Origin of the sequence: Haloarcula sp. CBA1122, from assembly GCF_009741785.1 — an archaeon.
In the GTDB taxonomy this organism is placed as follows: domain Archaea; phylum Halobacteriota; class Halobacteria; order Halobacteriales; family Haloarculaceae; genus Haloarcula; species Haloarcula hispanica.
Genome location: NZ_WPCB01000018.1, coordinates 1 through 54,836 on the forward strand (window position 1 = coordinate 1; position 54,836 = coordinate 54,836).

The 54,836-nt window shown below is 65.1% G+C and carries 56 protein-coding genes and 7 pseudogenes (1 of these 63 running past the window's edge); 28 read left to right on the forward strand and 35 right to left on the reverse strand.

Annotated elements, in window-relative coordinates:
* From mutS to GJ630_RS09150, 9 genes are all read left to right on the forward strand, one after another.
* A partial coding sequence (mutS, locus tag GJ630_RS09110; protein WP_191449765.1) for a DNA mismatch repair protein MutS occupies positions 1–1,598 on the forward strand: 1,598 nt, incomplete at its 5' end.
* 74 nt (positions 1,599–1,672) lie between these two features.
* Positions 1,673–3,613 carry an ATP-binding protein gene (locus GJ630_RS09115; RefSeq protein WP_191449766.1) on the forward strand — a complete coding sequence of 647 codons (1,941 nt, stop codon included), beginning with the start codon at positions 1,673–1,675 and terminating at the stop codon, positions 3,611–3,613.
* A 99-nt stretch (positions 3,614–3,712) separates the two neighbouring features.
* Positions 3,713–4,729: an ABC transporter ATP-binding protein gene (locus GJ630_RS09120; RefSeq protein ID WP_050037208.1), complete on the forward strand. Its 1,017-nt coding sequence runs from the start codon at positions 3,713–3,715 to the stop codon at positions 4,727–4,729.
* Between the two features lie 19 nt (positions 4,730–4,748).
* Entirely contained in the window at positions 4,749–5,594 is an 846-nt protein-coding gene (locus GJ630_RS09125; protein WP_014041581.1) for an ABC transporter permease, read from the forward strand.
* Between the two features lie 141 nt (positions 5,595–5,735).
* Positions 5,736–6,542, forward strand: coding sequence for an outer membrane lipoprotein carrier protein LolA (locus GJ630_RS09130; RefSeq protein ID WP_225306729.1), 807 nt, complete (start codon positions 5,736–5,738; stop codon positions 6,540–6,542).
* A gap of 61 nt (positions 6,543–6,603) precedes the next feature.
* Complete coding sequence (locus GJ630_RS09135; RefSeq protein ID WP_151102643.1) at positions 6,604–7,788, forward strand: outer membrane lipoprotein carrier protein LolA; 1,185 nt, start codon at positions 6,604–6,606, stop codon at positions 7,786–7,788.
* Between the two features lie 363 nt (positions 7,789–8,151).
* Positions 8,152–8,523 (forward strand): helix-turn-helix domain-containing protein, encoded by a 372-nt coding sequence (locus GJ630_RS09140; RefSeq protein ID WP_044952077.1) that lies wholly within the window; start codon positions 8,152–8,154, stop codon positions 8,521–8,523.
* Position 8,524: 1 nt separating this feature from the next.
* Positions 8,525–8,836, forward strand: a complete 312-nt coding sequence (locus GJ630_RS09145) for a hypothetical protein (RefSeq protein WP_050037211.1) — start codon at positions 8,525–8,527, stop codon at positions 8,834–8,836.
* Between the two features lie 70 nt (positions 8,837–8,906).
* A complete protein-coding gene (locus GJ630_RS09150; protein ID WP_014041585.1) occupies positions 8,907–9,356 on the forward strand; it encodes a hypothetical protein in 450 nt (149 codons plus the stop codon).
* A gap of 14 nt (positions 9,357–9,370) precedes the next feature.
* Here the strand turns inward: GJ630_RS09150 and GJ630_RS09155 are convergent, their stop codons facing one another.
* The 4 genes and pseudogenes from GJ630_RS09155 to GJ630_RS19515 all read right to left on the reverse strand — a co-directional run bounded on the left by GJ630_RS09155 (position 9,371) and on the right by GJ630_RS19515 (position 11,748).
* Entirely contained in the window at positions 9,371–9,571 is a 201-nt protein-coding gene (locus GJ630_RS09155; RefSeq protein WP_008307333.1) for a hypothetical protein, read from the reverse strand.
* 63 nt (positions 9,572–9,634) lie between these two features.
* Positions 9,635–10,139 (reverse strand): annotated as a pseudogene (locus GJ630_RS09160) (hypothetical protein).
* Between the two features lie 89 nt (positions 10,140–10,228).
* Positions 10,229–11,497: an HAD family hydrolase gene (locus tag GJ630_RS09165; RefSeq protein ID WP_080510090.1), complete on the reverse strand. Its 1,269-nt coding sequence runs from the start codon at positions 11,495–11,497 to the stop codon at positions 10,229–10,231.
* A 107-nt stretch (positions 11,498–11,604) separates the two neighbouring features.
* On the reverse strand, positions 11,605–11,748 hold the full coding sequence (locus tag GJ630_RS19515; RefSeq protein WP_004590504.1) for a hypothetical protein: 144 nt from the start codon (positions 11,746–11,748) through the stop codon (positions 11,605–11,607).
* A 134-nt stretch (positions 11,749–11,882) separates the two neighbouring features.
* Between GJ630_RS19515 and mutL the strand changes: the two genes are divergently transcribed.
* The 3 genes from mutL to GJ630_RS09180 all read left to right on the forward strand — a co-directional run bounded on the left by mutL (position 11,883) and on the right by GJ630_RS09180 (position 16,364).
* On the forward strand, positions 11,883–14,033 hold the full coding sequence (gene mutL / locus GJ630_RS09170) for a DNA mismatch repair endonuclease MutL (protein ID WP_191449767.1): 2,151 nt from the start codon (positions 11,883–11,885) through the stop codon (positions 14,031–14,033).
* A gap of 80 nt (positions 14,034–14,113) precedes the next feature.
* Complete coding sequence (locus tag GJ630_RS09175) at positions 14,114–15,058, forward strand: sugar kinase (protein WP_191449768.1); 945 nt, start codon at positions 14,114–14,116, stop codon at positions 15,056–15,058.
* A gap of 220 nt (positions 15,059–15,278) precedes the next feature.
* On the forward strand, positions 15,279–16,364 hold the full coding sequence (locus GJ630_RS09180) for an aminomethyltransferase family protein (protein ID WP_191449769.1): 1,086 nt from the start codon (positions 15,279–15,281) through the stop codon (positions 16,362–16,364).
* 6 nt (positions 16,365–16,370) lie between these two features.
* Here GJ630_RS09180 and GJ630_RS09185 read toward each other — a convergent pair whose 3' ends face one another.
* The 5 genes and pseudogenes from GJ630_RS09185 to GJ630_RS09205 form a co-directional block, all read right to left on the reverse strand.
* Positions 16,371–16,973, reverse strand: a complete 603-nt coding sequence (locus tag GJ630_RS09185; RefSeq protein ID WP_014041592.1) for a YigZ family protein — start codon at positions 16,971–16,973, stop codon at positions 16,371–16,373.
* A gap of 58 nt (positions 16,974–17,031) precedes the next feature.
* Positions 17,032–17,367, reverse strand: coding sequence for a 2Fe-2S iron-sulfur cluster binding domain-containing protein (locus tag GJ630_RS09190; RefSeq protein ID WP_014041593.1), 336 nt, complete (start codon positions 17,365–17,367; stop codon positions 17,032–17,034).
* Positions 17,367–17,870, reverse strand: a complete 504-nt coding sequence (locus GJ630_RS09195; protein WP_014041594.1) for an ACT domain-containing protein — start codon at positions 17,868–17,870, stop codon at positions 17,367–17,369. The genes GJ630_RS09190 and GJ630_RS09195 overlap by 1 nt, the downstream gene beginning before the upstream one ends.
* Positions 17,871–17,945: 75 nt before the next feature.
* Complete coding sequence (hisB, locus tag GJ630_RS09200) at positions 17,946–18,533, reverse strand: imidazoleglycerol-phosphate dehydratase HisB (RefSeq protein ID WP_014041595.1); 588 nt, start codon at positions 18,531–18,533, stop codon at positions 17,946–17,948.
* 58 nt (positions 18,534–18,591) lie between these two features.
* Positions 18,592–19,354: pseudogene (locus tag GJ630_RS09205) on the reverse strand (alpha/beta fold hydrolase).
* Positions 19,355–19,436: 82 nt separating this feature from the next.
* Here GJ630_RS09205 and GJ630_RS09210 point away from each other — a divergent pair.
* Positions 19,437–21,299, forward strand: a complete 1,863-nt coding sequence (locus GJ630_RS09210) for a cation:proton antiporter (RefSeq protein WP_371727283.1) — start codon at positions 19,437–19,439, stop codon at positions 21,297–21,299.
* A gap of 17 nt (positions 21,300–21,316) precedes the next feature.
* Here the strand turns inward: GJ630_RS09210 and GJ630_RS09215 are convergent, their stop codons facing one another.
* From GJ630_RS09215 to GJ630_RS09230, 4 genes are all read right to left on the reverse strand, one after another.
* On the reverse strand, positions 21,317–21,508 hold the full coding sequence (locus tag GJ630_RS09215; protein WP_146417645.1) for a hypothetical protein: 192 nt from the start codon (positions 21,506–21,508) through the stop codon (positions 21,317–21,319).
* 429 nt (positions 21,509–21,937) lie between these two features.
* On the reverse strand, positions 21,938–24,721 hold the full coding sequence (gene alaS / locus GJ630_RS09220; protein ID WP_064288594.1) for an alanine--tRNA ligase: 2,784 nt from the start codon (positions 24,719–24,721) through the stop codon (positions 21,938–21,940).
* 64 nt (positions 24,722–24,785) lie between these two features.
* Complete coding sequence (locus GJ630_RS09225; protein ID WP_008307313.1) at positions 24,786–25,415, reverse strand: archaellin/type IV pilin N-terminal domain-containing protein; 630 nt, start codon at positions 25,413–25,415, stop codon at positions 24,786–24,788.
* Between the two features lie 92 nt (positions 25,416–25,507).
* Entirely contained in the window at positions 25,508–26,485 is a 978-nt protein-coding gene (locus GJ630_RS09230) for a replication factor C small subunit (protein ID WP_044952085.1), read from the reverse strand.
* 78 nt (positions 26,486–26,563) lie between these two features.
* On the opposite strand from GJ630_RS09230, the gene GJ630_RS09235 reads away from it, so the two are divergent.
* The 3 genes from GJ630_RS09235 (at position 26,564) to GJ630_RS09245 (ending at position 27,834) form a co-directional block, all read left to right on the forward strand.
* Positions 26,564–26,764, forward strand: coding sequence for a ubiquitin-like small modifier protein 2 (locus GJ630_RS09235; RefSeq protein ID WP_044952087.1), 201 nt, complete (start codon positions 26,564–26,566; stop codon positions 26,762–26,764).
* A 27-nt stretch (positions 26,765–26,791) separates the two neighbouring features.
* Positions 26,792–27,172 carry a GNAT family N-acetyltransferase gene (locus tag GJ630_RS09240; RefSeq protein WP_014041601.1) on the forward strand — a complete coding sequence of 127 codons (381 nt, stop codon included), beginning with the start codon at positions 26,792–26,794 and terminating at the stop codon, positions 27,170–27,172.
* An 86-nt stretch (positions 27,173–27,258) separates the two neighbouring features.
* Positions 27,259–27,834, forward strand: a complete 576-nt coding sequence (locus GJ630_RS09245) for an RDD family protein (protein WP_014041602.1) — start codon at positions 27,259–27,261, stop codon at positions 27,832–27,834.
* A 2-nt stretch (positions 27,835–27,836) separates the two neighbouring features.
* Here GJ630_RS09245 and GJ630_RS09250 read toward each other — a convergent pair whose 3' ends face one another.
* From GJ630_RS09250 to larB, 3 genes are all read right to left on the reverse strand, one after another.
* Complete coding sequence (locus tag GJ630_RS09250; protein WP_191449770.1) at positions 27,837–29,234, reverse strand: phosphoglucomutase/phosphomannomutase family protein; 1,398 nt, start codon at positions 29,232–29,234, stop codon at positions 27,837–27,839.
* 138 nt (positions 29,235–29,372) lie between these two features.
* A complete protein-coding gene (locus GJ630_RS09255) occupies positions 29,373–29,657 on the reverse strand; it encodes a GIY-YIG nuclease family protein (RefSeq protein ID WP_050007393.1) in 285 nt (94 codons plus the stop codon).
* 279 nt (positions 29,658–29,936) lie between these two features.
* Entirely contained in the window at positions 29,937–30,701 is a 765-nt protein-coding gene (larB, locus tag GJ630_RS09260) for a nickel pincer cofactor biosynthesis protein LarB (RefSeq protein ID WP_191449771.1), read from the reverse strand.
* A 288-nt stretch (positions 30,702–30,989) separates the two neighbouring features.
* Here larB and GJ630_RS09265 point away from each other — a divergent pair, with 288 nt between their 5' ends.
* On the forward strand, positions 30,990–31,157 hold the full coding sequence (locus GJ630_RS09265; RefSeq protein WP_004517708.1) for a hypothetical protein: 168 nt from the start codon (positions 30,990–30,992) through the stop codon (positions 31,155–31,157).
* Positions 31,158–31,204: 47 nt separating this feature from the next.
* Here GJ630_RS09265 and rpiA read toward each other — a convergent pair whose 3' ends face one another.
* Positions 31,205–31,891 (reverse strand): ribose-5-phosphate isomerase RpiA, encoded by a 687-nt coding sequence (rpiA, locus tag GJ630_RS09270; RefSeq protein WP_151102653.1) that lies wholly within the window; start codon positions 31,889–31,891, stop codon positions 31,205–31,207.
* Positions 31,892–31,949: 58 nt separating this feature from the next.
* Between rpiA and GJ630_RS09275 the strand changes: the two genes are divergently transcribed.
* Together GJ630_RS09275 and glmM are read left to right on the forward strand one after the other, a co-directional pair.
* Positions 31,950–32,126, forward strand: coding sequence for a hypothetical protein (locus tag GJ630_RS09275; protein ID WP_228841576.1), 177 nt, complete (start codon positions 31,950–31,952; stop codon positions 32,124–32,126).
* Between the two features lie 83 nt (positions 32,127–32,209).
* Entirely contained in the window at positions 32,210–33,526 is a 1,317-nt protein-coding gene (gene glmM, locus GJ630_RS09280) for a phosphoglucosamine mutase (RefSeq protein ID WP_050037224.1), read from the forward strand.
* A gap of 468 nt (positions 33,527–33,994) precedes the next feature.
* On the opposite strand, the gene GJ630_RS09285 is transcribed toward glmM, so the two are convergent.
* The 5 genes and pseudogenes from GJ630_RS09285 to GJ630_RS09305 form a co-directional block, all read right to left on the reverse strand.
* Entirely contained in the window at positions 33,995–34,579 is a 585-nt protein-coding gene (locus GJ630_RS09285; protein ID WP_008307296.1) for a hypothetical protein, read from the reverse strand.
* Positions 34,580–34,625: 46 nt separating this feature from the next.
* The gene (locus GJ630_RS09290; RefSeq protein WP_014041609.1) at positions 34,626–35,063 is read right to left on the reverse strand and encodes a DUF2391 family protein; all 438 of its coding nucleotides are present in this window, start codon (positions 35,061–35,063) and stop codon (positions 34,626–34,628) included.
* A 264-nt stretch (positions 35,064–35,327) separates the two neighbouring features.
* Positions 35,328–36,005 carry a uracil phosphoribosyltransferase gene (gene upp / locus GJ630_RS09295; RefSeq protein ID WP_014041610.1) on the reverse strand — a complete coding sequence of 226 codons (678 nt, stop codon included), beginning with the start codon at positions 36,003–36,005 and terminating at the stop codon, positions 35,328–35,330.
* Positions 36,006–36,045: 40 nt separating this feature from the next.
* Entirely contained in the window at positions 36,046–38,847 is a 2,802-nt protein-coding gene (locus tag GJ630_RS09300; protein WP_191449772.1) for a TRAP transporter fused permease subunit, read from the reverse strand.
* Positions 38,844–39,249: pseudogene (locus tag GJ630_RS09305) on the reverse strand (DUF1850 domain-containing protein). The gene GJ630_RS09300 and the pseudogene GJ630_RS09305 overlap by 4 nt, the downstream one beginning before the upstream one ends.
* Between GJ630_RS09305 and GJ630_RS20530 the strand changes: the two are divergent.
* Positions 39,163–39,363: a hypothetical protein gene (locus tag GJ630_RS20530; protein WP_371727299.1), complete on the forward strand. Its 201-nt coding sequence runs from the start codon at positions 39,163–39,165 to the stop codon at positions 39,361–39,363. The pseudogene GJ630_RS09305 and the gene GJ630_RS20530 sit on opposite strands and share 87 nt — an antisense overlap.
* Positions 39,364–39,391: 28 nt before the next feature.
* On the opposite strand, the pseudogene GJ630_RS09310 reads toward GJ630_RS20530, so the two are convergent.
* A pseudogene (locus GJ630_RS09310) lies at positions 39,392–40,431 on the reverse strand (TAXI family TRAP transporter solute-binding subunit).
* Positions 40,432–40,630: 199 nt separating this feature from the next.
* A pseudogene (locus GJ630_RS09315) lies at positions 40,631–41,322 on the reverse strand (type 1 glutamine amidotransferase domain-containing protein).
* A 258-nt stretch (positions 41,323–41,580) separates the two neighbouring features.
* Between GJ630_RS09315 and GJ630_RS09320 the strand changes: the two are divergent.
* Positions 41,581–42,279, forward strand: coding sequence for a DUF5828 family protein (locus GJ630_RS09320; RefSeq protein ID WP_014041615.1), 699 nt, complete (start codon positions 41,581–41,583; stop codon positions 42,277–42,279).
* An 80-nt stretch (positions 42,280–42,359) separates the two neighbouring features.
* On the opposite strand, the gene GJ630_RS09325 is transcribed toward GJ630_RS09320, so the two are convergent.
* Positions 42,360–42,641 (reverse strand): hypothetical protein, encoded by a 282-nt coding sequence (locus GJ630_RS09325; RefSeq protein ID WP_191449773.1) that lies wholly within the window; start codon positions 42,639–42,641, stop codon positions 42,360–42,362.
* 126 nt (positions 42,642–42,767) lie between these two features.
* Between GJ630_RS09325 and GJ630_RS09330 the strand changes: the two genes are divergently transcribed.
* On the forward strand, positions 42,768–43,967 hold the full coding sequence (locus GJ630_RS09330; protein ID WP_050037228.1) for an inorganic phosphate transporter: 1,200 nt from the start codon (positions 42,768–42,770) through the stop codon (positions 43,965–43,967).
* A 5-nt stretch (positions 43,968–43,972) separates the two neighbouring features.
* Here GJ630_RS09330 and GJ630_RS09335 read toward each other — a convergent pair whose 3' ends face one another.
* Positions 43,973–44,188, reverse strand: coding sequence for a hypothetical protein (locus GJ630_RS09335; RefSeq protein WP_050007752.1), 216 nt, complete (start codon positions 44,186–44,188; stop codon positions 43,973–43,975).
* 176 nt (positions 44,189–44,364) lie between these two features.
* Here GJ630_RS09335 and GJ630_RS09340 point away from each other — a divergent pair, with 176 nt between their 5' ends.
* Positions 44,365–45,048 (forward strand): hypothetical protein, encoded by a 684-nt coding sequence (locus GJ630_RS09340; RefSeq protein ID WP_064288925.1) that lies wholly within the window; start codon positions 44,365–44,367, stop codon positions 45,046–45,048.
* A 55-nt stretch (positions 45,049–45,103) separates the two neighbouring features.
* Here the strand turns inward: GJ630_RS09340 and GJ630_RS09345 are convergent.
* The 3 genes and pseudogenes from GJ630_RS09345 to GJ630_RS09355 form a co-directional block, all read right to left on the reverse strand.
* Positions 45,104–46,967, reverse strand: a pseudogene (locus tag GJ630_RS09345) (carbon starvation protein A).
* 174 nt (positions 46,968–47,141) lie between these two features.
* Entirely contained in the window at positions 47,142–48,116 is a 975-nt protein-coding gene (locus GJ630_RS09350; protein WP_191449774.1) for a TRC40/GET3/ArsA family transport-energizing ATPase, read from the reverse strand.
* Complete coding sequence (locus GJ630_RS09355) at positions 48,116–48,412, reverse strand: hypothetical protein (protein WP_004959670.1); 297 nt, start codon at positions 48,410–48,412, stop codon at positions 48,116–48,118. Before GJ630_RS09355 ends, GJ630_RS09350 begins: the two co-directional genes overlap by 1 nt.
* Before the next feature lie 145 nt (positions 48,413–48,557).
* Between GJ630_RS09355 and GJ630_RS09360 the strand changes: the two genes are divergently transcribed.
* Entirely contained in the window at positions 48,558–49,844 is a 1,287-nt protein-coding gene (locus GJ630_RS09360; RefSeq protein ID WP_191449775.1) for a GTP-binding protein, read from the forward strand.
* Here GJ630_RS09360 and GJ630_RS09365 read toward each other — a convergent pair.
* The 3 genes from GJ630_RS09365 to GJ630_RS09375 all read right to left on the reverse strand — a co-directional run bounded on the left by GJ630_RS09365 (position 49,841) and on the right by GJ630_RS09375 (position 50,905).
* Positions 49,841–50,047, reverse strand: a complete 207-nt coding sequence (locus GJ630_RS09365; RefSeq protein WP_191449776.1) for a hypothetical protein — start codon at positions 50,045–50,047, stop codon at positions 49,841–49,843. The genes GJ630_RS09360 and GJ630_RS09365 overlap by 4 nt on opposite strands.
* Before the next feature lie 99 nt (positions 50,048–50,146).
* Complete coding sequence (locus tag GJ630_RS09370; RefSeq protein ID WP_050007750.1) at positions 50,147–50,560, reverse strand: polyketide cyclase; 414 nt, start codon at positions 50,558–50,560, stop codon at positions 50,147–50,149.
* Positions 50,561–50,590: 30 nt separating this feature from the next.
* Entirely contained in the window at positions 50,591–50,905 is a 315-nt protein-coding gene (locus GJ630_RS09375; protein ID WP_050007754.1) for a hypothetical protein, read from the reverse strand.
* A gap of 120 nt (positions 50,906–51,025) precedes the next feature.
* Here GJ630_RS09375 and GJ630_RS09380 point away from each other — a divergent pair, with 120 nt between their 5' ends.
* Positions 51,026–51,238: a hypothetical protein gene (locus tag GJ630_RS09380; protein ID WP_050037233.1), complete on the forward strand. Its 213-nt coding sequence runs from the start codon at positions 51,026–51,028 to the stop codon at positions 51,236–51,238.
* Positions 51,239–51,266: 28 nt separating this feature from the next.
* On the opposite strand, the gene GJ630_RS09385 is transcribed toward GJ630_RS09380, so the two are convergent.
* A complete protein-coding gene (locus tag GJ630_RS09385) occupies positions 51,267–51,638 on the reverse strand; it encodes a cupin domain-containing protein (protein ID WP_191449777.1) in 372 nt (123 codons plus the stop codon).
* 50 nt (positions 51,639–51,688) lie between these two features.
* Positions 51,689–53,076 (reverse strand): annotated as a pseudogene (locus GJ630_RS09390) (hemolysin family protein).
* Between the two features lie 98 nt (positions 53,077–53,174).
* On the opposite strand from GJ630_RS09390, the gene GJ630_RS09395 reads away from it, so the two are divergent.
* The 3 genes from GJ630_RS09395 to GJ630_RS09405 are packed head-to-tail and all read left to right on the forward strand — an operon-like array spanning position 53,175 to position 54,549.
* Positions 53,175–53,453 (forward strand): glutathione S-transferase N-terminal domain-containing protein, encoded by a 279-nt coding sequence (locus GJ630_RS09395; protein ID WP_014041628.1) that lies wholly within the window; start codon positions 53,175–53,177, stop codon positions 53,451–53,453.
* On the forward strand, positions 53,453–53,962 hold the full coding sequence (locus tag GJ630_RS09400; RefSeq protein WP_191449778.1) for a redoxin domain-containing protein: 510 nt from the start codon (positions 53,453–53,455) through the stop codon (positions 53,960–53,962). The genes GJ630_RS09395 and GJ630_RS09400 overlap by 1 nt, the downstream gene beginning before the upstream one ends.
* A 2-nt stretch (positions 53,963–53,964) precedes the next feature.
* Positions 53,965–54,549: an L-threonylcarbamoyladenylate synthase gene (locus tag GJ630_RS09405; protein ID WP_064288581.1), complete on the forward strand. Its 585-nt coding sequence runs from the start codon at positions 53,965–53,967 to the stop codon at positions 54,547–54,549.
* 30 nt (positions 54,550–54,579) lie between these two features.
* On the opposite strand, the gene GJ630_RS09410 is transcribed toward GJ630_RS09405, so the two are convergent.
* On the reverse strand, positions 54,580–54,836 hold the final stretch of the coding sequence (locus GJ630_RS09410) for a hypothetical protein (RefSeq protein WP_014041631.1). Its footprint extends 406 nt past the window's final position; only the last 257 of its 663 coding nucleotides appear in the window; the start codon falls outside the window, past its right edge; it ends in the stop codon at positions 54,580–54,582.

A 54,836-nucleotide genomic window follows, 5' to 3' on the forward strand; every position in this document is an offset into this window, starting at 1 on the left:
TGGCCGAGTCGCCGCTTGCCGACGCGCTCGACGGGGCCGACCGCGAGGCGGCCGACGCGCTGGCCGCGGACCTCGACAGCGCACTGGTCGCTGACCCGCCGGGAACGATCCGGCAGGGCGGACTGTTCAAACGGGGGTACGACGACGACCTCGACGAGATCATCGACGAGCACGAGGCCGCTCTGGAGTGGCTGGAGACGCTGCCGGACCGCGAGAAGGAGCGGACCGGCATCACCCACCTCTCTGTCGACCGGAACAAGACCGACGGCTACTACATCCAGGTCGGCAAGAGCGAGACCGACGCCGTCCCCGAGGAGTACCAGCACATCAAGACGCTGAAAAACTCGAAGCGGTACACGACACCCGAACTCGACGAGAAAGAGCGGGACGTGCTGCGCTTGGAGGAGCGCCGCCACGACATGGAGTACGAGCACTTCCAGCGGCTCCGGGCGCGCGTGGCTGAGCACGCGACGCTACTGCAGGACGTGGGCCGGACGCTGGCGGAACTGGACGCATTCGCGTCACTGGCGGTCCATGCCGTCGAGAACGACTGGACCCGGCCGGCGGTCGTCGACGGCAACGAACTGTCCATCGAGGCCGGCCGTCATCCGGTCGTCGAACAGACCACCGAGTTCGTCCCGAACGATCTCTACATGGACGACGACCGACAGTTCCTCATCGTCACCGGGCCGAACATGAGCGGGAAGTCGACGTACATGCGCCAGGCGGCGCTCATCACGCTGCTTGCCCAGGTGGGCAGTTTCGTGCCAGCGCGGTCGGCGACAGTCGGTCTGGTGGACGGCATCTTCACCCGCGTCGGCGCGCTGGACGAACTCGCACAGGGCCGCTCGACGTTCATGGTCGAGATGCAGGAGCTATCCAATATTCTCCACTCGGCCACCGACGAGTCGCTGGTGATTCTGGACGAGGTGGGTCGCGGAACCGCTACCTTCGACGGCATCTCTATCGCCTGGGCGGCGACGGAGTACATCGTCAATTCCATTCAGTCCAAGACGCTGTTTGCCACCCACTACCACGAGCTGACGGCGCTGGGCGAGGAACTGCCGACTGTCGAAAACGTCCACGTCGCGGTCGACGGCGAGCCCCGGTCTGCGGGCAGCGACGGCGACGTGACGTTCCTCCGAACGGTCCGGGACGGCCCGACCGACCGCTCCTACGGCGTCCACGTCGCCGACCTTGCCGGCGTCCCCGAGCCAGTCGTCGACCGCTCACAGGCGGTGCTCGACCGACTGCGCGACGACAAGGCTATCGAGATTCGCGGCAGCGAGCAGAATGACGGCGGAACGACACAGGCCGTCTTCGACCTGGATTCGGGGCAGTTCAGGGACGGCGCGGCCGGGTCGGCGGGCACGTCAGCCGATTCGGGGACTGAGCCGGTTGCGGCCGACGGCAATCCCGAACACGCGCCCGGCGAGTCCGCAGCCGAGGGTCCTGCAGGCGACGCGGCTGCAGCGTCGCTCGACCCGGAAACCGAGGCCGTCCTGTCGGAACTGACGGAACTGGACGTCAACGAGACGCCGCCGGTCAAGCTGATGGCGAAGGTACAGGAGTGGCAGGCTGAACTGGACGACGAGTAGCAGACGCCACCCGATTTTCAACGGAGATACTCACGCCCGAAAGGGTATAGGGGAGTTGTCACTGCTAGAAGGCAATGACCGACCGGATCCGCGTTCTCCACGTCGACGACGACCCGGCTGTCGTCGAAGCGGCCACGAGCGCTCTGGAACAGGAGCACTGTGGCATCACGGTCGAGACAGCGACGAGCGTTGCCGACGGCATCGAACGGCTCGACAGCGACGCGTTCGACTGTGTCGTCGCCGGCTACGACCTGCCGGAGCAGACCGGCGTCGAGTTCCTCGACGCGGTCCGCAAGCGAGCGCCGGACCTGCCGTTCGTCCTGTTCACCAGCGAGGGGAGCGAAGCAGCCGCCAGCGACGCGATTTCCGCCGGTGTCACCGAGTATCTCCGGGTCGACGGCGGCGCCGAGCCGTACGCACGGCTCGCACACACCGTCGTCGACGCTGTCGAACGGACAGCCGACAACATCGAACACGCACAGAGCACGCGACGCGAGCGTGCTATCGAGGAGTTACACTCCACCGCCAGGGCGTTCATGCGAGCCACGACTGAGGATGCGGTTGCCCAAGTCACAGTGGACACCGCCAGAACCATCCTCAATATGCCGGCCAACGGCGTCCACTTCGCCGACGGCGACAGCCTGTATCCGGTCGCCTGGACCGAACAGGTCGAGGAACTCATCGGCACGCCCCCGGTGTTCGAAGCCGGAGAAGCGCTCGCGTGGCAGGCTTTCGAAACCGGCGAGGCCCGGGTCCACGACGATATCACGTCGAACCCGGACCGGTACAATCCGGAGACGAATATCCGCAGCGAGCTCATCCTTCCGCTCGGGGACCACGGCGTCCTCCTCATCGGGTCGAGCGAGGTCAGTGCGTTCGACGACACGGACGTCACACTCGCACGGACGCTCTCGGTCCACGCGACGGCGGCGCTTAACCGTCTCGACCGTGATCGCCAGCTCCGCGAGGAACGCGAGTTCATCGACCAGGCGCTGGATACGCTCGACGACCTGTTCTACGTCATCGGCACGGACGGCAGCCTTCGGCGGTGGAACGAGCGCATCCCCGAAGTCACGGGATACAGCGACGACGAAATCGGCGATATGGCTGTCGCTGACTTCTTCCCCGATGACGAGCACGGGGCAGTCGAAGCAGCGATAGACGAGACGCGAACCACCGGCCGAGTAACTCTCGAAGCCGAGATTCTGACTGCCGATGGAGAGCGGATTCCGTACGAGTTTGCCGGCACCCGGTTGACAGACGCTGATGGAGCGGTCGCCGGGACCGTGGGTATCGGGCGGGACATCTCCCAGCGCAGGGCGTACGAACGGCAACTGGAGCGAAAGAACGAGCGCCTCGACGAGTTCACCAGTATCGTCAGCCACGACCTCCGAAACCCGCTGACAGTCGCGGAGGGGAATCTGGAACTGGCCAGAACAGAACGCGACAGCGACTATCTCGACGAGGTGTCGCGTGCCCACGAGCGAATGCGAGCGCTGATAGACGACCTCCTCACCTTCGCACGCGCCGGCGAAACGGCGACCGACCTCGAATCCGTCACGCTCGCAAACATCGCCGAGGAGTGCTGGCAGACCGTCGAGGGGGACCGGGCGACGCTCGTCGTCGAGGCCGACCGTCAGATCCGGGCTGATACGGCGAAACTCCGCCGGCTGGTGTCGAACCTCCTCCGGAACAGCGTGGAACACGGATCCACGCGCGCTCAGGCACCGTCCGACCGCACCGCGGAACACGACGAGGAGAACCTAACTGTGCGGGTCGGGACAGTCGAAGACACGGATCGGCACGGTTTCTACGTCGCCGACGACGGGCCGGGCATTCCATCGGAGGACCGCGAACAGGTGTTCGAGGGGGGCTACTCGACCGGCGAGAACGGGACCGGGTTCGGGCTCAAAATCGTCCAGCGGATCGCCGAGGTTCACGGGTGGACGGTCACAGCCACCGAGAGCGAGGCCGGCGGCGCGCGGTTCGAGGTGACAGGGCTCGAACCTGCCTGAGCAGACAGGCCAGTCGCCAAGTGCGGGCCAGCGACATCTGCGGCAGGCCCACTGCGGGACGTGACTGACCTTTTGGTTCTGAAGCCCTCAGTATGGGTAATGTCATCCCAGCGCCCTTCCCAGCGGGACTCGCAGACCGCCGAGCAGTCGGCTGCGCCGCGGGACGGAGCGACGCCTGCACTCGCCGTGGAGGGGTTGTCAAAGCAGTTCGGCAGCGGTGCAGACGCGGTGACGGCCGTCGACGACGTGTCGTTTCGCATCGAGCAAGGCACCGTTGTCGGCCTGCTGGGACCCAACGGGGCGGGCAAGACAACGACGATAAAATCGATTCTCGGGCTGGTGTTGCCTGATTCCGGAAGTGTTCGGATACAGGGTATCGACATGAGCGAGAAACCGCGGGCAGCCTACCGCCACGTCGACGGGATGCTCGAAGGGGCGCGAAACGACTACTGGCGGCTGACTGTCCGGGAGAACCTGCGCTATTTCTCGACCATCAAGGGCGTCAAGCCGGATGCCGTCGCCGACCGTCACGAGCGGCTACTGGAGAAACTCGACCTCCTGGAGAAGGCCGACGAGTCGGTCCGGGACCTCTCCCGCGGGATGAAACAGAAGGTGTCGCTGGCGAGTGTGCTGGCCAGCGAGTCCGATCTGGTGTTTCTCGACGAACCGACGCTGGGACTCGACGTCGAAAGCTCGCTGACGCTGCGTCGGGAACTGCGCCGCATCGTCGACGAGCGCGACCTCACGGCTGTCGTCAGCAGCCACGACATGGACGTCATCGAGGACGTCTGCGACCGGGTCATCATCATGAACGAGGGAGAGATCATCGCAGACGACAGCGTGGCGGCCGTCCTCGACCAGTTCACCGCGAACGCGTTCGCCGTCACCAGTCCGGACATCACCGACGACCTGCTTGCGACCGTCCGGGAGCGCTTCGAGGTGGTCGACGTGACGAGCGTCGAACGGGGCCGGCGCGTCGAGGTAGCGACCGATAGCGACGGGTTCTACCGCCTGCTTGCGCTGTGTCGCGACCACGATGTGACGCTTGCCACCGTCGGCACGGTCGAACCGGGTCTGGAGGACGTGTTCGTCGAAATCACGGGGCAGAAACGATGAGAGTGGCGGAGACGAGACGATGACCGCGAGCGCCGACACGCGCACAGAGGACAGTGATGGGACCAGTGCCCAGGCTGTCAGAGCCGCCATGCAGGCGGGCTATCTCGACCTCGCGCGGGCGGTGCTGTACCGCGAGTACCTCATCTTCGTCCGCTATCCGGCCAACGCCGTCGGCGGTATCGTCATCTCGGTGTTTTTCTTCGGCCTACTGTTCTACGGCGGCCGGATGCTCGCGGGACAGGCGATAACCGACTCCATCGAGGGCATCATCGTCGGCTACTTCCTGTGGTCGCTTTCCGTCGGCGCGTACCAGTCCATCTCGAACGACATCGGGAGCGAGGCCCAGTGGGGCACGCTCGAACGGCACGTCATGACGCCGTTTGGCTTCGCGCCGGTCGCGTTCTGCAAGGGTGTCGCGAAAGTCGTCCGGACGTTCATCACCTCGACAGTGGTGCTGGCGGTGATGCTTGCGATTACCGGGACGACGCTCCAGTTGAACGTCCTTACCGTCGTCGTCGTCGCGTCGTTGACCATCGCCTCGGTGCTTGGTCTGGGATTCGCTGCCGGCGGCGTCGCGGTGCTGTACAAGCGCATCGGGAACTGGCTCAATCTGCTCCAGTTCGGGTTCATTATCCTCATCTCCGCGCCCGTGTTCGAACTCGGCTGGACGCGGGTGCTGCCGCTGGCCCACGGGAGCGCGCTCCTCCAGCGGGCGATGGTCGACGGGACCCGACTCTGGCAGTTCTCGGCCATCGACTTGGGGCTCCTCGTCGGCGTCCCGGTCGGCTACGTCCTGCTGGGGTACGTCGTGTTCCAGTACACGACCCGTCGGGCCAGACGACTCGGCGTACTCGGCGACTACTGACTTCGGTAGACAGGAGGTTTTACTTGAGGTGCCGGTTATGTGATAGGTAACACTCTCGCTCGGGCTACGCACACAGCGTCGGGCGGTCCTCTGCCCTGCACCCCACAAATGGTCACTCGATATCTCTCATCGGAACGGCTGGTGCCCACCATTGCGACAGTGGTCGTCGTTGGTGTGCTGGCTGTTGCGACGTGGTCGCTCGTGTTCGCGAGTGACGGCGCCGCCGACCAACCCCAGATCGACAGGGACGTACAGCAACGCTACGAGTCGATAGACGGTGTCAGCGCGACCCAGACGACGATAGTCTCACAGAACGGGACAGTTACGAGCAGAACAACCTACGACGCGACGCTCCAACCGGGGACCCAGAAGAAACGGCTCGTACTCGTCAACAGTACGTCACAGGCGAATGACGTGCGTCTCTCGGACGGGTCGACGCTGTGGCTGTACAACGACAGTCGTGGAAGGGCAACACGAATACCCCTCTCCGAGACTGAGTCCGACAGAGGTGAGCGGCTACAGCGCCTCTTCACAAAACTCGACGAGTCGACAGCGGACCCCCGGTCAGTTGAACCACTCCCCGTTGTCCCTCGAGGCGAGCGATGGCCGGTCAACTCAACCGAGGGGATGACCGTCAGCTACCGGGGCACAGAGCCGGTTGACGGCCGCGAAGCGTACGTCGTCCATGTGACGCCGAGAAACGGGACAAAAGCATACGAGCAAACCGTCTGGGTCGACACACAGCGGTTTTTCCCGGCCAAGCAGCGGACTGCCTGGACGGCAGACGAGAAGCACACAGTCGTGACGACGAGGTATGCGAACGTCACGTACGACACCGGAGTTCCCCATGACGAGTTTGCCCCCGACTTCCCGGACGACACAGCAGTCAGCGTTCCGGAACCATCAGATAGGAGGTTTTACCTGCGCTGCCAGTTATGTGCTACATAATATTGTCGTTCAGACAGACCGAACGCAGTCGGGCAGTTCCCCACACCCGGTAACCTGATATATGGCCACTCGACACCTCACATCGGAACGACTGGTCCTCACCGTCGCGACGGTCGTCGTCGTTGGTGTACTGGCTGTTGCGATCTGGTCGCTTGCGTTCGCGAGTACCGGAACCGCTGATCAGCCCCAGATCGACGCGGACGTACAACAACGCTACCAGTCGATAGACGGTGTGAACGCGACACAGACGACGACGATCACCCGGAACGGGACAGTTGCGAGCCGGACGACCTACGACGCCGCGCTCCGGCCGGGGACCCAGAAGAAACGGCTGGTGGTCGTCAACAGCACCGTCGAGCGATACGACCGCCGAGTGTCGAACGGGTCGATGCTGTGGCTGTACGACCAGCGCCGCGCGAAGGCGACACGCATCTCTCTCAGCAAAACCGATTCAGACCAGGGTGAGCGGCTGCAGCGTCTGTTTGCGAATCTCAACATGGAGACGACAACCGACACGACGACCGACTCACCGTCGGTTGAGCCGTTGCCCGTCGTTCCCCGCAGCGAGCAGCGGCCGACCGTCTCTGCTGGCTCGATGAGCGTCAGTTATCGCGGTACTGAATCAATCGACGGGCGTGACGCCTACGTCATTCATGTGGCACCGAAAGACGACACAGCGGCCTACGAGCAGACGGTCTGGGTGGACACAGAGCAGTTCTTCCCGGTGAAAAAGCGCACTGCGTGGACAGCCGACGGTGAGCGAACAGTCGTGACGACGACGCACACGAACGTCACCTACGACACCGGTGTGTCCGAGGACGTGTTTACCCCCAACTTCCCCGACAACACGACTGTCACTGTCCCAGAGACGCCCGAAAGACAGACCTACGAGTCGGTCGGTGCGCTCGAAGCCGACACCGAGATCCAGGTTCCGGAGCCCGACATCCCGCCGGGGTACGAACTGACCTACGCGACGCAGACGCGGGGGCGGATCCACAGCGTCGGCCTCCGCTACATGAACCGGACCAGTCTCATCACTGTCGGCAAATACGACCGGCCCGCTAACAGGGACAGCGCCAGCGGAGCGGTGACAATCGACGGGCAACCGGCACAGGTCAGCTACGGACTGACAACCTCAGTTTCGTGGAGCTGTGAGCGCTACCGATACACCGTTCGCGGTGAGGGCGTGTCCGCGGACCGACTCGTCACGGTCGGCCAGTCAATCGGCTGTCCCGGCGGCGAGTGAGCACCCTCGCTGGCATATCAAGCCGCCGTTTTCTGGGCCAGAAGTTCGACTGCACGTTATATTATGGAACCGCTCCTCAATTCGAGTGCAGCGGCCCTGACAACACCGTGCCACCAGCGCCCTCCGGCAATAGCCGCTGTCTGTCCACCATACTGCCCTATGGTTCCCCAGGGCCGCCACCCTGGGGGGAATGTGAGCCAGGCCGCCCGCGAACTGGTCCCCTACCTCGCCCCACCTTCGCCCAAGGGCGGTGCCCTGACCCCACCGGTCTCCGCTGACACTGCGCCCTTCTCCGACGCGGCTGACTTCTGACTCGGAAACTGACGGGACCTTTTATTCGGGGACGGGACGTTGGTCCAGTACGTGAGTGAGGACCCGGCCGTGGGCGACATCCTCGACCTGCTCAGTGACGAGTACGCCCGGGACATCCTCGCAGCAACGAGTGTCAAACCCATGTCCGCGAAACAGCTCGCCGACCAGTGTGAGATGTCACAACCGACCGTGTACAGACGGGTCGAGTGGCTTCAGGAGTACGGCCTCATAGAGGAACAGACCCAGATAGAAACGGGCGGCAACGACTACAGCGTGTTCGCTGCCACGCTCTCGGAGTTCTCGCTGGCGCTTGCTGACGGTGACTTCGAAACCGAGATCGAGCGGACCGAACCGCCGGCGTTCCCGGGACAGGATGAACAGGACACCGCGGACCGATTCACAAAAATGTGGGAGAATCTCTGATATGGTCGCCATCGAGACGCTGATGGACTGGCTCATCACCGCCCTGGCGTTCGGCTCGACAGTACTGGGTGGATACGTCGGCTACCAGGCCTACCGGGGGTATCGCCGGCACAACAGCCGCGCGATGCAGTACCTCTCAGTCGGGCTGTTCTGCCTCACGGCGGTGGCCTTCGTCGTCGCGTTCACCGGGTCGGTCCTCCTTCGCCAGGGCCTGCTCGACAGCCAGTTCCAGCAACCGTTGACACTCGTCACTCGCGCCTTCCAGTTCGTCGGCGTCCTCTTTATCGCGTACTCGCTCCACTCCCGGGAGTGAGAGTCGGAATGTGTGTGGCGAATCACGGCCGTCCCGAACCGCTGAAGGGTCTCAGGGGGAAAGGATACGTATGGCGCAAACTGCGGGGGGACGGCCGACGGTCCGCATCGACGGGGCTGACCCGGTATTGCTCCCCTGGGACGTTGCACCCGAAACGCTCCCCTTCGATGTCGTCCGCGGCCCAGTCGCGTTCGAGTGTGCCTCCGGCGACCGGATCGAACGGGAGTACACCGGCATCGCTGTGTTCGACCTGTTAGAGGCGGCGGCGATGCCCGGCGACACGACCCACGTCCAGTTCGAATCGGCGAACGGCGACCTGGCGTGTATTCCACTTGCGGACCTCAACGACGCGGTGCTCGCGCTGGGCGACGGTCCCGGAACCGAGCCGGGGCGACCGCGGTTCGTCTCGCCCCGCGTGCTCGGCCCACGAACCGTCAAGAACGTCTGCCGGCTGCGGCCGCGGGCGCTCGCCGCCGGCGCTGACCGTGAGGCCTACGAGCGGCTGCCGCTGGACGAGTGACGCCGGACGACTGACTACTCCAGCAGGCCGATGTCCTTCGCCAGGCGGTCGGCGAGTTCTTCCAGCACATCGGGGTCGACCTCGGCGACCGGCTCACCGTCGTGGAGCTGCTCGTTGTGGCGCGCGACGGCGTCCTCGACGTCCTCGAAGGCGACCGATGTCCGCGTCCCGCACTCCTCGCATACGACCGGAATCTCGGGCTGGTCAGCTGTCATTAGCGGCAGTTTAGCTCGCTCCCCGATAAACGGACCGGAGCGTCAGCCGGGCGCACCTGGCAGTCACTCCAGGACGCTCTTGGGCCGCTTGAGGTAGAACGCCTGCTCGGTGACGCGCTCGTAGACGGCATACAGCGTCTCGACGGCGGCCAGGTCGGGGTCGAACTGCAGGTGCGGCGCGGTGTGGTACGCCTTGCAACTGGTCAGGAAGAAGTACAGCGTCCGGTGGTGGGCCGGCGTCGCGTCGACGACGCCCATCGACTGCCCGCCCAGATCGTCCGAAAAGTCGTTGAGCAGACCGGCAATATCGTCGTTCAGTTGCTCGTCGGGCCGAGTGAGCGGCGCACCGAGCGTCTGCTGGAGGAACTCGCTCGTCGCCCGCAGGAACGGGTTCGAGTCCATCCCCGTCGGGTCCACCCCACTGAACGCGTCGTACAGGTCGAGCAGCGCCGTCAGTTCGTCGTCGGTCAGCGCGATGGGTTTGACGGGGTCGCTGCGGGAGCGAGTAGTCCGGGAAGGAGTACGACTGCGGGTCCGGCACCTGCCCGAACACGGTATCGAGACTCATGGTAGCAGTTCGGTCGGCCGACGCCTAACTGTTGGGTGAGACGCACGTCCGAATCGGGAACGAACCACAGCAACAGATGGGGCGTCGGCTCACTCGCCCTGCTCGTCCAGTTGCTCAACGAGGCTAATACCGTAGATAGTCCGCAACACCGTGCTAGCGTCGCCGGCCTCGTACACCAGGTCGTCCCTCGAACTGACGTGGTCGAGCACGTCGGGCGAGGAATGCGCGGGCGCGGCGGCGATGCCGGCGTCGTTCTCGTCGACCCAGCGCATCACTCGCAGGTCGCTCTTGCTGTCGCCCATCACGAGCGCGAACGGGTCGTCGATGCCGAGCACGTCGAAGGCCTCCTCGACGCCGGCGGACTTGTCCAGTTCGAGGCTCACGAGTTCGGCCGCGTCGCCCTCGTAGTAGCCCAGGTCGACGCGTTCGAGGATGTCGCGGAACGCCTCGGGCGCGTCGTCGATGTCGGCGTCGGTCGACAGGCCGCCCGCCGCCAGCACGTCCAGAATCTCCGGGTCGCGGCTGAAGTAGGCCCGCGCGTAGCCTGCGGGGTCGTCGACTTCGGCGTCGACCTGTGTGGCGATAGCGTCGCCAACGAGGCCACAGAGGTACCGCAGCGACTCGTCGATGATTTCGACGGCGTTGTCGCTGCCGACCTCGGCGTTGGGTTTCAGCGTGACGTTGAACTCGTTGCCCTGGAGGTGACAGCGCTTGCCGACGGCGTCGGGGGCCTCCGAGAGGACTCGCCGCCGGACGGTCTCGAACACGTCCACGACCGCTTCGTCGAGGCGTTCGTAGAGCAGTCGCTTGGTGTCCTCGCCGTGTTTGGGCGTGAACACGCCGTTACCGGACTCGTAGACGATGCTCATCTGGCCGGAGGAGACGAGATCGTTGCCAAGCCCCTGTATCATGAACCCCTTGACGTTCTCCAGCGTCTGGCCGGTACAGACGACGATAGGGACGCCCGCTTCGTGGAACTGCGTCAGGAGATACAGCGTGTCACGGGGGATTTCGTTGTCGGTGTCACCGGCCGACCGGAGCGTCTCGTCGACGTCCAGCACGAGCACGTTCACCGACCGGTCGTACTTCGAGTAGAGGTCGAGCGCGGTAAAGGCCTCGTCGCGGGTCAGCCGAGCCGCGATTTCCGCATAGGTCTCGCCGGTCCCGGGAAACTCGTCAGTGATGTCGGATTTGAGAGCGTCAAGGCGGTCACTGGCGGTTTCCCACTGTTCCAGGGCGACAGTCGAGCTGAGCGGAGGAAACAGGTCGACGAACTCCTGATAGCCACGCAGCGTCGTCGTGTCTACGCTCTTATACAGACGGTAGAGTTGGTCGTATTGTTCCATGTCGATATCCACAGGATAGTGGCGACTAACGGCGAGCGTACTTTAGCTATCGGGTTTGCGATACTCACACACGACAAAAATGGCTGGTTTGCCAACACCGCATCGAAGGTGTGCCGCTGCTACGCCTCGTCGCCGCCGTCGGTCAGCACCTCGGTTTCGGTCGCCTCCTCGTTGAGGAAGGATGGGAGTTCCTCCTCGTCCTCGTCAGTTGCCTCGTCGTCCGCCGTCGCTTCGGTCCAGGAGCGTTCTCTATGGTGGCACATAGGTCGTCACCATGGGAGGTTCAGGACTGTTTTGTGTTAACTATTTTCATGACAATGCTGATAGGCACGGCGAAGGCAGACAGTATCAAGTCGCTTCGCCCGTTAGCCGGTGGCAATCACATGCGGAGGCACGTATGACCGATATCCAGCGACTCGACGACCGGACCGTCGAACGCATCGCGGCCGGCGAGGTGGTCGAGCGACCGGCCTCCGTCGTCAAGGAACTGGTCGAGAATGCCATCGACGCCGACGCGACCCGGGTCGAGGTCGTCGTCGAAGCCGGCGGAACCGACGGGATTCGCGTCACGGACGACGGCGTCGGGATGGACCGCGAGGCCGTCGAGACGGCCGTCGAGAAACACACCACCTCGAAGATTCGCGATATCGCAGACCTGGAGGGCGGCGTGGGAACGCTCGGGTTCCGCGGCGAGGCGCTGCACGCGATCGGGGCGGTCTCACGGCTGACGATCCGGACCAGACCCCGCGGCGGCGACGTGGGAACCGAACTGGTGCTCGAAGGCGGTGACGTCACGTCAGTCAGCCCCGCCGGCTGTCCGGAGGGGACAACGATGGCGGTAGAAGACCTCTTCTATAACGTCCCAGCCCGCCGGAAGTACCTCAAACAAGAGTCGACGGAGTTCGCACACGTCAACACCGTCGTCGCCAGCTACGCGCTGGCTAACCCGGACGTGGCCGTCTCGCTGACCCACGGCGACCGCGAAACGTTTTCGACGACCGGCCAAGGCGACCTGCGCGAGACGGTGATGTCCGTCTACGGCCGGGAAGTCGCCGAGTCGATGATCTCGGTCGGAGCAGGTTCGGAAGCGAACGCGGATGGCGACGAGAGTGATAGTTTCCCTGACGGGCCGCTCGACGGCGTCCACGGCCTCGTCTCGCACCCCGAGACGAACCGCGCCGGCCGCGAGTACCTCTCGACGTACGTCAACGGCCGCTATGTCCGGGCCGGTACCGTTCGCGACGCCGTCGTCGACGCCTACGGGACCCAGATCGCGCCGGACCGCTACCCCTTCGCCGTCCTCTTTCTGGACGTGCCCGCGGGCGACGTGGACGTGAACGTCCATCCCCGCAAAATGGAGGTCCGCTTCGCCGACGACGAGGGTGTTCGCGAGCAGGTCCGGACTGCCGTCGAGGACGCGTTGTTGCGGGAAGGGCTACTGCGCTCGACAGCACCGCGTGGCCGGTCGGCACCCGAGCAGACAGAGATAACGCCGGAATCGAACGGGACGAGCGACAGCGAGCGCGAGCGGTCGAGTCCGGACGGCCGGGACACCGGAGACGAAGCAGCAACGCCGGGACGGACGGATACCACCGCAACGGGCAGCGCTGATGCAACAGCACAGGAGCCGGATACCGAGCCCACAGACCGACCGGACAGCACGCAGACCGAGACAGCGGGTAGCCAGTCCTCCGGCACAGCCCAATCCATTCAATCAGCCGACACGAAACGGCCCTCCGCGACCGACCCAACGGACGATGCGTCGGGCGAATCCGGGGTGCGCGATCCAGAGGGTAGTGTTTCGAGTGGAAATAGCAATGGTGAGCGCCGTGACGCGTCCGCGGCGGGACGGACAGCCACGGAGAGCGAGGGGCGGAAGTTCACCGGCGGGCAGGAGCAGGCGCGCCTCGGCGACGACCCGGAAGCGACCCACGAGTCGCTGCCCTCGATGCGGATTCTCGGACAGTTAGCCGACACCTACGTCGTCGCGGAGACGGACGACGGCCTCGTGCTGGTCGACCAGCACGCGGCGGACGAGCGGGTCAACTACGAACGGCTGAAGGCCAAGTTCGAAGGCGAAACGACGACGCAGGCACTTGCTAACCCTGTCGAACTGGAACTAACCGCGCGCGAGGCCGAGGTGTTCGACCGGCGCAGCGACGCGCTGGCGAGTCTGGGGTTCCACACGGCGCGCACGGGTGAGCGAAGCGTCGAGGTCCGGACCCTTCCGGGCGTCATCGCCGATGCGGCCGGCCCGGACATCGTCAGGGACGTACTGGGCGCGTTCGTCGCCGGCGACGACGAAGCGGCAGCGACGGTCGAAGCGGCGGCGGACGAACTGCTCGGCGACCTGGCGTGTTACCCCTCCGTGACCGGGAACACGTCGCTGACCGAGGGCTCGGTCCGGGAGCTACTCGCCGCACTGGACGACTGTGAGAACCCCTACGCGTGTCCCCACGGACGGCCGACGGTCATCCACATCGACCGGCAGGAACTCGAAGACCGGTTCGAGCGGGATTACCCCGGACACGGCGGTCGGCGGCGGTAACGAGAGATTCCGGCCCGTCCCCCGACACAGCAATCGATACAGCCGATTGAACTAAACCTCCGTCTCCCGATGCACGCGGTATGTCACTCGTAACGTTCGGCGAGACCGCTCTCAGATTTGCACCCCCAGACGGACAGCGGTTCGAAACGGCCCGTGAGGCGTCGATTCGCGTCGATGGGACCGCGAGCGGCGTTGCAGCGACGGCCGGCCGACTTGGGGCTGACGCACGGTGGCTCTCGAAGGTCCCGGACACACCGCTCGGGCGGCGTGTCGTCGCGGAGCTCCATGAGTTCGGTCTGGAGACAGAGGTTGTCTGGGCCGACCCAGACACCGGCCGCCAGGGACTCACGTTCCACGAAGACGCCGACCCACCCCGTGCCGAACGGCTACTGCAGGACCGCGGCGACACCGCGATGGCGACGCTGACGCCCGGCGAGTTGCCGATGGGCGAGATACAGAACGCGGACGTGGTGTTCACCTCTGGCGCAACCCTCTCACTTTCTGACACAGCCGCCGACACGACGGGGGCGTTACTCAGAGCGGCCGCAGGAATGCGAGCCTTCGATCTCGATTTCCATCCGGGGCTATGGGACGCCGAGGACGCCCGCGACGCGCTTGCAGACCTGCTACCGGCCGTCGATACTCTCTTTGCCGCCGAAGAGCAGGTTTCCGCGGTGTTTGACACGACTGGGAGTCCGCGCGAAGTCGCTCACACGCTCGCGACGGAGTACGAACTCACCCGCGTCATTCTCACACGGAGCGAGTACGGCGCGGTGGCCTACCACGACGGCGTCGTACACGAGCAAGATGCCATCGAGACGACCGCGGTCGACGAATCGGGACAACACGAGGCCTTCATCGGCGCGACGCTCCAGCAACTGGCCGCCGGCGCTGACACGGACGAAGCGCTGCTCCACGGTGTCGCAGCAGCAGCCCTCTCCCGGACACTGTCTGGACCGTTGACACCGCTCGAACCGTCCGAAGTTGAGCGCCTCGTCGATTCACAGCAGTCCAGACGGCCGTAGGTGGCACGTACCGGCCGGCCGTACCGATCTCTGTTTACTCCGCTATTAGCCAGGGACGTCCGCCGTGACGCGGTGACAATTAGACCGTGGACGCGACAGACGGCAGCGGTCAGCGCGTCACCGCCGCCGTGACGATGGCCGCACGGCTTGTAGCCCCTTCCCGCACACACCGACGGCGCTAACGGGACGTTTTTCCCCACGAGGGCCGCATGCCCGTACAATGACTGTTCTCGAGTCCGTTCACGAGGCCCACGGAGCGACATTCAGGGAGGTCGGTGGTCGGCGCGTCGTCGACAACTACGGGCGACCGGAGCGGACCCACCGCGCAGTTCGGAACGTCGTCGGGGCGATGGAGTACGGCTACGGCGTCATCGTCGTCACCGGCGAGGACCGCGTCGACTACGTCGACAACGCCGTCTCGAACCGCGTGCCAGACGATGACGGCGCGGGCTGTTACGCGCTCCTGCTCGACCCCGACGGCCGCGTCGACACGGACATGTACGTGTACAACGCCGGCGAGCGCCTGCTCGTGTTCACACCGCCCCAGAAAGCCGAGGACCTTGCCGCAGAGTGGGCGGACAAGACGTTCATTCAGGACGTCGAGTTCGAGGAGGCGACCGACGACTTCGCCGTCTTCGGCGTCCACGGGCCGAAAGCGACAGAGAAAATCGCCAGCGTTCTCCACCAGACCGGGACCCCGCCCGCGCCGCTGACCTTCGAGCGGGGCGAACTCGGCGACGCCGGCGTCTCCGTCATCCGGACGGACAACCTCGCCGGCGAGGAGAGCTACGACGTGGTCTGTAGCGCTGACGACGCCGAGGCTGTCTTCGACACGCTGGTCAACCGGGGGCTCAACGCCGTCCCTTTCGGCTACCAGACCTGGGAGACGCTGACGTTAGAGGCCGGGACGCCGCTGTTCGACACCGAAATCGAGGGCGCGCTCCCGAACGATCTTGGCCTGCGGAACGCCCTGGACTTCGAGAAGGGCTGTTACGTCGGTCAGGAGGTCGTCTCGCGAATCGAGAACCGCGGCCACCCCACGCAACGTCTGGTCGGCCTCGCCGTCGAGGAATGCCCCGAGTCCGGTGCCGCAGTGTTCGCCGGCGACGAGCACGTCGGCGACGTGACCCGTGCCGGCCAGAGCCCGATGCGGGAAGCCCCGATTGCGCTGGCGAATCTCAGTTGGGAACGGCCCGAAGACGCGCTGACCATCCGCATCGACGGTGAACCGGTCAGCGCACAGCAGGTCGACCTGCCCTTTATCGACGGCTCGGCGCAGTCGGCGCGGTTGCCGACCTACGAGTAGCGGGGGTCACGCCAGTTCGATAGCCGCCCGCCCGCTGGTCGCGCTCCGGATTCGGTCCCGCAGGTCGCTCCCCTCAGCCGTAGGCACCCGAACCTCGAAGACGACTTCGGCCTCGTAGTCAGCTGCAAACTCGACACCTGCTGATTCAAGCAGGCTCCGAACGCTGCCGGAGTCGTCGTAGGCGACGGTTACGGTGAACTGCTCGTGGGGCACCTCCTCGACCACGCCTGCGTCGTCAACGCCCTCTTTCACCGCTCTGGAGTAGGCACTGGCGAGGCCGCCGACGCCGAGGTTCGTCCCGCCGTAGTAGCGCGTGACGACGGCGACGGCGTTCTCGATATCGCGTTGCTGGAGAACGTTCAGCGCGGGGTCGCCGGCGCTGCCGCTCGGTTCGCCGTCGTCGCTCGAATACTCCCGAAAGGGATCGGATCGCACGCGGTAGGCGGGGACGTTGTGGGTCGCGTCAGCGTACTCCTCGCTGACGGCGTCGACGAACGCCTCGGCGGCTTCGACGGTCGCCGCCGGCGCGACGTGGCCGATGAACTCCGAGCCGCGCACTTCGAAGCGCGCCTCGCCGCGGCCCGGAACGGTCAGGTAGCTGTCCGTCACGGCCCGGCGTAGGCCCGGCGGCGGAATAGCGTTTGTCGTTCGCGCTCCCAGCAGTGAGTCAGTCCGTCCTGCCGTCCGGTTGCCGCGACCCCCAGACCCGCTTGTCAAGCAGTTCGACTCTCATTCCGTCCCGAACCCGGAGCTGACAGGAGAGCCGGGGATAGCTAAACCGGTCGGCGAGGTCGTCGTGCCAGTGGTCGGGGTCGGGCGGCTCAGCGAGACGGACGCCGCAGGTGGCACAGATGCCGCGGCCGCCGCAGTTGACCCGTTTCGCGTAGCGACCGTGTGGCGAGAGGTCGGCATCGAGAAGCACGTCCCGGAGGACGGCCCCGCGTTCGGCGGTGAGTTCGTGGGTTTCCCCTCCGGGCGTCTCGACGGTGAGCGTCGCCGGCATCAGGCCAGTTCGATGGTCCGGACGAACGCCAGGCGACGGATTTCGTTGATGAGGTCGCCGGGCAGTTCCTCGTCAGTGATGACGTACAGTTTCGGTTCGTCGGTGAACTCGGGGTCTTCGCTCAGGACCTGGCGGATAGAGATGCCGTGGTCGGCGATAGCCGACGTGACCGTCGAGACGATGCCGGACTCGTCGGCGGCGCGGACGGTGACAGTCACTGCGTGCAGATCGAGCACCGGGGCGAGATCGAGCAGGCTCGGCACGGAGGAGATGTTGCGGAAGATGCGCCGCAGGTCGTCGTCGTCGAGAATCGCGTCCGTCGTGGCGTTGACCACGCGCCGGTCGACGCCGGCCTCGCGGGCGATGCCCGTGTTCGGGATCTCGATGCCGCCCGAGACGACGCGGCCGTCCTCGTTGACGGAGAACCCTCGCTCCAGCAGCAAACGGATGACATCCTGCTGGCCCGGGGAGTCCTCGAATTTCTGCATAATCTCGTCGAACATACGGAGTGGTGGACGTGGGGCCACTAATCGGTGCCGCCAGCAGCCGAAACGGCGACGGCTTCGCACCGCCGTCGACTACAGCTCGCCTTTCGTGCTCGCCACGTCGGAGCGGCGCTCGTCGATGCGGGTCGCGTCGTCGAGTGCTCGTGCCAGCCCCTTGAACAGCGCCTCGATTTCGTGGTGGGCGTTCTCGCCCTCGACGCCGCAGTGCAGCGTCAGCCCGGCGTTCATCGACAGCGAGCGACAGAAATGCTTCGCCATGTGGCTGGTCATCCCGCCGACCGAACCCTGCGAAAAGTCACCGTCGAACGCGAAGTACGGCCGGCCGGAGATGTCGACGACGACGCTCGCGACGGCCTCGTCCAGCGGGACCTTGCGGTCGGCGAACCGGCGGATGCCGCGCTTGTCGTCCAGCGCCTCGGTGAACGCCTCGCCGAGCGTGATGGCGACGTCCTCGACGGTGTGGTGGTCGTCGATGTCCAGATCGCCGTCACACTGCACGGTCAGGTCGAACAGCCCGTGGGTCGAGAACGAATCGAGCATGTGGTCGAAGAAGCCGATGCCGGTATCGATGGTGCTGTCGCCGTCGCCGTCGACGTCGAGCGTGACCTCGATGTCCGTCTCGGCCGTGGTCCGCGTGACGGCCGCCGTCCGGTCGGTCATACGTATCACCTATCAGGCCGCGTATTTGTGGATTGCGTCCGGCCACCCGGTCCAATAGTTACTCTGTCTGCTCGTCCAGTAGCGCCAGCAATCGGTCGGTCACCGCCGGCGCGTGTTCGACGAAACAGCAGTGGCGACCCTCGACGGCCTCGCCGGTCCCGCGGGGCAGGTCGGCCGCCAGCGACTGCGCGGCGTCCGGCGACACGACGGGGTCGTCCAGCCCGTAGTACACCTCAGCGGGCTGGGTGATCTCGTACAGCGGCGGCGAGTCGAAAGCCGTCATTGCGTTGGCCTGCGCGTCGCGGGCCGCGCCAGTAGCGTCCTCGTCAGCGCGCCAGCCTGCGATCCGCTCCATGAGGTCCGGGTCGTGTTCGCGGAATGCCGGCGAAAACGCTCCTGCAAGCGACGATGGGGCGTCCAGCGCGAGCGCGTCCAGTTCCGCCCGATCCACCGCATCGCCAGATCCCACCGTACAGTACAGCGTCAGCGAGCGGGCGCGGCTGTACTGGTGAGCGTATTCGAGCGCGACCATGCCGCCGAGGCTGGCCCCGACGAGGTGGGCGCTCCCGACGCCGTGGTCGGCCAGCACGGCTTCGAGGTCAGCCGCCAGCGTGTCCGCGTCGTACGGTCCCGCCGGCGCGTCCGACCGGCCGGTTCCGCGGAGGTCCCACACCACCGTCTCGTAGGGACCGGCGACGTCGTCGTAGTGCCACGCCCCAGAGCCACGCCCCGTACCCCACGTCGTTGATGAACACGACGGTGGGGCCGTCGCCGTCGGCTTCGTAGTAGAGGGACACGTCGCGGTTGCGTGCGGTCGGCATTGGCTGTCGGTTCCTTCGCCGGTGGTGTGTCTCTTTCGGTGAGTAGGTCTTTAGCGCTGGCTGTCGAAGGGCCGCCAGTCCCGTGTCAGGAGCAGCATCACTTATCGGCGCTGTCGTGTTGGTCGTGAGTCTGGGTGTCGCCGCGCAACTGGTCGCCGACTGGCTCCAGATCCCGAGCGTCGCGTTCCTGCTGGTCGCCGGCGTCTTCGTCGGCCCGCAGGCCCTCGACCTCGTCGACCCCGCGATATTCGGACAGGCCGGGCTGCAGGCTATCGTCGGCCTCAGCGTCGGTATCATCGTCTTCGAGGGGGCGTTCCACCTTACCGTCGAGCGAGTCCGTGAAGCGTCCAGGGAGGCGCTTGGACTGGTGACAATCGGCGCGTTCGTCTCGCTCGTCGGAACCGCCGTCGCCGTCAAGGTCGTGTTCGGGACGACGTGGCCAGTCGCCGTCCTCGTCGGGAGCCTGCTGATCGCCACCGGGCCGACGGTCATCACGCCGATCATGCAAGTGGTCCCGGTCAGGGACCGGGTCGCCGCCGCCCTGGAGACAGAGGGCATCATCAACGACGTGACCGCAGCCATCCTCGCGGTGGCGACGTTCGAGTTCGTCATCGCGAGCCAGTCCTCGCCGGTAGTCGTCGTCGAGGCGTTCGTCGCCCGGCTGGTCGTGGGCCACATCGTCGGTATCGCCGTCGGCGGCGGTATCGCACTCCTGCTCCAGCGGTGGCACCTTTCGGCGGACAACGCCATGCAAAACGCCCGGGCGGTGGTCCTGACCGCAGCGCTGCTGGCGTACGCGCTGGGAAGCATATGGCTCTCGGAGGCCGGCATCGCGGCCGCCGCCGTTGCCGGTATCGTACTGGGGAACGCCGACCTCCCCCACGAAGAGGGGATCGCCGAGTTCAAGGGCGGTATCACGCTGTTTGTCCTCTCGTTCGTCTTCATCGTGTTGGCCGCCCAGCTATCGCTCGGTGACCTGCGTGCACTCGGGATCGGCGGACTCGTCGTCGTCATCGTCGTCGTCACGCTCGTCCGCCCGCTCGGCGTGTTCCTCTCGACGCTGGGTGGCCGACTGACAGTTCGAGAGCGGATGTTCGTCGGCGCGATGGGGCCGCGCGGTATCGTCCCAGCCAGCGTCGCCACGCTGTTCGCCATCGAACTGCGTCCCGAGAACCCGGATGCTGCGACGGTCCTCGTCGGGACTGTCTTTCTCGTCATCTTCGCGACCGTCATGTTTCAAGGCGGGCTGGCCCGTCACTTCGCGCAAGCGCTCGACATCCTTCCCATGCAAACACTCATCGTCGGTGGCGGTCGCGTCGGCCGGGAACTGGCAGTACGATACGAATCACGCGGCGAGGAGGTCGTCCTCATCGACAGCGACGAGGACACGGTCGAGCGGACGCGGGCCGACGGCCATCGCGTCGTCCACGGGGACGCGACGAACGCGCACGTCCTCGAAGAAGCAGGGGCGAACCGGGCGTCCGTTGTCGTCGCTGCGACCGCAGACGACGACGTGAATTTGCTCGTGGCACAGCTGGCGACGACCCGGTTCGACGTCGACACCGTGGTCGCCAGAGCGAACCAGCCGGACAACGTCGAGGCCTTCGAGGACCTTGACGTCGAGACGATATCCGCCGGCTTCGCCGTCGCCGACGCAATCGACGACGCGGTCGAGCGACCAGCGCTGGCCCACTGGCTGTCGGACTCCGGCCGAACAGGGGACGTACTGGAAGTCGAACTCAGCAACGACTCACTGGTCGACCGGACCATAGAGGAAACCGCGGAGAAGCTTCCGAACGGCTGTCTGGTCGCAATGGTAAGCCGTAACGGAACAGACAGAGTCCCCGACAGCGATTTCCGCCTTGCAAGCGGCGATCACCTGACGCTCGTCTGCGAGACCAACGAGGCGATGCGGGACGCCAGACGGCTGTGTCAGGGCGAATAGCGGGCAGCACGTACCGCTCAGCGCAGTTCGTCGAGCGAGACGGTCGCCGAACGGTCCGCGGTAACCCACTCTGTCACGGACTGCTGGAGGTCCGAGGGGAAAATCGTCAGCTCCGAGGGGTTCTCGGGGTCGTCGTACAGGCAGTCCAGTTCGAACTCCGGCGCTTCGTCGAGGTCAGTGTCCGACGGGGGCGTCGTGGTCGTACTCATGGGTCAGGTAGCACGGGTGGCACTGCAGTTTTCACACAGTTCATCGGTAGTACGGCCGCTAGCAGCGGGGACACTGGTCCCACATCGCCGACACGTCCGTTGTGACCGAACGTACTCGGTGTGAGTCCGAATGTGTGCGATGTCACGTTCTCCGCTCATATCTGCTATAGATGGGCAGTTGCTAAAAATACTTTTGGAAACTCATCCAGGTACACCTAATACAACTAAATGTAATTGTATCTCTTGAGCGTATTCGGACCGTTCGGGCAGAATATCGAGTCTTAATCGGACAACTGTCCGAGGTAACCGAGCGTAGAACGGAACCAGCGGCGAGAAAGAACGGGGACGGTTCAGGCGGACGCCGTCCCTGGTTCCCGTGATAGTCGCCGTCCGCAGGTGGTCGATGCGGAAATGATGCAGCAGCCCGTCTCAGACGTTCGCCACAGTTCGCAGTATCTCAGGTGCGTCCTCAAGCGCCTCGTCCAGCGCGTCCGCGTCTGGGCCGCCGCCCTGTGCGAAGTCCGGTGGGCCGCCGCCGCCGCCGCCGACGCGACCGGCGAGTTCGCCGACAACCTCACCGGCGTCGACATCGACGCCGTCGGGCACGGAGACGACGAACTGCGCGCCGTCGAGGCCCGACCCGAGCACCGCGATGTTGCCCTGTTCGACGATAGCGTTCGCTTGCGCGCGAAGTTCGTCCATGTCGGCGTCGATGCGCTGGACGACGGCGGTCGCCTCGCCCACGTCAACTTCCTCGCTGTCGCCGCCGCCGCTGGCGCGGGCCTCGGCGAGCTGTTCCTTGAGCTGTTCGATCTCCTTACCGCGGGCCTTCCACTCGTCGAAGAACCGCTCGGCAGTCTCCGGGACGGCATCGGGCGCAACGTCAAGGATATCCGCGGCTTCGGTGAGCGCGTCTTCGGTGCGCTGGGTGGCCTCGATGGCCGCGTTGCCCGCGGCGAAGGTCAGGCGGATGACGCCGTCCTGAATCCGCTCGGTGTTCAGGAGCTTGACAGCCCCGATGTCACCGGTTCGGGCGACGTGGGTGCCACCGCAGGCCTGCACGTCGTCGCCGACGGTGATGAGCCGGATCTGCTCGCCGGCCGGGATGCCGCCCTGGTAGAGGTCGAAGCCGTGGCGCTCCTCGGCCTCGTTGCGGTCGGGCCACTCCTGGGAGACGGCGATGTTGTCCTGTATGATGTCGTTGGCGAGGCGTTCGATCTCCTTGACCTCCTCGCGGCTCACCGACTCGTAGTGGCGGATGTCGATGCGGGCGGAGTCAGTGCCCTTCTGGGCACCGGCCTGTCTGACGTGCTCGCCGAGCACCTGCCGGGCGCTGTGGATGACGATGTGGGTCGCGGTGTGGTGTTGCATCAGGCGCTGTCGGCGGCTCGCATTGACCTGTCCGCGGACGAACTCGCCCTTGCCGGGGTCGTCGTCGCAGGTGTGGACGATGACGTCGCCGTACTGCTGGACGTCGGTCACCTCGGCGGAGACGTCGTCGGTCGACAGCGTCCCCTCGTCCGGCGGCTGGCCGCCGCCTTCGGGGTAGAACATGGTCTGGTCGAGCACCACGTCGTAGTTGTCGTCGTCGCGGTCGAACACCTCAAGCACGACGGCCTCGAACTCGGTCCGCTGCTGGTCTTCGTAGTAGAGCCGGTCGGTCTCGGGCAGTTCTTCGAGCCGGTCCTCGTAGGGCGTCTGTGATTCCTCGGTGGCGGTGTCGTCGCCGCCGTGTCGCTGGGCGACGACCGCGTAGAAGTCGTCGGGCACGTCGACCGCGACGCCTTTCTCGGCGGCGATTTCCTCGACCATGTCCGGCTGAATCCCGTGGGAGTCGTACAGTTCGACCAGTTCCTCGGTCGGGATCGGCTCGCCCTTTTCGGCGTACTCGTCGGCCAACTGGCGGACGCGCCGGCCACCGCGGTCCAGCGTCTCGCGGTACTTCTCGACCTCGGTGCGGACGATGTCGCGGATGGTGTCGCGGTTCTCGTAGCCCAGCCGCTCGGCCTGCATGTCGACGAGTTCGTCCAGCGGCGCGTCGACGCCGACGCCGTCGACCAGTCGCTTCGTCCGGCGCAGCACCATCCGTGCCAGATAGCCCGTGCCGACGTTCGAGGGGACGATGCCGTCGCCGAGCATGTACGCGAGCGTTCGGCAGTGGTCGGCGATGGCGTAGATGTCCTCGAGCGGTGCCATCAGGTCCCGCATCTCCGCGACCTCGACGCCGACCTCGGCGGCGATGGTATCGCGCTCGGCTTCGATGTCCTCGGCCTCGTCGATGTCCATCCGGCCCGCGAGCTTCGCGGCCTCGTGGACGATGCGTTCCTCCTCCTCGGTGAGTTCGATGCCGGCGTTGTCCTTGAGGAAGGCGATCATGTCGGGATAGACGGCCTCGTACACCGTCGGTGTCCCCTGGCTCATCCAGGTCCAGCGTTCGAGCCCGTAGCCGGTGTCGACGATGTAGGTGTCCATCGGCGAGTACCGGTTGCCGTCTTTCATCTCGTACTCGCCCTCTGGGTCCTGCTCCATGGACATGAAGACGAGCGTGGCGAGTTCGGCCCCGCGGTAGATGACCTCGATGGCCGGGCCGGCGTTGCCGCCGCCGACCCACGGGTCCTCGATGTAGACGATCTCGTCTAAGTTCGCGCCCATCTCCTCGAACAGTTCGTCGCAGTACCGGACCGTCTCGTCTTTCCAGTACACCTCGCCCTCGTAGGCGTACTGCTCGGGGTCTTCGATGTCCTCGCGCGCGTTGAACGCGTGGTGGGCCATCATCTCGAAGGCCATCGTGTGCCGGCCCGTCTTCCCGACGTTGTCGATGTCCTGCATCCGGATGCAGGGCTGGCTGATGCACAGCGGGTTCGCCGGCGGCGGCGTCGTCCCCGAGGTGACCAGCGGCTGGAAGTCGTAAATCGACGCCTGGGTCAACAACACGTCGTCGCGCCAGCGGTTGGCCGCCACCGGGTACGGGTCGATGCGCTCGTGGTCACGGTCCTCGAAGAAAGAGAGGAACGCCTCGCGCATCTCCGTCAGCGAGTGGGACTCGTCGAACCCGGGGTTGTCGATGAAGTCGTACTCCGCACACGGCGGCTCGCCGCAGGTCTCGCGCTCGACACGGGACCAGAACATGTCGCCACAGGAGGCACACTCCTGGCGGTGGAAGCCTTCCTCTTCGAAGTAGTCGAGTTGGTAGGCCTCGTCGAGGTCGCTCATTGGTGTTCAGTTGGCCCACGTTCGCCTAAAACTGTTCCGAAGGGGCCGGCGGTATCCCTGGCCGTCAGAGCGTGACAGAGGATTCCCCGGAGAGCGTCTTCGGCGCGACGACTTCCTCGGTCGTCATCCCGCCGGCTGGCGAGGTAATGCGGAGCGTCGCAGTCTCTCCTTCGGGCAGTTCCTCACCGAATGGCTCAGCGCCAACGGAATTATCGGTCCCCAGGTCGAGCGTGATTCTGAACCGGTCTTCAACGTCGTTCAGCACCGGCTGGGAGCCATCGTTGTCCTGCACGGTAGAGATAGCGAACCGCCCATCGGGGTTGCCGTCTGCGCCGCCAGCCGCGAGCTGGTAGTACGACCCGCTCGGACCGATCCACTGGACGGTCGTCTTGTCAAGGTCGACGTTGCCTGCCCCCGGTGCCCGCCTGACGACGATGTCAACCACGCCGATCTCGCTGTTGTCGGTGAAGTGGTCCCCGGTAATCCCCACAACCTGAATGCGGTTGGTCGTCGAATCACTGGATTGCTGGCCCGTCGCCTGGGCGGAACTCTGCAGGAACCCCGCAGTATTGATAAGCACGCCCGCCGCGATTGCCGCGACCAGCACCATCGCGATAAACACGATGAGCGTCCCGATCCCGACCTGACCGCGGTCCTCACCCGTCCCCTCCGTAGATGGTCGTAAACGTTGCATTTCAGTTGTTGATACTCTTACTTTCCTTTCATCATAAAGCTCACCCGCCAGTTATCAGGTGTGAAAAACCGGATCGTAGCGGTAGTACGGCCTTACTCGCCCTGGGCGAGCGAGGCCAGCATCGCTTCGAGTTGCACGCGCTCGTTCGCACCGCGGGTGATCCGGTAGTCGGTTTCGCCGATGCGTTCGAGCACTCGGACTGCCGCTTCGTCGTCGATATCGAACTCCCAGATGGAGCGGTGGAGTTGGTCGATGATGTCACCGCCAGCGATGCCTTCCTCGGTCAGCAGTCTATCGAGGGTCGCCCGCGAGGCGGTGAAGTCGCCGTCCAGCGCCGACTGGACCATCGTCCGGATCTCTTCCGGGCGGGCCGTCGAGGTGATCGCGTACACCGCCGACTCGTCGACCGTGTCGCCGCTGACCGACGCGGCCTGCAGGCCGTTGATGGCTTTCCGCATATCCCCGTCGGCGGCGTAGACGAGCGCGTCCAGTCCGTCCTCGGTCAGTTCGATGTCCTCTTCGGCGGCGATGTTTCGGATTTCCTCGGCGACGGCGTCGTCGGCCAGCGGCGAGAAGCGGAAGACGGCACAACGGGACTGGATCGGATCGATGATCTGGCTGGAGTAGTTACACGAGAGGATAAAGCGGACGTTGTTCGAGAACTGCTCCATCGTCCGGCGCAGCGCCGACTGGGCGTCGCTGGTCAGCGCGTCGGCCTCGTCGAGGAAGATGATGCGGTACTCGACGCCGCCGAAGCTCGTTCGGGCGAAGTTCTTGATTCGGTCCCGGACCACGTCGATACCGCGCTCGTCGGAGGCGTTCAGTTCGAGGAAGTGCTCGCGCCAGTCCTCGCCGTACAGTTCACGGGCGATAGCCGTCGCACACGTCGTCTTCCCCGTCCCCGCGGGGCCGGAAAACAGCATGTGGCTCAGGTCGTTGCGCGAGACGTAGCTTTTGAGTCGCCCGACGATGTTCTCGTGGCCCATCACGTCGTCGAGCGTCTGCGGGCGGTACTTCTCGATCCAGACCTCCTCGCGTCCCGCCCGCGACTCGGACTCGGCCTCACTCATGGACGATGGGAAGCGTGGGCCGGTCTTAAACCCCGCGAGAGTCGACAGTCTCAGGTGCGTCGGCGGAGTAGTCGGTGTATGTACGTCACCGTCGAGATCGCCGGCGAGGACACCCACGAACTGGAGGTGGACGCGGATGCGACCTACGCCGACCTGCTTTCGCCGGTCGACCTGAGCCCCCACGAGGTGTCGGTCCTCGTCGACGGCGAGCACGTTCCGACGGATCAGCCCGTCGAGCACGACCACGTTCGGGTCGTCAGGCTCATCAAAGGCGGCTGAACCGCCAAGCAGCGGCCTCTAACAGATATGCACGTCCGCACAGCGACCGCCGACGAAGTGCCGGCGGTGATGAACGTCCTCGACGGAGCGGTCCTCTCGATAGCCGTGGAAACCGTTCGGGCGGGTGCTGAAGACGACGGTACGCTCGTCGCAGTGTCCGACGATGACCCGGCGGCTGAGCGCGTTCTCGGCGCACTCGTACTCGACGACACTCACATCGAGGCCGTCGCTGTCCGTCGGCGTCGTCGTGGGCAGGGTATCGGGACGGCGCTCGTCGAGGCCGCGCTCGACCGGCGAGATTGTGTCACCGCCGAGTTCGACGCTGACGTTCGGCCGTTCTACGAGGCGCTGGGGTTCACCATCGAGCCGCTGGGCGAACCCGACCGTTTCCGGGGCGAGCGTGCGTAGGCGCGGCAATCGTTCGGCGCGAGATCACAACCGTTGGCACAGCGTCGTAACATTTTTCATATGGTTTCGAGAATGATTTTAAAACGATGTCAGCAACTGTCCCTGAAAACGCGGTCGAAGCGCGGGACGACCGCGTCGTCGCGTACCTCATCGACTTCGCCATTCTGAGCGCTGTCGCGTTCGGACTGTGGCTCGTAACGTTCGTTCTCAATACGGTCCTCTCTGTCGGGGCGATGGCCGCCGCCTCGCCCGAGAGTCCGGGCGCGATGGGCGGCGGCTCGGTGCTGGCTGCGGGACTGCTGGGCATCGTTATCAACTTCGCCCTGTGGCTCGCCATCGGTGCGGTGCTCGTCTATTACTTCGGCTACTACGCCGAGTCCAATGAGACGGTCGGGAAGCGGTCCCAGAACGTCGCGGTCGTCGACGAAAACGGCGCGCCGCCGACCCAGCGTGACCGACTGGTCCGAACGGCCGTGCTGCTGGCTCCGTTCCCGATCATGCTCCTTTTGGGCGGCATTTTCGGCGGATTCGGGTTCCTCTTCGCGCTCGTTCTCATGGGCGGCTGGCTCCTCGTTGAGGCGGCCGTCATGTTCGTCAGCGACGACGCCCAGCGCCTCGGCGACCGCGTGGCCGGCACGTACGTCGTCAGCGCAAGCAAGTGAGGTCAGACCAGCGGTTCGACCAGGTCCCGGCCCGCCTCTAACAGGTCCTCGACGCGCTCCGCACTCGACGCCTCGGCGTAGACGCGGAGCTTCGGCTCCGTTCCGGACGGGCGGACCAGCACCCACGTCCCGTCTTCGAGCCGGATTTTGAACCCGTCGACGGTGTTGATGCCGTCAACAGCGACTCCCGCCAGCGTCTCGGGCAGCGCGACTTCGAGGTCTTCGAGGACTGGTTCCTTGCGGTCGTCCGGGCAGTCGACGCTGATTCGGTTCTGGTGGATTTCGCCGTGTTCGTCCAACAGACGGTCGACGCGGGCGTCCAGCGGTTCCTCGCGTTCGGCGGCGGCGGCGACCAGCGCCACCAACACACCGTCCTTGTTCCGCAGATGGTCCGGCAGGCCGAAACCGCCGGACTCCTCGCCGCCGAACAGCGCGTCGTGCTCGGCCATCGCCTCGGCGACCCACTTGAAGCCGACGGCGACCTCGTGGACGTTCTGGCCGTGGGCCTCGGCGACGCGGTCGACGATGCTGGACGTCGAGACCGTCCGAACCACGTCGCCTGTCCCGTCTTCGAGCAGGAAGTCGTACATCGCGGCAAAGAACAGGTTCGGGTCCAGATAGCCCCGCTCGGGTGTGACGACGCCGATACGGTCGGCGTCGCCGTCGTTGATGATTCCCAGCGTGGCGTCGCCGTCGCTGACTTCGCCGACGAGCCCCTCGGCGTTCTCCGCCGACGGTTCGGGCGACCCGCCGCCAAAGTCGGGGTCCTGTTCGCAGTTGAGTCGGGTCACGTCAGCGCCGGCGTCGGCGAGGAGGGCGTCGGTGACGCCGCGGCCGCTCCCGTACAGCGCGTCGTAGGCGACCGGCAGGCCGTCGAGGTCGGCGTCGACGAACGACAGCGCGTGCTCGTGGTACGGCCCGATCAGGTCCTCCTCCGTTCGCTCGCCCCACTCGTCCTCGGGCAGCGGGTCGAGCACGGCGAGGTTCTCCTCGAAGGCGGCCGTCCAGTCCGGCAGCGCCGGCGACCCGTCGCCGGGAATGAACTTCACGCCGTTGTACTCCGGGGGATTGTGGCTGGCCGTAATCTGGAGCGCCCCTGCGAGGTCGCGGTCTTTCACCGTCCAGGCGACAATCGGCGTCGGCGTGTCCCGGTCCGGCAAGAGCACGTCGAAGCCGTTCGCGCGCAGGACGTGTGCGAGTTCGTCAGCGAACCCGGGCGAGGTCTCGCGGGCGTCGTATCCGATGGCGACGGTCCCGGTCGCCCCGCGTTCCTGCAGGGTGGTGGCGACGGCCTGTCCCACCATCCGGACCCGCGGCTTCGTGAACACGTCCAGCGTCGCCCGCCAGCCGTCCGTCCCGAAGGCGATCGCACCTGCGTCGACATCCGCGTCGTTGTCCATATCTCGCGGTTCTCAGCCCCTCGACAAAAAATCACGCCCCATCGCAAAACTGTCACTTCACGGCTACCGACGGGAAGAGGTGAGCCTCGGCATCTGAGGCGGTAGCGCTGCTAATTCTTCAGTTGTATCGATAGCGGTTCAGATATCGAAGTCCGCTTCGGCGTCGCTGGATTCGACGAGCCGTTCCTTCTTTGCTCTGGTGTACTGCTTGATCTCGTACTCACGGCTCATCGCTTCGGACTGTGAGTCGAACGACTCGACGTGGATCAGTTCGACCGGGGTTCGGCCGCGCGTGTACTTCGCGCCGTCGCCGGCGTCGTGTTCGCGGACGCGGCGCTCCACATCGGTCGTATAGCCGGTGTAAAAGGTGTTGTCGCTACAACGGAGGACGTACACGTGGTAAGGGCTCCGCGCGGTAGTCATCGCACGATGCTGGTGGCCCAGCGGGCCTCACACTTGTTGGGCGCGCTCTCTCGATACCTCGGCAATGCCAGCGTTCGCCGAGCAGTTCGGACACGCCCGGATGTGTCCGCGTTCGTCCGCGAACACTCGGGCGAACTGGTCTGAGACGTGCGCGCCGCAATGATCACATTCAGGCATCGTGTTCGTCGGCGACACCACCGCCGACGTATACGCGTACGCGCGTTGTTCCCATAGCTCTTTACCCAAATACTTGGGTATGTCTGCAGTTGGCGTAGATATCTACGTCCGTGCATCGTCGAGCTGTCTGGCGATTAGGCCGGCCTGTGTCCCGGCGGTGAAGCCGGCGTCGATGTTCACAACGGAGAGGGCGGTACAGGACTGGAGCAGCCCCGAGAGGGCCGCCTCGCCCTCGCCGCCGTGGCCGTAGCCGGTCGAGACGGGCAATCCGATGACCGGGACATCCACGAGACCGGCGACGACCGTCGGGAGCGCGCCCTCGCGGCCCGCCGCGACGATGAGGACGTCCTGGTCCCGGAAGCCATCGACCGCATCTATCGTCCGGGCGAGGCTGGCGACGCCGACATCGTCGATACGGGTCACGGTCGCACCCATCTCCTCGGCGATGAGTGCGGCCTCACCGGCCGGAACGGCGTCGGAGGTCCCGGCCGTGACGATGCCGACTGACGCGTCCAGCGACGGGCGCTCAAAGGCGGGCGTCGTCGCCACCAGCCAGTTCGAGCGGTCGTCCCAGCGAACTGTCGCATCTGGGGCGGTTTCGTCCAACCGCTCCCGAACGGTCGTCGCAGTTGCCGTGTCGAGCCGCGTCACGATAGCCCGCCCCGTCGTTTCGATAGCTGTCACCGCAAGCTCCGCTACTTCCGCCGGCGTCTTCCCATCTGCAAGGACAGCCTCGGGAACACCGGCACGGTCCTCCCGAGCGGCGTCGAACCGACCGGCCCCGCTGGTCGCGTAGCCCGCAAGCGCCGCCTCGGCCTCTACCGGGGAGAGGTCACCCGCCGCAACCGAATCGAGTATGTCGCGCATAGGACCCATTCAGTGATACGGCCACTCCTATCCGTCGGTCCGAGGCGAACGTATCGCCCGTTTCAGGGCCGACCTGTGCGAGCGCGCGTGAGCGACGCTCGGCCGGAGTAACGCAACAATAGCCGTCTAGCACAGCCGAAAGCACGGATTCTGATGGGTTACAGAGGACACGATTGCGGATTTATAAGGGGTTATGTGTCGTATAATGCCTCAAACTGCCGGTAATAGGGTCGAGAGCGAACTAATTGGAGAAAGTATATAAGTAACCCCCGTCGATACCTCGTCTGTATGGCAGACCTAATCGTCAAAGCCGCCGTTAAGGAAGAGCTCAACGACATGAACGTAGCGTCCGACTTCTACGACGCACTCGACGAGGAAGTCGAAGAGCTGCTCCAGGACGCAGCCCGCCGAGCCGACGAGAACGACCGGAAGACGGTCCAGCCGCGCGACCTGTAAGGTCGTTTCAAGCAGCGTATTTTTTGGCGCACGCCGATCAGCGACAGCTATTCCGATAGCGCTCGGACGGTGACGCCGTCAGTAGTGCCGACGTGGATTTCGTCGGCCATGTCGACGAACAGCCCGTGCTCGACGACGCCGGGGAGTGCGGCGAGGTCGCTGGCGAGCGCGGCGGGGTCGTCGATGGGGCCGAAGTCACAGTCGAGCACGAGGTTCCCGTTGTCGGTGACGACGGGGCCGTCCTTACGCTCTGCACGGCGAAGTGTCGGGTCGCCACCTAGATCATCGACTGCTTCGGCGACCGTCGGGCGGGCCATCGGAAGTACCTCGACCGGCACCGGCACCGAGAGCGACTCGGCCTCTTTGGTCGGGTCGGCGACGACGAGGAAGCGGTCAGCGCTCGCGTCGACGATCTTCTCCCGAGCGTGGGCTGCTCCGCCACCTTTGATGAGGTTGCCGCCGGCCACCTCGTCGGCCCCGTCGATAGCGAGGTCGACCGACACGTCGTCGAGGTCCGCCAGCGGGATGCCACAGTCCCGGGCCAGCTGACGGGACTGAAATGACGTCGGGACGCCGACGACATCGAGTCCTGCGTCGACCGCTCGCCCGATAGCGCGGATAGCGTGGGCCGCTGTCGACCCCGTGCCAAGGCCGACGGCCATGCCGTCCTCGACTGCCTCGGCCGCCGATTCCCCCGCTGCCTGTTTCGCCGCGTCAGAGCCGCCCTGTTTCATGTGCGGTGGGTCGACAGACGCGGACAAAACGTTTGTTCTCCCGGCCGCAAGCGTCAGTATGGCCGACTGCACGTACTGCGGCTGTTCCGTCGAGGCCCACGACCCCGTCTACATCAGCGAGACACCCGACGGGAAGCCGACAACGCAGTTCTGCAACTACGGCTGCCTCTCGGCTCACATCGACGAAGCGGGGCTGACGACCGGGACGGCCTGCGAGTGGGCGCCGACACAGTAGCGGAACGGCATCGGCACTACCGTCCCGAAGTACCTGTCCGATGCCGGATGGATTTTAGGGGCGGCCCGCCCCAGAGAGCAGTAATGACACAGTTCGGAACGAGCGGGATTCGGGGTCCCGTCGGCGAGACAGTCACGGCCGAGGTGGCGCTTTCGGTGGGGCGGGCGCTTGGCATCGACTGCGAGCGGGTGGTCGTGGGCCGGGACCCGCGAGCGAGCGGCGAGTACCTGCAGGCGGCGCTGGTGGCCGGGCTCCGAGAGAGCGGCGTCGACGTGGTCGACCTCGGCGGTGCGGCGACGCCGACTATCGGACGGGCGGTGGCATGGCAGGACGCCGACGCCGGGGTTGCAGTGACGGCGAGCCACAACCCGCCCCAGGACAACGGTATCAAGCTCTGGCAGCCCAGCGGGCAAGCCTTCGACGCGGACCTGCGGGAGACGATTGAACAGCGACTGGACGAGGATGCGTTCCAGCCAGCGGCGTGGGACGAGAGCGGCGACATCGAGTCCCGGGATGCCAGCCAGCGCCACGTCGAGGCGCTGGTCGCGGAAATCGGCGAACTGGACCTCGACAGCCACGTCGTCGTCGATCTGGGCAACGGCGCGGGTCGAGTCAGCGTCGACGCGCTTTCGGCGCTGGGCTGCTCCGTCGAGACGCTCAACGGCCAGCCCGACGGCGCGTTCCCGGGTCGGCCCTCGGAGCCGAAAGCCGAGAACTGCGAGTCACTGGCGACGCTAGTGGCCGAATCCGACGCCGACCTCGGCATCGCACACGACGGCGATGCCGACCGGATGCGGGCGGTTTCGGCCGACGGGACCTTCCTCTCGGGCGACGTGTTGCTGGCCGTGTTCGCCCGTACTGCGGCGTCACCGGGCGAGCGGGTCGCCGTCCCGGTCGATACGAGCCTCGCCGTCGAGGACCACCTCAGCGATATCGACGTGGCCGTCGAGTACACCCCGGTCGGGGACGTGTACGTCGCCGAGGCCGCGAGCGAGGACGGGGTCGCTTTCGGCGGCGAGCCGAGCGGCGCGTGGATCTGGCCCGAGCGAACGCTGTGTCCGGACGGGCCGCTGGCGGCCTGTACCGCCGCAACGCTGGACAGCGAGCGCCCGCTGGGCGACCGCGCCGCCGATGTGCCGGAGTACCCCATCCGCCGGGACAGCGTCGAAACCGCTCAGAAGGAAACGGTGATGGACCGCGTTCGAGAGACGGTGACTGACGCCTACGACGACGTGACGACGCTCGACGGGGTCCGGGTCGACCTCGGCGACGCGTGGTTCCTCCTGCGGGCCAGCGGGACCCAGCCGCTCGTTCGGATCACCGCCGAAGCCCGTGACGCGGACCGTGCTGACGCGGTGTTCGAGGAGGCACGGACACGCCTGACAGATGCATTAGCATAGCCCCTGAAACGCCTGTGCAGTAAAACAGCGGTTGGTAGCGAGTGCAGCCGGCGAGGAAAACGTCCCCGCAACCGTCAGGTCACAGGGCGGCAGTTCCTGACCGGTTCTATCCGCGACGTGTGGACCGGGCCTCACGGACGTCTGCCCCGTCGCGAATCTTGTCCTCGCACTGCGGACAGACCCTGGGCTTTTCGACCCCGTTCGGCGTGAACACACGCGCGTAGTCAGCCGTTACAAAATTACCGCAGTTCTGGCATTCCGGCATACAACCCTGTATGTGGGTCATACCCTCTTAATTGTTGTTGGTCTGGTAAGAGTTGACATACGGGGTGTTGGCGTCGCTGCCGGGTGAAAACACCGTTTCATTCGAGAGGGAGGACGCCATCGGGGTGTTCGATGGGCGAAGTAGTGTCGGCCGGCTGCCACAATTTCATCGGAGGAGCGGCGGATTCAGGAGCGCGTGTCCGGTTACTCCTCGAAGGAACTGGTAATGGTTCCGTCCTCGGACAGTTCGATGACACCGTCGAAGAGTTCCCGGAACGCCGCGACTGTCTCCTCGTCGTGGACCTCGTCGGCGAGGTGGAACATCCCGACAGCGTCGTACTCCGCAAGCAGGTCAAGGATGTCTTCGACGGCCGAGAGCGCGCCGTCCTCGTCGGCGTAGTAGATGAGTTCCGTCAGGGAGTCGAACGTTACGCGGAGTTTCCCGTCGTGTTCCTGCAAGAACGTCTCGGTCTCCGAGACGATGCCGGACAGGTCGTCCGGGGCAGAAACGTACCGAACCCCCTCGGAGCGGCGACGGGTATAGCCGCGTTCGACCGACAGCGTGTCGAGGATGGTCGCCTTCGACTCGTCAACCTCGTAGTACTCCAGTTTCTGCTTGACCTCTCGGGCGGTGGTCCGGGTCGAGATGACGAGCATCGAATCCGTGTCGGTTGCGAGGAAATCCGTGTCGAGTCGGTCCGTCTCGCCGGTACTCGGATGCAGGAGCAGTACCCCCGTGCCACCCGGAACGGTTTCCGGTGCGTTGTCGATAGCCAGCGTATACTCCATATGCACATCAAGGAGAGTGGCACCCAATTAAGTGTGCGGGTCGCGGTCAGAACACGCTGTCCGCCGTCGCAGCCCCGACGACGCTGAAAATCGCACCGACGATGATCGCCTTCAGGGTCGTCAGAGTGACGGCCATCGGCGTCGGGTCCGCCAGAATCCCGCCGTCGACGAGAAACGTGTCCGGGGCGGTCAAAGCTGTCGCGAGGATGGCGACCGAACCGAACGCTACAATCATCAGCGAGACGAACCGGACTGGAATACCGGCCACCTCCGCCTCGGTGTCGATGTCTCGGCCGGCGTCGGCCTTGTACAGCGCCCCGTAGCCGATAGCGAACACGATACCGACGACGACTACCGCGTGATACCAGGACATATTCTCGGCCAGCACCCACACCTCCTCAGTCACGACGAACGGCCCCGCGAGCAGGAACCCCCCGACGAGCTGCTGGGCAGTGTCCGCAACGCGGTATCGTCGTCGAACCATACGGGGTTGCCGTGCCGTCAGTACGAAAGCCTCCCGGTCCAGTACCGTCCGACAGGAGCCACGCCCGGTCACCGCGGGGCGGTTCACGGCCGTCACTCTCGTTTCAACTGGACCAAAATTACGCTGCCGTCTGTCGGTTTCCATGTGAAGGAAGGGGGTACAGCAGCTGGGTACAGACGGAAAATCGCGACATCATCGGGTGATTCGGGCCACAGATAAAAACGTTTCGTCCCTCAACCGATAGGTCGAGCGGGCCGCGACCGCTTACGTCGTCCGGAAAGCCCGGTCGCCGGCGTCGCCGAGTCCCGGAACGATGAACCCGTCCTCGTCGAGTTCGTCGTCGATAGCGACGCTGATGATGTCTGCGTCCGACTGGGACTCCGAGACGCGGACGATTCCCTCCGGCGCGGAAACCGCAGCCAGAACGAGCAGGTTCTCCGGTTCGGTCTTCTCTGAGGTGATGTAGTCGAGCACCGTCGTCATCGTCGACCCGGTCGCAAGCATCGGGTCCGCGATGATGACGGTGTCATCCTCGGTGATTTCGGGCAGTTTGACGTAGTCGACCGAGATGGGGAACTCGCCGTCGTCGTTCATCCCGGCTTCCTCGTCGCGGCTGGCAGAAATGACGCCCTGCCTGGCGCGGGGGAACGCCTTGAGCAGTCCCTCGACGAACGGCGTCGCCGCACGAAGGACGTTGACGATGACCACGTCGTCGAGTCCCTTGACGCGTTCGCCCATCATCGTAGTCAGCGGCGTCTGGACCTCCGTGTACTCGGTCTCCATCCGACCGTCGATGATCTCGTAGCCACAGATGCGGCCGAGACGGACCAGTCCCTTCCGGAACGCGACCTGTTCGGTCTCGACATTTCGTATCCGTGTCAGTTCATCTCGCGCCAGCGCGTGCGTGACGACGGAGGCGTCGCCGCGCTGTTCGATTGGCATATCGTGCCCGTTGACCCCCGATGGGTTAAACGGTTCTCACTCACGCCGGCTCAGCCGTGCCGGACCGTACCGCAGGGTCACCGCCGCGCTGGCGGTTCTTCGCCATGAGGAAGAGGAACAGGGCGAGGCCGACGCCGCGGAGTACAACGTCGAGCAGGACCGTCATCTCGCCGCCGGCGATGCCGACGAGTCCGAGGAGGTCGTACACCCCGGACACAGCGAGCGCAGGAGCCATCAACAGGAGCGAACTGAACGCGAACGCTGCCCGCTCGCCACGGGAGACCGGCGCGTACGCGAACCCGATGACTGTCGCGGCCAGTGCGACGACGCCAAGGAAGACGCCGATCACGGGGATGAGAATCTCGGGGATCGCGTAGCCGACATCGAGGAGGTCCGCGGTCCCGACGACCCGGTATTTGTCCCCGATGTCGAGGGTGGCAGCGTCAGGGTTGCGCCGCAACAGGATGATGCCCGGCGTGACGATGAACGCGAACGGGACGATGGCCTTGTTGAGCGACAGCGAGAACGCCTCGATACCGGTCTCGAAGGCATCGGACTTCGCGACGCCCGAGGCAGCGTAGGCGGCCACCGCGACCGGCGGCGTGATGTCGGCGATGACGCCGAAGTAGAGGATAAACAGATGCGCCGCGAGCAGCGGAACGCCGAACTCGGTCAGCGCCGGCGCGAGCAGAGAGACGAGGATGATGTAGGTCACCGTCGTCGGCATCCCCATCCCGAGGATAATCGACGAGAACGCGGTGACGAGCAACAGCAAGACGAGCGACCCGCCGGCGACAGCCGTGATGAGCGAGACGAGGTTCGGACCGAGGCCGGAGACGCTGATGACACCCGGGATGATGCCGGCAGCGGCGACGGCGATAACGACTGGAACGGCGGTTCTGGCCCCGCTCTCCATAGATTTCCCGAGGAAAACACCGAGCTTGTACAGTCCGTTCGAAGCCAACTCTGGACGGCCGATAGCATCGGACGTCGTTTCGGCGGCATCGTCGACGGCATTGTCGAACGACAGCAGCGGCGAGTCGAGTCTGGGCCGGGTAATCAGCGTCAGGACACCGGCGAGGATGATCAACGTGCCGACATTGCCGAGCGCCGCGGAAAACGCGGCACCAAGCGGTTGTGGGCCGGGCAGTGCAAGCGCCCCTTCCGCTGCCAGGTCTGCCGCGACGAGGCCATCGATGCGGTTGAACAGCGGCGGGAATGCCGTAGTGGCCTGTACGAACCGATTGAACAGGTATCCGAAAATGCCTTGTCCAGTGAAGTACTGCGTGAGCGTCGTCAGCCCGAAGAGGGACGCAAGTGTAATGCCGAGCCGGGCCCGCGTCTCGTCGCTGTAGGCCGCTACAAGTGCGATGAGGGCTCCGATTGCGATGAGCGTAAACCACGCCGAGCGGGCGACAGACAGCCGCTCGATGATGAGGTAGTACAGCAAAAGAACGAGCGGGACGAGGTAGAACCATCCGCTCCGGAGGTGGCTACGGATGTTCACCAGTTCCGAAGAGTCGAGGCCACCGATGTCCTCCTTGACCGCCTCGAAGTGGACCATCACCCAGACCCCGAAGAAGAAGACGATGGCGGGAATCGTCGCGACGACGATGACGTCGGCGAACGGCGTCGCCGTGTACTGGACGATGAGGAACGCGGCGGCCCCCATCACCGGAGGGAGAATCTGGCCGCCCGAGGAGGCAGAGGCCTCCACGCCGCCGGAGAACTCCGGCGAGTAGCCCGACCGCTTCATCAGCGGAATCGTGAACGCACCGGTCGTCACCGTGTTCGCAATCGAAGACCCGGAGATGGTTCCCATAAATCCGCTGGCGAGAATGGATGCCTTCGCCGGGCCGCCCTTTCGTGTCCCCGTTGCGCCGTACGCGAGGTCGATGAACCACTTCCCCGCGCCGGACATCTCGAGGAACGCGCCAAAGAGGATGAAGATGTAGATGAACTGCACAGAGACGGTGACCGGAATCCCGAACACCCCGTTTTCCGTGTTGTACCAGAGGTTCTGGATGATAGACGGCCAGGACAGTTCCGGGATGGAGAGCACGCCGACGTAGGCGGCGTCCTGTGGAATGAGGACGCCAAAGCGGGCGTAGACTATGAACGCCGCGACGATGACCATCAGCCAGAGGCTGATGGCCCGGCGGGTCGCTTCGAGGACGAGCAGGACGCCAAGCACACCCAGCACGAACGCGTAGGAGGTATCGGCGAGCGGCCCGAGAAGCCCCGCTATCGGTTCCAGAAAGGTGAACACTTCCTGAATCGGTCGGCCGCGTTCAAGTCCCAGCGCACGCATCCGCTGAATCTCGTCGAAGTCAGTAACGAAGTACGCGGCCGACAGCACCGACAGCGCGATGAAAACGAAATCAGAGGGCGTCACACGGTCCATCTCGGCGTCCAGAAACGCCCAGGCGAGCGCATCGCCGATAGCGTGGACGGCACGAGATACCGGATGCTCCGCGCCGAGTTTCTCGTCGACCAGCGACCCGAGCGCGATACAGCGCCGGGAGAGCGGACCGTCGCCGGTGCTGCCGGGATAGAGCAGGAACGTCAGAATGAGGCCGAAGGAGACGTGGACGGCGTTTATCTGGAGCAGTTGCAGCGACGCGAACACGACATCACCGACACCCGGAAGCGAGAGCGAGAGGACGAACCCTTTCGCCGCGAGCCACATCTGAAACACCGAAAAGGAGATACCGATGAGCGCGACGAGGACGAGCGCCCAGCCCCTGAGGGAGCGTTTTCGCTCAATCTCCTGCAGTACTTCGTCGACTTCCTCGTCCGATACGGCCTCCCCGCCGTCGTCAGGTCGTGTGTCGTCAGTCATGTGTTGAGCTGGTCTTTCGCAGCACCGAACGCCGAACGCTGAGTCACGTAGAGATGGACCGAGCGGCCGTTGGTGCGGGCTACCAAATCGTAGGTTTCGGCTCCGACGTGAAGTTTATGCCCTGCAACATCACCGGGAGAGACTGTCACACGCGTGTAGTTGCCCGGTGGGTCGAAGACGTACACCCCGTCTTCCCAGGTGACGTTGGCCCCACTCGGGAGCCCCCAGCCGAACGATTCGAACTCCATGCGGGTCATCTCGAGATGGTCGCCACGAACTGTGTACTCGTCGTAGACGCGCGTTTTTTTCGACACTGTGCATGTACTCCAGCGCCACCGTCGTTCCGTCCTCGACCGGGACCGTCAGGTACTGCTCACCGGTCTCAGCGTCTTCGACGACCAGTGCACGGCCGCCGGGAAGCGCCGCTACAGTCCCGATGAGGAGGAGGGAAACGAGCACCGCGGTGGCGACGTATCGTCGTCTCATTCCGGTTGCTGGGTAGTAGAAGACGGGTAGTGAACGATACGGATGGCGTCAGTCGGCGTTACGCGTCGAAGTAGGTCGCCGCACCGGGGTGGAGTTCGATGGACATCCCGTCCTGTGCGGAGTCCTTGCTGATGAAGTCCGTCTTGATCGAGAGGTCGTCGACGTTGTCGAAGATAGCCGCGGTGACGGATTCAACCGTCGATTCGGGCTGTTCGGCGTTCGTCGCAATCATCGCCTGCACAGCGATTGTTTCGACGTCCTCGTCGACACCGGTGTAGGTGCCGCCGGGGATGGTGTCGTCGGCGAACCAGGACGCGTCCTCTTTCGCTGCGTCGCGGTTGTCGCCGGAGATGGGGACGATGACGAGGTCGTTCGTGTTCGCGAGGTCCTCGATAGCGCCGACCGGCCAGCCGCCGACGACGAACGCGGCGTCGATGTCGCCGTTCCGGAGCTGGTCAGCGGCCTGGGAGAACGAGGCGTTCTGCTCGGTGAAGTCTGAGATGCGACCGACTCCAGAATCTGGAGCGCGTTGACCTGGGTCCCGCTCCCGAGGTCGCCGGTGTTGATGGTCGCGCCTTCGAGGTCGGAGAGCTGCGTGATGCCCGTGTCCGCGAGGGTGACGACTGTGATCGTTTCGGGGTACAGGGTCGCAACGCCGCGGAGGTTCTCGATGGCGTTGTCCTGGAACGCATCGATGCCGGTGCCGTTCTTCGCGAACGAGGCGATGTCGTTCTGGATGAGCGCGAAGTCGGCGTCGCCGTTGGCGAGGCTGCCGACGTTTTCGACGCTTGCACCGGTCGACTGGACGTTCAGCGTGAAGTCCGTGTTGTCCTCGACGACCGTCTTGAACTCGTTCGAGAGCGGGAAGTAGGTCCCACCGGTCCCACCGGCGTGCCACGAGAGGCGTGTCTCCGTGTCACCGCCGTCGCCTTCGGTCATGTCGTCGCCCTCAGTCGTCCCACCGTCGCCGTCAGTCATCTCGCCATCGCCTTCGGTCGACCCGCCGTCGCCACCGTCGCCGCCACAACCGGCGAGTGCCGCGACACCTGCAACGCCTGCTGTCTTGAGGAACCGCCTGCGCGTGGAGTTGTTAGTCATACGTATGTCTACGTTGCACGGGGCCTTCAAGAAGGTTAGCTAGTACACAGTCGTTATTTGACTATATCGTGCGATACCGTATGACAACGTATTCTCGGGGACGACGACCGGACGGGATAACTCGACCGGGCGAGATGTCCTTTGTTCGGAGAAATTCGGATTCTTTGACGTGTGTCAGTAGCTGACGTTCCGGACCCCGTTACGCGGACGTCTCGATACCGAGTTCGTCGAGGAGCGTCCGGGCGGCCGCAGCCGACGACGGCGGGCCACGAGCCGTGATGAGGTCGCCGTCGACCGTGACGCTGGTGTCGGCGTCGAGTTCGGCGTCCCAGTCAGCGCCGACAGCCTTCACTTCGTCTTCGACCCAGTACGGGAGCTTCCGGCCGTCGGGGAGTAGGTCGTTCTCGTCGACGATGCCTTCCTCCCAGGCGTTCGGGAAGCCGGTGACCGAGCGGCCGTCGGCGAGGAACTCGCCGTCAGCGTTTCTGGTGAACGCCAGAATCCCGACCGTGTGACAGACGACGAGCGCCTTGCCGTCGTCGCCGGCGACGCTCTCGCGCAGCAGTTCGCGGGCGTGGACGTCCTGCGTGATATCCCACTCCGCGCCGTGGCCGCCGGGGAACACGACGGTGTCGTAGTCCTCGGCGTCAGCCTGGGCCAGCGGAATCGGGTTGTTCAGGCGCTCATCGGTCTCGTGGACCTCCCGAACGTGCTCTGAGAGGTCCTCGCCGACTTCTTCCGGGTCGACGGAGCGCTCGTCAAGCACCGGCGGCTCGCCGGTCGTGTCGCCACCGTGATATCCAGACCGGCGTCCGAGAGTGTTGTCAGCGGCTCGATACATTCTTCGCCCCAGTACCCGTGTTCGCTTACGACGAATAGTGCGGATGACATCAAACTACCATTCGCGTGCAATCCTTATAAGCAGCCGTTCGGTGTTGAGCGAAGCGGGCCGAGCGGGCGGGTCGCTATGCAGTGGCAGCACGCCGTCTGCGTGCCGATGTCGAGGGCTGGGGAGGAGTAGGGCGGGTAAGTATCATGTCTACCGCCATGGCGGAAACGTTTAACCCTACTGAGCAGCAATCCGCTGTGTACAGATGGACAGCCCACTGCAGCAGGTCCCGCGGCTGTCATAGACCGATCTATTATACCATGGCAGACATCGAAGAGAGCGTTTCAGGATTCAAGACGAAGGGCGGCTGGGTCGACATCGTCGAGCACGGCGAGCGCATCACGCAGGCGCTGAAAGACATCGCTTCGGACGAGGATGTCGACAACGACGCCCTCAGTGAGTTCGACGAGTGGCGACCGAAAAGCCACGAGCGACTGGACGAGGACGTCAACGAGAAAACCGCCGACCAGGCGAGCGTCGACGAAGGCAAAGGAGAGCAAGCGGGGAAAGGCCCCGATGAGGACCTCCAGACCGCCGGGGAAAAGCTCAGCGAGTCCTACGAAAACCTCGACGAGCCCGACGAGGCGATGGAGCGATGGAGCGAGTCCGTCGACTACGTGGCCCGCGCGGCCGACTCCGCCAGCCGGAAGGCCCTGCGGAAGGTCGAGGACACCGTCTACCGCAACGTGATGACACAGATCGCGCCCTACTACTTCGACAACGACCTCATCAGCGCGAACCTCCGCCGCGTCGGCGACGGCGACCGCCCCGAGTACGTCTTCGAGGTCAACGTCAACGACGACGACCTGAAGATGCGCGTCTCCAACAAGCTCGCCGACTTCGAGCAGGCCGTCGACCGCTGGCACGTCGACACCGAGAAGGTCACCGAAGCTGTGGAGGCTGCCGAAGGTGTGGATGCGACAGAGCCGGGCGAGGAGACCGATGCGAAGACGAACTGAGCTCGCCGCCGGGCGAGCGGCACCGGTTTTGGGTCCGAGAGGCGAAAACGAACGAAGCGCAAGCGTGGCCACACAGACGGTCAGATAGCGTCGTCGGGGTCGTGTTTCTCGGCCATCCGCGTCGCTTCGGCCGCGTACTGCGCCCGAAGGTCCTCGTCCTTGACGGAGCCGAGGTTGTCCGGGTCGGCGTCGACGGCGGCCGTCGTCTCCCGCACATCTGAAAACGAGGTCAAAGCGCGCTCCTTGCGGAAGTACTGTTCGCCGTCGGGCGTCGCGTACGTGAGGATGATGAGGTTCTGTTCGTCGTCGGAGTAGGTTCGTTCGACCAGCCAGACGCGAACAGTCTCTTCAGTGGCGGACATACGGGACCGAACCACGCGCTGGCACCTGAACGTTTGCCCGTGACGACCGCGTCGGTGTCGGCAGTCGGCCTCGCGAAGGCGCGCGAACGGTAGGCTCATTGCAGGCCGGGGCAAACGCCGTGACAGATGGTCGCGACGAGTACGATTGCGACGCTTGTTGTCGCGTCAGCCGCGAGTCTGTTCATGGCCTGGGCTATCGGTGCCGGGTCGTCCGGGTCCACTCCGTTCGCGCCGGCCGTCGGAGCGAACGCGATTTCGGTGATGCGGGCCGGGTTTTTCGTCGGCATCCTCGGGCTGGCCGGCGCGGTCCTGCAGGGGGCCAACGTCACGGAGGCTGTCGGGAGCGAACTCGTTCTGTTCCCGAGCGGCGGCGGCCTCTCGGCTATCGCCGCCATCGTCGCCCTCATCACCGCGGCGGTGCTGGTCGCCATCGGGATTTTCACTGGGTACCCCATCGCGACGGCGTTCACCGTCACCGGTGCGGTGGTCGGCGTCGGACTGGCGATGGGCGGCCAGCCGGCGACGGCCAAGTACCTCGAAATCGTCTCGCTGTGGGTCCTGACGCCCTTCGTCGGCGGCGGCATCGCCTTCGGGACGGCGTGGTCGCTCCGACACGAGGCCACGACCGAGGAACGGCTCGTACCGCTGCTGGGCGGGCTGGTCGGTGTGATTCTGGCGAACATCGAGTTCGTGCTCCTCGCGCCGGGCAGCGGGCAGGCGTCGGTCGCCCGCGCCGTCGCACGAGCGGCTGGGACGCCAATATTTCCGTCGATGGTCGTCGTATCGCTCCTTGCCGGGGTGCTTGCCGGGGGACTGCTGTACCTGGACATCAGAGCGGACGCAGCCGCCGGGCAGCGGCACTTCTTGCTGGTGATGGGTGGGCTGGTGGCCTTCTCCGCCGGCGGGAGCCAGGTCGGCCTGGCGCTGGGGCCGCTGGTCCCCCTGCTCGGCGAGGGGCCGACGGCGGCCATTCCCATCACCGGGGTCCTGCTGTTCGGCGGACTCGGCCTCCTCATCGGGTCCTGGACGGGCGCGCCGCGGATGATCAAAGCGCTGGCACAGGACTACTCCTCGCTCGGCCCGCGACGCTCCATCGGCGCGTTGATTCCGAGTTTCATCATCGCGCAGGCGGCCGTCTTCTTCGGCATTCCAGTGTCGTTCAACGAGATCATCGTCTCCGCCATCGTCGGCTCCGGCGCGGCCGCCGGCGGCGGCGAAGTCAGTCGTGAGAAGATGGGCAAGACAGTGCTGGCCTGGATCGGGTCGCTCGCGCTGGCGTTCGGGCTGAGCTACGGCCTCTTCTGGATTATCGACGCACTCCTCTGACCCGGTCAGCGACCCCAGACGTAGCGACTCACGGCCTCGTTCACCCTGGTCGAGAGCCGGCCCATCCAGGCCTCGGGCGAGACGCGCTCGATGTCCCGCTGGTCGACTTCGATGCGGTCGTCGCCGAAGGGGTCGTGGGGCTGTTCGTCCGCAGTTTCGTCGACAGCGTCGACGACGACGGTCATCGAGCAGCGGCCGCAGGCCTCGGTGTCTTTCGCCATGATTGTTAGTGATTATTTCGGAAGCCAGCGTAAAAAACCTGCCGCGGCGGTCGTGTACGGCCCGTGAACGACCGTCGACTGACCGACGCGCTTAAGACTCCGACACGGTATCGGCATGGTATGAGCTACCGCGGCATGGGACCGGTACGAACTGAATGCCCACGCGACTCGATACGATGAGCGAAGACTCCGAGTCCGGGTCAGTCAAGGGGCCCCCGAATTACGGTGCGGACGACTGGGAGGACCCCGTCACTGGGGCGGTCCCGAAATCGGAGCTGCCCGACGAAATCATCGAGGAGGTCCCACACTGGACGGACGACCCGTACTTCGACCGGGTGAGCGACCGCCTGATGTACAACTACACGCTGGAGCGGGACCACCGGCTCCGCGGCGAGCGCTGGGACCTCTACGGCGAGATGCGGATCCTCAATCAGAAACAGTTCTTCCACCCGGCGCTGTCCTACGGCGACCACGAATCAGAGGAGTTCCTCTACGCCCGCCGCGTCGACCGGCCGACGGTCGGCGAACTGAAGCGGCTGGTCGAACTCGGCCACGACCTGGCCGACAAACGGGTCACGCCGAACGAGGAGCACTACCGCACCGACTTCACGTTCGTCCTCGTCGCCGACGAACTGCCCGAGGAAGTCCGGTCGTTCGTCGATGGCCAGCGCGAGCGCACGCTGTTGAAATACGGCTACTACGGCCACTACGAGGTCAACCTTGGCGTCGTCGTTCCGGACGAGCAGGAAGCCGTCGCCGGCGAGGCCGCCGATGTGGTCGAGGCGTTCGTCCTCTGGGAGGACGTGACCCAGCCCGAGGAAGGAGTTCTCTCGCGGCTCGCCAAGCGGTTCTGGAAATGACGCTCGGGTAGCAGTCGCTGTCAGCGCCGAAAAAACGGAGAAGAGATCGGTTGCGTCAGTCGTCGCTCGGTTCGACGGCACCGCCGCCGTAGCTCTCGCGGACGGTGCTGATGTTGTCGTACCCCTTCTTGACCAGCGCCAGAGCGAGGCCGATGAGGGTCAGTGCCAGAAGCGTCTGGATAATCGTTGCGAACAGTTGCACACCGCTCGCACCGCCCACGATAATCGTCTGGTAGATGTTCTGGTAGAACGCGAGCCAGCCGAGGCCGAGCACGGTTATCGCCACCATGACGGCCATCGGTACGCCCGTGGAGTACAGCTGTTTGCTCTTGTCCCAGTTAGCCAGCCAGACCGTCGCGGTCAGCAGTGCGAGCGCGGCCAGCAGCTGGTTCGCACCGCCGAACAGCGCCCACAGGACGACCCACTGGCCGGAGATGACCATCACGTACGCGAGGACACACTGGATGATCGGGTTCGTGTACCGACCGCGGCCGAGTTCGCCCAGCGTCGAACGGATGCCACCGCCCACGTCGAGGCCAGTCGATGTCTGGCCGGCCGGCAGACCGACGATCTCTTCCATCATGTAGCGGCCGAGCCGGACAGCCGTGTCAGTAGACGTAAGCAGGAAGCTCACGAGGACGAGCGCCATGAACGGCGCGCCGAAGGACTGTGGGAGGCCGAGGCTCGTCAGGATGATGCCACCACCCGTCGCGAAGTTCGGCAGCGCCGCGCCAATACCGCCCGCAGTCGGGGAAGCCGGCGACCGCGAGCGTCGACAGCGCGACGGCCGCGAGCAGCCCCTCACCGAGCATCCCGCCGTAGCCGATCAGGCGGGCGTCGGTCTCCTTATCGAGTTGCTTCGCCGTCGTCCCGGAGGAGACCAGCGAGTGGAAGCCGCTGATGGTTCCACAGGCGATGGTAATGAAAAGCAGCGGGAACAGCGGGTACAGACCCGCACCCTCGACGCCCCAGAAGCCGTTGAAGGCACCCAGCGAGCTGTCGATGACCAGCGGCTGGCTCGACGAGCCGAGGATGGTCCCGACGATAATGGCGAGCAGCGCGCCGCCGACACCGGTGTACAGCAGGAACGAGGAGAGGTAGTCACGCGGCTGGAGCAACACCCACACCGGGAGCGCGCTGGCGACGGCGGCGTAGGCCATGATGACCGGTATCCACGCCGCAGTGTTGCCGCCCAGCGCGCTCGCGCCAGGCACCCAGGAACCGCTCCCGCCGAGCAACACGATGACGGACATCTCCGCGGTCCGTTCGGCCGTCGGTTCGAACAGGGCAATCGGGAACTGAATCCCAGCGAAGACGCCGGCGAAAACGCCTGCGACGAACAGGACTGTGCCGGGGATGAACGGCCCGTTGAGCTGGTAGAGGTACACGCCGAACGCCAGCGCGAGGGCAATGTAGACCAGCGACGCCGTCACCACCTCGGGATAGGCGTTGAACACGATCCCGACCACCAGCGCGAACACTGCGACGACGAGGATAATCGTCAGGAACGCGAACCACAGCAGCATGTTCTTTCCGCCCTCGCCGACGTACTCACCGACGATGTAGCCGATGGACTTCCCCTCGTGTCGGAGCGAGCCCGACAGCGAGACGAAGTCGTGGACGCTACCCATCAGTGGATTGCCGATAGCGATCCACAGTAGTGCGGGAACCCACCCCCAGATGGCCCCCGCAGTAATCGGTCCGACAATCGGTGCCCCACCCGCGATACTGGAGTAGTGGTGACCCAGCAATACCGGTTTCTTCGACGGGACGTATTCCTGCCCGTCTTCGTACTTGTGTGCCGGTGTCTCGTTGGCGTTGTCGAGTTCGAGGAACCGCGCGAGGTACTTCGAATACCCCAGGTACCCCACGCTGAACGTCACCAGTACTGCCAGGACGATCCAGATTACCTGTGTCATGTATGTGCATGAATGGTAACCAACATCAAGCTATTAATAGTTATTATATTTTTCTTATATATCTCAAATCCGTCAGAATCCGCTCGGTCACACGGCTTCGACTATCAACGAAAAATCTAATATCTGATTACTTATCGGTTATGCGCGGCCCGCACATGAGCGGCGGCCGGTAGCTCAGACGAACGTCGGTGCCTCGGCGTCCGTCTCGACGTCGAATTCGGCGGCGACATCGTCGAGCAGGTCGCCTTTCACCTCCGCCGTGCGGGTCGTGATTTCCGCGACCAGCGGCGGGTCGAGCGTCTCTCGGACCTCCTGTAGCCGTTCGTTCTCAGTCGCGACGCGGTCTCGGAGATACCGGGCCCCGCGGCCGTCCTCGTCGGGGTCCGGCTCGGGCGTGAGTTTGTTGGCGACGAGGCCCCGAACCGAGAGGTCACGCTCCCGCATCTCGGCGATGGCGCGCCGCGTCTCGTTGACCGAGAGCTGGTCGGGGTTGAGCACGAGGAAGAAGGCGGCGTCGGACTGCAACGCGCCGCCGGCGAACTCGAAGAACTCCTTGCGGTCCTGCAGGCGGGCGAGTACCGGGTCACCGTTCATCACGCGCCGGGGCTCGTTGCTCCCGATGGCGGCCTTCTCGAAGAGGTCGATGCTCTTCTCGCGTTTGTGCATCAGCCGGTCGATCCACCCTTCGAGGAACTCCGGGAGGCCGAGCAGGCGGAGCGTGCTGCCGGTCGGCGACGTGTCGAAGACGACCCGGTCGTACGGGTCGGCGTTGCGCATCACGTCGACGAAGCGGTCGAACAGCGCCGACTCGTAGGCCCCCGGCGTCTGGTGGGCCATCTCTAGCTGCTGGTTGATTTCGTTGACCATCGCTGCCGACACCTGCTCGGAGAGGTCGTTACGGATGCCGTCGAGGTGGCGCTGGGTTTCGGTTTCGGGATCGATCTCCATCGCGTCGAGGCCGTCGATGCCCTCGACGGACTCGGGGTCGTCGCTGAAGGGCTGGTCGAACACGTCGGTCACCGAGTGGGCCGGGTCCGTCGAGACGACGAGCGTGTCGAGGCCCGAACGTGCGGATTTGACGCCGTAGGCACAGGAGACGGTGGTCTTGCCGACCCCGCCCTTGCCGCCGAAGAAGACGAACGGCTCCATCAGAAGTGGTACTGCTGGCCCTTGCGTTCGATGTACGACCCCCGGTCCCACAGCCGCCGCTCCCAGGCCTCGAAGGTGTCTTCGAGGTACGGCAGCAGTTCGGCGGTGTAGTACGACACCGGCGACGGGATGCCGAAGGCGTCGGGGAAACAGGCCAGCATGAACGCGTCCTCGATGTCCTCGGCCTCCTTCTCGATTTTCTCGTAGGCCGGGTGCGTTATCATGCCGTGGTACAGGCCGCGGGCCCACTCCCGCAGCGTCCGGCGAAAGCGCTCGATTCGGTCGGCCAGTTCCATCGTGGGTCGTGTGTGCGAGAGGCACGGAGTAAAAGCTGTCGCAGTTACCCGTCGATAGTGCCCACGCGCTCTGGCGGGACAGCGGTCGTGTTCGGCTCCCGGAAACGAGGCGCGATTTGAAGGGAGGCGGCCCACAACGGGAGGTATGCGCGACACAATTCCCGTCACGATTCTCTCCGGAAGCCTCGGGGCCGGGAAGACGACACTGCTGAACCACCTGCTGACCGAGGCCGGCGACCGCGACATCGCCGTCCTCGTCAACGACATGGGAACCGTCAACGTCGACGCGGAACTGATCGCCGAGGGATCCGAACTGGACGTCGACGACGGCGTCGCGGAGCTTTCGAACGGCTGTATCTGCTGTGAACTGCAGGACGATCTCGAAACGGCAGTCGTCCGGCTGGCGAACAATCGGGACTTCGACGCGCTGGTCGTCGAGTCCTCTGGCATCTCCGAGCCAGCGCCCGTCGCGCGGCTGTTCACAACCGAATCGCGCGTGGCCGCGCTCTATCGCGTCGACACGCTCGTGACCGTGCTGGATACCCGACTGTTCCTCGACGCATTCGCCGGCGAGACGCCGGCGCGTCGCGGTACTGTAGAAGCGAACGCCGACGGAGATGGCGACGGCGCAGCGGCCGACGACGCCGACCGCCCCCTCTCTGATCTCATGGTCGAACAGGTCGAACTGTCGAACGTCGTCCTCCTGAACAAGGCCGACCTCTGCTCCGACGCGGAACTCGACGAGGCCGAAGGATTGGTGCGGGCGCTCCAGCCAGACGCCGAGACTATCCGAACGACCTTCTCACAGGTCGACCCCGACCGGCTGTTCGACCGCGGGCTGTTCGACCAGCACGAAATCAACGACCTGCCGGGCTGGAAGCGGGCGCTGGCCGAAGCCGGGCATAGCCACGGCGAAGACAGCCACAGCCACGAAGCCGATACCCACGAGGGCGACAGCGGCCACGGACACGACAGCCACCACCATCCCGAGGAGGTGTACGGCGTCACTTCCTTCACCTACCGCCGCCGCCGGCCGTTCCACCCCGACCGACTCGCCGACGCGTTGCGGGACCTCCCGTCGGGTGTCGCCCGCTCGAAGGGCACCGTCTGGCTGGCGGGCACCGAGCGCCGCGTCGTCATCGGCCAGGCCGGCCCTTCGATACGGGCCGAGGCACAGGGCCCCTGGATTGCGAGCCTCCCCGAAGTCGAGCGGGACATGTACCGCTCGAACCGCCCGGAACTCGACTGGCACGACAAACATGGCGACCGACGGACAGAACTGGTGTTCATCGGGACGGACTACGACGAGGACGCCCTTCGGACGGCGCTCGACGACGCGCTGGTGACGGACGAGGAATGGACGGACAGCGAGTCGCTCACGGGTCCGTTCCCGTCAGAACAGGGGGATGAGACGGTTATCCGGAGCCCTTAGCAGGCGCAGTCACGACCGACCGCACGCTCGAAGCGCATCTCCTCGCCACAGTCCGGACAGACCGGTTCGCCCTCCAGTTCGACGTCTCTGATGCGAACGCTGCAGTCGTCACACCAGTACGCCCCCTTGGACCCGTCGTCGGGGCGGGACTTCGCGTCCGACTCTGACGTGAGTGCCTCCTTGACGCTGTCGAGGATGCTCATGATCGTATATTGAAATTACGGCTACTAAACGTACCGTGGTTGTGTGCAGTCGTCTCACGACCAGCGACAATCGTGACGTTCAGTGCTTTTGCAGCCGATTCACGCCCCGGGCACGTCCGCCGCCAGGTCTTCGATGGCCCGCTCCAGTTCGTTGCCGCGCTTCCAGGCGGCGATGCGGTCGGCGAAGGGCAGCGGCAGGTTCAGCGAGACGGTCGACCGCATCGTGAGGCGGGACCCGTTTTCCTCCGGTGTAACGATGACTTGGGTCTCCAGATGGTCGAACGGGCCGACCTCGCCCTCGGCAGTGTACCGGAGGCCGTCCTCCCGGGACTCGAAGCGTAGCGGCACCGACATCCCCGGCCCGGCCGCGGTGACGAGCGTGCCCGTGTCTGTCTCTTCGACGGCCGTTACGGTAAACGTCCCCTCCGCCGCGACGACCGCCTCCGGCGAGAGCGTGCGGTGGACAGCCGGCGGCCGCGCCATCACGAACCGAGAGCGTTCGACCTCGCGCATACCAGTCCACAGACACACCGGGGTAGTAAATCACAGGGCCAGCGGGGCGGAGACGCCGACCAGCAAGACAGCGAAGCCGAGACCGATGTAGATGAGCCGCTGAAATCGGAGTTCCGGGGCTATCTGTACCGAGGGCGGCGGCGCAGTCCAGACAAGCCGGTGATACGCGACGGCGGCGACAGCGACGGTCCCGGCTGTGGCAACGGTCAGGCCGGCCCACACTGGCAGCCCGTACGCGAGGCCATACAGCGGGCCGACGGAGAACAGCAGCATCACCGCCGTCATGGTGCAGACGAGAAACGGGACCGGGTCGACCGGGTCCCCATGACGGTTTTGAACGTTCATACGCCCGTCTTGGGCGCCGAGCGTGTTTAGTTGCGCGACTCGGCCGCCGCCGGCTAGAGCGTGTCGAACTCGCCGGGCACTGCCAAAGAGCTAAGGGGCGTCCCGTCCGTGTTCGTGGGCATGAGCGACGCGAACGGGTTCGAGGAGGGGGCGAGCGGGTCGCAGGGTGACCCGCGGGTACTCATCGCGATGAACGTCGTGCTCTCGACGGTGTTTGCGGCCACTATTGTCTGGGGGCTGAGCGTCATCGGCGCGGCGGAACTCACGGCTATCAACGTCGCGACCGGCGCGATACTGCTGTTCGCACTGACCTACGCTATTACGCTCCAGTAGCCCTCGCAGAGCGACCGCGACGCTCGGCTTACTCGGGGTCGTAGGGATGTACGTCGTCCACCGCGGGCGCGCCGACGACGATCGTCCGCACCGGTTCGGCCGCCGATTCGGGGTTGTGCGCTCGCTGGGGGCTGTCCGGTTCGACGACGAACACCTCGTCTTCGCTGACCTCGTAGGTCTGCTCCGGCGTCTCGACGGCGAGCGTGCCCGAGAGGACGTAGAACAGCTCTTCCTGGTCGTCGTGGTAGTGGTACGCGAGCGGGATGTCCTCGCCGGGGGCGACCTCGTAGACGTTCACGGCCGCGTTTTCGAGGCCGACCGCGTCACTGATGGAGCGCTGGACACTGGGTCGGTCCGGTGTCGGCTCGATATCGTCGACTGCAAGGTGGTGATAGCCCATGCCATCGCTGTCGGCGGCAGCCGATGTAAAACGACTGCTATCGAGCGTCCTCAGTCCGTGACCTCTTCGGCGTCGACCGACTCGGTTTCGTCGGTTTCGAGGCGGACAACGCGAGCTTTCATGATACGCGTGTTTTCGACCTGTTCGACGCGGATCTCGACGCGTCGTAGGTGATGGTCTCACCCTCTTCGACCAGTCGGCCAGCCCGGTTGAAGATGAAGCCGGCGATGGTCTCGAACTCCTCGCCTTCGGGCAGGTCAAGGTCCAGCGCCTCGTTGACCTCCTCGATGTTGACCTCGCCTTTGACCGTGACTGTGTCGTCGTCGACGTACTCGATGGGTTCCTCCTCCTCGCCTTCGAGTATCTCGCCGACAATCTCCTCGGTCAGGTCCTCCATCGTCACCAGCCCCTCAGTGGTCCCGAACTCGTCGATGACGATGACCATGTGCAGGCGTTCGGCCCGCATCTCGGTCAGCAGGTCGTCGACGTTCTTCGACTCGGGGACGTGCAGGGTCGGCTCGATGAGGTCTTCGAGGTCCATGTTGCGGGCCACCGCCTCGCCGTAGTTGAGGTCCCGAACGAGGTCCCGGATGTGGATGACGCCGATGACGTTGTCCAGGCTCCCCTCGTAGACGGGGATGCGGGCGTGGCCGCTCTGGATGCACGTCTCCAGGGCTTCCTCGGCAGAAGCCTCCTTGGCGACCGCGGTCATGTCCAGGCGCGGCGTCATCACTTCCTTGGCAATAGTGTCGTTGAACCGCAGCGTGCGCTGGAGCATCTCGCGTTCGTCCTCGTCGAGGACGCCCTCACGCTCGCCCGTCTCGATTATGTCCTGTATCTCCTCGCGGGTGACGTAGGAGGTCTCGATGGCGGAGCGGCCCCCGGTGATTTTGTTGACGACGCGCGTGAGGTAGTCGAACAGCAGGATAAGCGGGAGCAGCACCTTCTCGGCAGCCTTGAGCGGTTTGGAGATGCGCAGCGCCCACGATTCGGTGTTCTCCACCGCGTAGCTCTTTGGCGCGCTCTCGCCGAACAGCAAAACGACGGCGGTAACGCCAAACGTCGCGATGGCGACAGCCAGCCCCTGACTATCGACGTACATCGCAAGGAGTCCAGTAGCGATGGAAGACATCGCGATATTGACGAGGTTGTTGCCGACGAGAATCGTTACCAGCAGGCGGTGGGGGTCTGATTTGAGTTGTTTGAGCGTCTTCGCACCCGGGACAGCGTCCTCGACGAGCGCTTCCGTCCGGTGTGCAGGCAGCGAGAACATCGCAATTTCTGAGGACGAGAAGAACGCCGAGAGGACGACCAGTGCGACGAGCGTGACAATACCAGCGACGAGCACCGCGTCTTTTGGTATTGGGACGCCGACGATTTCGACGCCCTGCAACATCGCTGTAGACAGCTCAAACGGCGCAGGTGGATCCAGGGCCATCAACGGTCGAAGTTGTAATGGGTGCGGATTAAGGCTTGTCATGAAGGGGTTGTCAGCGAAGCCCTTACCCGGCTTTCACGCGTATCACTCCACAGAGTATGAGCGAGTCCGATATCACGCTGTACCGGTTGCAGGCGTGTCCGTTCTGTGAGCGCGTCGTCCGGAAGCTGGACGCCTACGACCTCGACTACCAGTCGCGGTTCGTCGAGCCGATGCACGCCGACCGTGACGTGGTCAAGCGACTGTCCGGCAAGCGGACCGTCCCGGCCATCGTCGACGAGAACACCGGCGTCACGATGTCCGAGAGCGCGAACATCGTCGCGTATCTGGAGCGGACCTACGGCGAGGGTGAGGAGACCGCAGGGGGTGTGGCCTGATGGACCTCGACTTCAATGTCGTCGACCTCGACCCGGTTGACCATCCCGACGAGGGCGACACCGCGCCGGATTTCACACGCCCGCTCGTCAACGACGAGTTCTGGGAGGACGAGTCGCTCTCGTCGCTGTGTGCCGACAGCGACCGGGTCGTCCTCGTGTTCCACGCGATGGACGGCGCGTTCCCGGCGACGTACATCTGGAACGAGATACGCGACCGTGCGTGGCACGAGCAGGCCACCGTCGTCGGCGTCTCCATCTCGACGCCCTACGAGCACAAGCAGCTGCTCGAAGAGCGGGAAATCGAGGGGGACTACCGGCTGTTCTCGGACCCGGCCAACGGCGTCGCACAGCAGTACGGCATCGACATGGACCTCGACGGGATGGCCGGAATCGAGGAACCGCGCCCGTCGGTGTTCGTCCTCGATAGCGACCGGACCGTCGAGTACGCGTGGGTCGCCGAGGAGTGGCCCGACTTCCCCGACTACGACGACGTCGAAGCCCAGCTCTAACGATGGCGACAGTCGACGACGCCGCAGCAGCGGTTCGCGACGGAGAGCTGGTCGTCTATCCCACGGAGACGGTGTACGGCCTCGGCGCGGACGCGCTCAATGCTAATGCCGTCGAGCGTGTGTTCGAGGCGAAAGGTCGCGAGCGCGACAAGCCGGTGTCGATGGCTGTCCCCGATGTCGAGTCCGCCCGCGAGTACACGCACCCAAGCGACCGCGAACTGGCGTTCATGCGCGAGTTCCTCCCCGGCCCGGTCACCGTCGTCGTCGAGCGCCGCGACGCAGTGCCGGACGTGCTGGTCGCCGGCCGGGACCGCGTCGGGGTTCGGGTCCCCGACCACGACCTCGCGCTCGAACTGCTCGCCGAGACCGGGCCGCTAACCGCCACCAGCGCCAACATCTCCGGCAACCCAAGCGCCCGCTCCGTCGACGACCTCGACGCCATCCGGGAGCGCGCCGCCGTCGTGCTCGACGCCGGCGAAACCGACGGCGGGACCGGCTCGACGGTGGTGAACGTCGACACCGGAACGATACACCGCCGCGGCGCACACGCTGACGCCGTCAAGTCGTGGCTCGAAGCCCAAGGCTGACACTCACCGCTGTCCGGGCGATTATCTGCCCTATCGGAGCATCGACCGTAGCGACCGCGTCTTCACCCCGCAGTCGTCGCTGAACTCACAGGGCTCGCACTTCGCGTCGTTGTGTACCCGTCCGGGCGGGCCGTCGATGCTGTCGGCAGTCCGAACCGCCCGACGGTAGACGCCGGCCCGCCGTGCGTTCACCTCGATGCGCCGGATGACGCCGTATGCCGGATACTCGGCGTAGGCGATGTCGATGTCACGCTCGCGCTCCCAAGAGAGCGCCTTCGCGGCGGCGA

What these genes read in the sequence shown, in the direction of transcription:
- mutL (WP_191449767.1), top strand. Translation starts at nt 11,883, where the DNA reads ATGACCGATATCCAGCGACTCGACGACCGGACCGTCGAACGCATCGCG.
- GJ630_RS09380 (WP_050037233.1), top strand. Translation starts at nt 51,026, where the DNA reads ATGAGCGACGCGAACGGGTTCGAGGAGGGGGCGAGCGGGTCGCAGGGT.
- GJ630_RS09155 (WP_008307333.1), bottom strand. Translation starts at nt 9,571, where the DNA reads ATGACAGCTGACCAGCCCGAGATTCCGGTCGTATGCGAGGAGTGCGGG.
- GJ630_RS09190 (WP_014041593.1), bottom strand. Translation starts at nt 17,367, where the DNA reads ATGCCGGCGACGCTCACCGTCGAGACGCCCGGAGGGGAAACCCACGAA.
- GJ630_RS09325 (WP_191449773.1), bottom strand. Translation starts at nt 42,641, where the DNA reads ATGTCCGCCACTGAAGAGACTGTTCGCGTCTGGCTGGTCGAACGAACC.
- GJ630_RS09245 (WP_014041602.1), top strand. Translation starts at nt 27,259, where the DNA reads ATGTCAGCAACTGTCCCTGAAAACGCGGTCGAAGCGCGGGACGACCGC.
- GJ630_RS09350 (WP_191449774.1), bottom strand. Translation starts at nt 48,116, where the DNA reads ATGGAGCCGTTCGTCTTCTTCGGCGGCAAGGGCGGGGTCGGCAAGACC.
- GJ630_RS09290 (WP_014041609.1), bottom strand. Translation starts at nt 35,063, where the DNA reads ATGGTTCGACGACGATACCGCGTTGCGGACACTGCCCAGCAGCTCGTC.
- GJ630_RS09125 (WP_014041581.1), top strand. Translation starts at nt 4,749, where the DNA reads ATGACCGCGAGCGCCGACACGCGCACAGAGGACAGTGATGGGACCAGT.
- GJ630_RS09255 (WP_050007393.1), bottom strand. Translation starts at nt 29,657, where the DNA reads ATGACTACCGCGCGGAGCCCTTACCACGTGTACGTCCTCCGTTGTAGC.
- GJ630_RS09135 (WP_151102643.1), top strand. Translation starts at nt 6,604, where the DNA reads ATGGCCACTCGACACCTCACATCGGAACGACTGGTCCTCACCGTCGCG.
- GJ630_RS09285 (WP_008307296.1), bottom strand. Translation starts at nt 34,579, where the DNA reads ATGGAGTATACGCTGGCTATCGACAACGCACCGGAAACCGTTCCGGGT.
- GJ630_RS09275 (WP_228841576.1), top strand. Translation starts at nt 31,950, where the DNA reads ATGGCCGACTGCACGTACTGCGGCTGTTCCGTCGAGGCCCACGACCCC.
- rpiA (WP_151102653.1), bottom strand. Translation starts at nt 31,891, where the DNA reads ATGAAACAGGGCGGCTCTGACGCGGCGAAACAGGCAGCGGGGGAATCG.
- GJ630_RS09365 (WP_191449776.1), bottom strand. Translation starts at nt 50,047, where the DNA reads ATGAGCATCCTCGACAGCGTCAAGGAGGCACTCACGTCAGAGTCGGAC.
- GJ630_RS09240 (WP_014041601.1), top strand. Translation starts at nt 26,792, where the DNA reads ATGCACGTCCGCACAGCGACCGCCGACGAAGTGCCGGCGGTGATGAAC.
- GJ630_RS09330 (WP_050037228.1), top strand. Translation starts at nt 42,768, where the DNA reads ATGGTCGCGACGAGTACGATTGCGACGCTTGTTGTCGCGTCAGCCGCG.
- hisB (WP_014041595.1), bottom strand. Translation starts at nt 18,533, where the DNA reads ATGACCGACCGGACGGCGGCCGTCACGCGGACCACGGCCGAGACGGAC.
- GJ630_RS09405 (WP_064288581.1), top strand. Translation starts at nt 53,965, where the DNA reads ATGGCGACAGTCGACGACGCCGCAGCAGCGGTTCGCGACGGAGAGCTG.
- GJ630_RS09115 (WP_191449766.1), top strand. Translation starts at nt 1,673, where the DNA reads ATGACCGACCGGATCCGCGTTCTCCACGTCGACGACGACCCGGCTGTC.
- GJ630_RS09300 (WP_191449772.1), bottom strand. Translation starts at nt 38,847, where the DNA reads ATGACTGACGACACACGACCTGACGACGGCGGGGAGGCCGTATCGGAC.
- GJ630_RS09180 (WP_191449769.1), top strand. Translation starts at nt 15,279, where the DNA reads ATGACTGTTCTCGAGTCCGTTCACGAGGCCCACGGAGCGACATTCAGG.
- larB (WP_191449771.1), bottom strand. Translation starts at nt 30,701, where the DNA reads ATGCGCGACATACTCGATTCGGTTGCGGCGGGTGACCTCTCCCCGGTA.
- glmM (WP_050037224.1), top strand. Translation starts at nt 32,210, where the DNA reads ATGACACAGTTCGGAACGAGCGGGATTCGGGGTCCCGTCGGCGAGACA.
- GJ630_RS19515 (WP_004590504.1), bottom strand. Translation starts at nt 11,748, where the DNA reads ATGTGCCACCATAGAGAACGCTCCTGGACCGAAGCGACGGCGGACGAC.
- GJ630_RS09175 (WP_191449768.1), top strand. Translation starts at nt 14,114, where the DNA reads ATGTCACTCGTAACGTTCGGCGAGACCGCTCTCAGATTTGCACCCCCA.
- GJ630_RS09235 (WP_044952087.1), top strand. Translation starts at nt 26,564, where the DNA reads ATGTACGTCACCGTCGAGATCGCCGGCGAGGACACCCACGAACTGGAG.
- GJ630_RS09120 (WP_050037208.1), top strand. Translation starts at nt 3,713, where the DNA reads ATGTCATCCCAGCGCCCTTCCCAGCGGGACTCGCAGACCGCCGAGCAG.
- GJ630_RS09395 (WP_014041628.1), top strand. Translation starts at nt 53,175, where the DNA reads ATGAGCGAGTCCGATATCACGCTGTACCGGTTGCAGGCGTGTCCGTTC.
- GJ630_RS09265 (WP_004517708.1), top strand. Translation starts at nt 30,990, where the DNA reads ATGGCAGACCTAATCGTCAAAGCCGCCGTTAAGGAAGAGCTCAACGAC.
- GJ630_RS09150 (WP_014041585.1), top strand. Translation starts at nt 8,907, where the DNA reads ATGGCGCAAACTGCGGGGGGACGGCCGACGGTCCGCATCGACGGGGCT.
- GJ630_RS09250 (WP_191449770.1), bottom strand. Translation starts at nt 29,234, where the DNA reads ATGGACAACGACGCGGATGTCGACGCAGGTGCGATCGCCTTCGGGACG.
- GJ630_RS09335 (WP_050007752.1), bottom strand. Translation starts at nt 44,188, where the DNA reads ATGGCGAAAGACACCGAGGCCTGCGGCCGCTGCTCGATGACCGTCGTC.
- GJ630_RS09385 (WP_191449777.1), bottom strand. Translation starts at nt 51,638, where the DNA reads ATGGGCTATCACCACCTTGCAGTCGACGATATCGAGCCGACACCGGAC.
- GJ630_RS09215 (WP_146417645.1), bottom strand. Translation starts at nt 21,508, where the DNA reads ATGAGTACGACCACGACGCCCCCGTCGGACACTGACCTCGACGAAGCG.
- GJ630_RS09400 (WP_191449778.1), top strand. Translation starts at nt 53,453, where the DNA reads ATGGACCTCGACTTCAATGTCGTCGACCTCGACCCGGTTGACCATCCC.
- GJ630_RS09320 (WP_014041615.1), top strand. Translation starts at nt 41,581, where the DNA reads ATGGCAGACATCGAAGAGAGCGTTTCAGGATTCAAGACGAAGGGCGGC.
- GJ630_RS09230 (WP_044952085.1), bottom strand. Translation starts at nt 26,485, where the DNA reads ATGAGTGAGGCCGAGTCCGAGTCGCGGGCGGGACGCGAGGAGGTCTGG.
- GJ630_RS09370 (WP_050007750.1), bottom strand. Translation starts at nt 50,560, where the DNA reads ATGCGCGAGGTCGAACGCTCTCGGTTCGTGATGGCGCGGCCGCCGGCT.
- GJ630_RS09360 (WP_191449775.1), top strand. Translation starts at nt 48,558, where the DNA reads ATGCGCGACACAATTCCCGTCACGATTCTCTCCGGAAGCCTCGGGGCC.
- GJ630_RS09355 (WP_004959670.1), bottom strand. Translation starts at nt 48,412, where the DNA reads ATGGAACTGGCCGACCGAATCGAGCGCTTTCGCCGGACGCTGCGGGAG.
- GJ630_RS09195 (WP_014041594.1), bottom strand. Translation starts at nt 17,870, where the DNA reads ATGTTCGACGAGATTATGCAGAAATTCGAGGACTCCCCGGGCCAGCAG.
- upp (WP_014041610.1), bottom strand. Translation starts at nt 36,005, where the DNA reads ATGCCAATCGAACAGCGCGGCGACGCCTCCGTCGTCACGCACGCGCTG.
- GJ630_RS09375 (WP_050007754.1), bottom strand. Translation starts at nt 50,905, where the DNA reads ATGAACGTTCAAAACCGTCATGGGGACCCGGTCGACCCGGTCCCGTTT.
- GJ630_RS09145 (WP_050037211.1), top strand. Translation starts at nt 8,525, where the DNA reads ATGGTCGCCATCGAGACGCTGATGGACTGGCTCATCACCGCCCTGGCG.
- GJ630_RS09225 (WP_008307313.1), bottom strand. Translation starts at nt 25,415, where the DNA reads ATGCAACGTTTACGACCATCTACGGAGGGGACGGGTGAGGACCGCGGT.
- alaS (WP_064288594.1), bottom strand. Translation starts at nt 24,721, where the DNA reads ATGAGCGACCTCGACGAGGCCTACCAACTCGACTACTTCGAAGAGGAA.
- GJ630_RS09340 (WP_064288925.1), top strand. Translation starts at nt 44,365, where the DNA reads ATGAGCGAAGACTCCGAGTCCGGGTCAGTCAAGGGGCCCCCGAATTAC.